This window comes from Rothia sp. LK2492 (genome assembly GCF_040946345.1).
GTDB classification, from domain to species: domain Bacteria; phylum Actinomycetota; class Actinomycetes; order Actinomycetales; family Micrococcaceae; genus Rothia; species Rothia endophytica.
On the sequence record NZ_JAYWLX010000004.1, the window covers coordinates 1 to 57,494 of the forward strand.

At 55.0% G+C, this 57,494-nt stretch carries 55 protein-coding genes; 28 read left to right on the forward strand and 27 right to left on the reverse strand.

Translation table 11 applies throughout. The features are described from left to right. The 4 genes from VVR27_RS05540 to VVR27_RS05555 all read right to left on the reverse strand — a co-directional run. The coding region (locus VVR27_RS05540) for a hypothetical protein (protein WP_368547460.1) at window positions 1-434 on the reverse strand (434 nt) is incomplete at its 3' end. Then, a complete protein-coding gene (locus VVR27_RS05545) occupies window positions 431-742 on the reverse strand; it encodes an RHS repeat-associated core domain-containing protein (protein ID WP_368547461.1) in 312 nt (103 codons plus the stop codon). The genes VVR27_RS05540 and VVR27_RS05545, both read right to left, overlap by 4 nt. A gap of 142 nt (window positions 743-884) precedes the next feature. After that, window positions 885-1,310 carry a hypothetical protein gene (locus tag VVR27_RS05550; RefSeq protein WP_368547463.1) on the reverse strand — a complete coding sequence of 142 codons (426 nt, stop codon included), beginning with the start codon at window positions 1,308-1,310 and terminating at the stop codon, window positions 885-887. A gap of 4 nt (window positions 1,311-1,314) precedes the next feature. Beyond that, complete coding sequence (locus VVR27_RS05555) at window positions 1,315-1,785, reverse strand: RHS repeat-associated core domain-containing protein (RefSeq protein WP_368547465.1); 471 nt, start codon at window positions 1,783-1,785, stop codon at window positions 1,315-1,317. A 22-nt stretch (window positions 1,786-1,807) separates the two neighbouring features. On the opposite strand from VVR27_RS05555, the gene VVR27_RS05560 reads away from it, so the two are divergent. Then, window positions 1,808-1,972, forward strand: a complete 165-nt coding sequence (locus VVR27_RS05560; protein ID WP_368547467.1) for a hypothetical protein — start codon at window positions 1,808-1,810, stop codon at window positions 1,970-1,972. On the opposite strand, the gene VVR27_RS05565 is transcribed toward VVR27_RS05560, so the two are convergent. From VVR27_RS05565 to VVR27_RS05575, 3 genes are read right to left on the reverse strand one after another with little or no spacing between them, the layout of a single operon-like run. Next, window positions 1,969-2,250, reverse strand: a complete 282-nt coding sequence (locus VVR27_RS05565) for a hypothetical protein (RefSeq protein ID WP_368547468.1) — start codon at window positions 2,248-2,250, stop codon at window positions 1,969-1,971. The two genes, VVR27_RS05560 and VVR27_RS05565, sit on opposite strands and share 4 nt — an antisense overlap. A gap of 22 nt (window positions 2,251-2,272) precedes the next feature. Next, a complete protein-coding gene (locus tag VVR27_RS05570; protein ID WP_368547469.1) occupies window positions 2,273-2,629 on the reverse strand; it encodes a hypothetical protein in 357 nt (118 codons plus the stop codon). Between the two features lie 50 nt (window positions 2,630-2,679). Next, a complete protein-coding gene (locus tag VVR27_RS05575) occupies window positions 2,680-4,443 on the reverse strand; it encodes an RHS repeat-associated core domain-containing protein (RefSeq protein ID WP_368547470.1) in 1,764 nt (587 codons plus the stop codon). 12 nt (window positions 4,444-4,455) lie between these two features. Here VVR27_RS05575 and VVR27_RS05580 point away from each other — a divergent pair, with 12 nt between their 5' ends. The 8 genes from VVR27_RS05580 to VVR27_RS05615 all read left to right on the forward strand — a co-directional run bounded on the left by VVR27_RS05580 (window position 4,456) and on the right by VVR27_RS05615 (window position 13,218). Further along, the gene (locus VVR27_RS05580) at window positions 4,456-4,689 is read left to right on the forward strand and encodes a hypothetical protein (RefSeq protein WP_368547471.1); all 234 of its coding nucleotides are present in this window, start codon (window positions 4,456-4,458) and stop codon (window positions 4,687-4,689) included. A gap of 263 nt (window positions 4,690-4,952) precedes the next feature. Further along, window positions 4,953-5,234 (forward strand): pyrophosphorylase, encoded by a 282-nt coding sequence (locus tag VVR27_RS05585; protein ID WP_237204366.1) that lies wholly within the window; start codon window positions 4,953-4,955, stop codon window positions 5,232-5,234. 122 nt (window positions 5,235-5,356) lie between these two features. Further along, window positions 5,357-11,098 carry a DUF6531 domain-containing protein gene (locus tag VVR27_RS05590; protein ID WP_368547473.1) on the forward strand — a complete coding sequence of 1,914 codons (5,742 nt, stop codon included), beginning with the start codon at window positions 5,357-5,359 and terminating at the stop codon, window positions 11,096-11,098. A 49-nt stretch (window positions 11,099-11,147) separates the two neighbouring features. Continuing rightward, window positions 11,148-11,501: a hypothetical protein gene (locus VVR27_RS05595; protein WP_345447667.1), complete on the forward strand. Its 354-nt coding sequence runs from the start codon at window positions 11,148-11,150 to the stop codon at window positions 11,499-11,501. A 22-nt stretch (window positions 11,502-11,523) separates the two neighbouring features. Next, window positions 11,524-11,805, forward strand: coding sequence for a hypothetical protein (locus VVR27_RS05600; RefSeq protein WP_368547475.1), 282 nt, complete (start codon window positions 11,524-11,526; stop codon window positions 11,803-11,805). 232 nt (window positions 11,806-12,037) lie between these two features. After that, window positions 12,038-12,394 (forward strand): hypothetical protein, encoded by a 357-nt coding sequence (locus VVR27_RS05605; RefSeq protein WP_368547476.1) that lies wholly within the window; start codon window positions 12,038-12,040, stop codon window positions 12,392-12,394. A 50-nt stretch (window positions 12,395-12,444) separates the two neighbouring features. Beyond that, entirely contained in the window at window positions 12,445-12,801 is a 357-nt protein-coding gene (locus VVR27_RS05610) for a hypothetical protein (RefSeq protein WP_368547478.1), read from the forward strand. A 198-nt stretch (window positions 12,802-12,999) separates the two neighbouring features. Next, a complete protein-coding gene (locus VVR27_RS05615; protein WP_237203118.1) occupies window positions 13,000-13,218 on the forward strand; it encodes a hypothetical protein in 219 nt (72 codons plus the stop codon). Window positions 13,219-13,418: 200 nt separating this feature from the next. Here VVR27_RS05615 and VVR27_RS05620 read toward each other — a convergent pair whose 3' ends face one another. Both VVR27_RS05620 and VVR27_RS05625 read right to left on the reverse strand, forming a co-directional pair. After that, complete coding sequence (locus VVR27_RS05620; protein ID WP_368547480.1) at window positions 13,419-13,811, reverse strand: Gp19/Gp15/Gp42 family protein; 393 nt, start codon at window positions 13,809-13,811, stop codon at window positions 13,419-13,421. Window positions 13,812-14,230: 419 nt separating this feature from the next. Next, window positions 14,231-15,247 carry a DUF808 domain-containing protein gene (locus VVR27_RS05625; protein WP_368547482.1) on the reverse strand — a complete coding sequence of 339 codons (1,017 nt, stop codon included), beginning with the start codon at window positions 15,245-15,247 and terminating at the stop codon, window positions 14,231-14,233. 177 nt (window positions 15,248-15,424) lie between these two features. Here VVR27_RS05625 and VVR27_RS05630 point away from each other — a divergent pair, with 177 nt between their 5' ends. Beyond that, window positions 15,425-16,498, forward strand: a complete 1,074-nt coding sequence (locus VVR27_RS05630; RefSeq protein ID WP_368547484.1) for an alkene reductase — start codon at window positions 15,425-15,427, stop codon at window positions 16,496-16,498. 123 nt (window positions 16,499-16,621) lie between these two features. Here the strand turns inward: VVR27_RS05630 and VVR27_RS05635 are convergent, their stop codons facing one another. From VVR27_RS05635 to nhaA (VVR27_RS05675), 9 genes are all read right to left on the reverse strand, one after another. Next, window positions 16,622-17,806, reverse strand: coding sequence for an acetyl-CoA C-acetyltransferase (locus VVR27_RS05635; RefSeq protein WP_368547486.1), 1,185 nt, complete (start codon window positions 17,804-17,806; stop codon window positions 16,622-16,624). 138 nt (window positions 17,807-17,944) lie between these two features. Then, window positions 17,945-19,009, reverse strand: a complete 1,065-nt coding sequence (locus VVR27_RS05640; RefSeq protein WP_368547488.1) for an NAD(P)-dependent alcohol dehydrogenase — start codon at window positions 19,007-19,009, stop codon at window positions 17,945-17,947. 53 nt (window positions 19,010-19,062) lie between these two features. Next, complete coding sequence (locus VVR27_RS05645) at window positions 19,063-19,302, reverse strand: PLDc N-terminal domain-containing protein (protein ID WP_368547490.1); 240 nt, start codon at window positions 19,300-19,302, stop codon at window positions 19,063-19,065. An 89-nt stretch (window positions 19,303-19,391) separates the two neighbouring features. Beyond that, window positions 19,392-21,866 carry a 5'-nucleotidase C-terminal domain-containing protein gene (locus VVR27_RS05650; protein ID WP_368547491.1) on the reverse strand — a complete coding sequence of 825 codons (2,475 nt, stop codon included), beginning with the start codon at window positions 21,864-21,866 and terminating at the stop codon, window positions 19,392-19,394. 227 nt (window positions 21,867-22,093) lie between these two features. Next, window positions 22,094-23,566 carry a TIGR01777 family oxidoreductase gene (locus tag VVR27_RS05655; RefSeq protein WP_368547493.1) on the reverse strand — a complete coding sequence of 491 codons (1,473 nt, stop codon included), beginning with the start codon at window positions 23,564-23,566 and terminating at the stop codon, window positions 22,094-22,096. Window positions 23,567-23,640: 74 nt separating this feature from the next. After that, on the reverse strand, window positions 23,641-24,087 hold the full coding sequence (locus VVR27_RS05660; protein ID WP_346872711.1) for a hypothetical protein: 447 nt from the start codon (window positions 24,085-24,087) through the stop codon (window positions 23,641-23,643). 461 nt (window positions 24,088-24,548) lie between these two features. Beyond that, on the reverse strand, window positions 24,549-26,096 hold the full coding sequence (locus VVR27_RS05665; protein ID WP_368547495.1) for an alanine/glycine:cation symporter family protein: 1,548 nt from the start codon (window positions 26,094-26,096) through the stop codon (window positions 24,549-24,551). A gap of 207 nt (window positions 26,097-26,303) precedes the next feature. Continuing rightward, window positions 26,304-27,650 carry a Na+/H+ antiporter NhaA gene (gene nhaA, locus VVR27_RS05670; RefSeq protein ID WP_368547496.1) on the reverse strand — a complete coding sequence of 449 codons (1,347 nt, stop codon included), beginning with the start codon at window positions 27,648-27,650 and terminating at the stop codon, window positions 26,304-26,306. Between the two features lie 225 nt (window positions 27,651-27,875). Beyond that, complete coding sequence (gene nhaA, locus VVR27_RS05675) at window positions 27,876-29,222, reverse strand: Na+/H+ antiporter NhaA (protein WP_368547497.1); 1,347 nt, start codon at window positions 29,220-29,222, stop codon at window positions 27,876-27,878. A gap of 294 nt (window positions 29,223-29,516) precedes the next feature. Here nhaA (VVR27_RS05675) and VVR27_RS05680 point away from each other — a divergent pair, with 294 nt between their 5' ends. Continuing rightward, window positions 29,517-30,035 (forward strand): MarR family winged helix-turn-helix transcriptional regulator, encoded by a 519-nt coding sequence (locus VVR27_RS05680; RefSeq protein ID WP_368547498.1) that lies wholly within the window; start codon window positions 29,517-29,519, stop codon window positions 30,033-30,035. Window positions 30,036-30,544: 509 nt separating this feature from the next. On the opposite strand, the gene VVR27_RS05685 is transcribed toward VVR27_RS05680, so the two are convergent. Next, complete coding sequence (locus VVR27_RS05685) at window positions 30,545-31,597, reverse strand: amino acid permease (RefSeq protein ID WP_368547499.1); 1,053 nt, start codon at window positions 31,595-31,597, stop codon at window positions 30,545-30,547. Window positions 31,598-31,661: 64 nt separating this feature from the next. Between VVR27_RS05685 and mmuM the strand changes: the two genes are divergently transcribed. Further along, complete coding sequence (mmuM, locus tag VVR27_RS05690) at window positions 31,662-32,600, forward strand: homocysteine S-methyltransferase (protein ID WP_368547500.1); 939 nt, start codon at window positions 31,662-31,664, stop codon at window positions 32,598-32,600. A gap of 131 nt (window positions 32,601-32,731) precedes the next feature. After that, the gene (locus VVR27_RS05695; protein ID WP_368547501.1) at window positions 32,732-33,364 is read left to right on the forward strand and encodes a superoxide dismutase; all 633 of its coding nucleotides are present in this window, start codon (window positions 32,732-32,734) and stop codon (window positions 33,362-33,364) included. A 170-nt stretch (window positions 33,365-33,534) separates the two neighbouring features. On the opposite strand, the gene VVR27_RS05700 is transcribed toward VVR27_RS05695, so the two are convergent. Together VVR27_RS05700 and VVR27_RS05705 are read right to left on the reverse strand one after the other, a co-directional pair. Further along, entirely contained in the window at window positions 33,535-34,362 is an 828-nt protein-coding gene (locus tag VVR27_RS05700; protein ID WP_368547502.1) for an NrtR DNA-binding winged helix domain-containing protein, read from the reverse strand. A gap of 124 nt (window positions 34,363-34,486) precedes the next feature. Continuing rightward, complete coding sequence (locus VVR27_RS05705) at window positions 34,487-34,807, reverse strand: putative quinol monooxygenase (protein ID WP_251380403.1); 321 nt, start codon at window positions 34,805-34,807, stop codon at window positions 34,487-34,489. Between the two features lie 132 nt (window positions 34,808-34,939). Here VVR27_RS05705 and VVR27_RS05710 point away from each other — a divergent pair, with 132 nt between their 5' ends. Both VVR27_RS05710 and VVR27_RS05715 read left to right on the forward strand, forming a co-directional pair. Further along, complete coding sequence (locus VVR27_RS05710) at window positions 34,940-36,397, forward strand: YdiU family protein (RefSeq protein WP_368547503.1); 1,458 nt, start codon at window positions 34,940-34,942, stop codon at window positions 36,395-36,397. Between the two features lie 219 nt (window positions 36,398-36,616). Continuing rightward, complete coding sequence (locus VVR27_RS05715) at window positions 36,617-37,846, forward strand: NRAMP family divalent metal transporter (RefSeq protein ID WP_368547504.1); 1,230 nt, start codon at window positions 36,617-36,619, stop codon at window positions 37,844-37,846. Between the two features lie 114 nt (window positions 37,847-37,960). Here the strand turns inward: VVR27_RS05715 and VVR27_RS05720 are convergent, their stop codons facing one another. The 3 genes from VVR27_RS05720 to VVR27_RS05730 all read right to left on the reverse strand — a co-directional run bounded on the left by VVR27_RS05720 (window position 37,961) and on the right by VVR27_RS05730 (window position 42,231). Beyond that, window positions 37,961-38,647, reverse strand: coding sequence for a GntR family transcriptional regulator (locus VVR27_RS05720; RefSeq protein WP_368547505.1), 687 nt, complete (start codon window positions 38,645-38,647; stop codon window positions 37,961-37,963). A gap of 112 nt (window positions 38,648-38,759) precedes the next feature. Next, window positions 38,760-40,511 (reverse strand): biotin carboxylase N-terminal domain-containing protein, encoded by a 1,752-nt coding sequence (locus VVR27_RS05725; protein WP_368547506.1) that lies wholly within the window; start codon window positions 40,509-40,511, stop codon window positions 38,760-38,762. Beyond that, on the reverse strand, window positions 40,504-42,231 hold the full coding sequence (locus tag VVR27_RS05730) for a carboxyltransferase domain-containing protein (protein ID WP_368547507.1): 1,728 nt from the start codon (window positions 42,229-42,231) through the stop codon (window positions 40,504-40,506). Before VVR27_RS05730 ends, VVR27_RS05725 begins: the two co-directional genes overlap by 8 nt. A gap of 210 nt (window positions 42,232-42,441) precedes the next feature. Between VVR27_RS05730 and VVR27_RS05735 the strand changes: the two genes are divergently transcribed. The 12 genes from VVR27_RS05735 (at window position 42,442) to VVR27_RS05790 (ending at window position 51,565) form a co-directional block, all read left to right on the forward strand. Continuing rightward, the gene (locus VVR27_RS05735; RefSeq protein ID WP_368547508.1) at window positions 42,442-43,416 is read left to right on the forward strand and encodes an ABC transporter ATP-binding protein; all 975 of its coding nucleotides are present in this window, start codon (window positions 42,442-42,444) and stop codon (window positions 43,414-43,416) included. 11 nt (window positions 43,417-43,427) lie between these two features. Next, window positions 43,428-44,333, forward strand: a complete 906-nt coding sequence (locus tag VVR27_RS05740; RefSeq protein ID WP_237203152.1) for an ABC transporter permease — start codon at window positions 43,428-43,430, stop codon at window positions 44,331-44,333. Window positions 44,334-44,400: 67 nt separating this feature from the next. After that, entirely contained in the window at window positions 44,401-44,538 is a 138-nt protein-coding gene (locus tag VVR27_RS05745; RefSeq protein ID WP_237203153.1) for a hypothetical protein, read from the forward strand. Between the two features lie 61 nt (window positions 44,539-44,599). Next, window positions 44,600-45,712, forward strand: a complete 1,113-nt coding sequence (lxmK, locus tag VVR27_RS05750) for a class V lanthionine synthetase subunit LxmK (RefSeq protein WP_368547510.1) — start codon at window positions 44,600-44,602, stop codon at window positions 45,710-45,712. After that, on the forward strand, window positions 45,709-46,659 hold the full coding sequence (locus tag VVR27_RS05755; RefSeq protein ID WP_368547511.1) for a T3SS effector HopA1 family protein: 951 nt from the start codon (window positions 45,709-45,711) through the stop codon (window positions 46,657-46,659). Before lxmK ends, VVR27_RS05755 begins: the two co-directional genes overlap by 4 nt. Before the next feature lie 91 nt (window positions 46,660-46,750). Continuing rightward, window positions 46,751-46,909 carry an LxmA leader domain family RiPP gene (locus VVR27_RS05760; protein WP_237203156.1) on the forward strand — a complete coding sequence of 53 codons (159 nt, stop codon included), beginning with the start codon at window positions 46,751-46,753 and terminating at the stop codon, window positions 46,907-46,909. A 215-nt stretch (window positions 46,910-47,124) separates the two neighbouring features. Beyond that, entirely contained in the window at window positions 47,125-47,280 is a 156-nt protein-coding gene (locus VVR27_RS05765) for a hypothetical protein (RefSeq protein WP_237204377.1), read from the forward strand. A 215-nt stretch (window positions 47,281-47,495) separates the two neighbouring features. Then, window positions 47,496-47,651, forward strand: a complete 156-nt coding sequence (locus tag VVR27_RS05770) for a hypothetical protein (protein ID WP_368547512.1) — start codon at window positions 47,496-47,498, stop codon at window positions 47,649-47,651. Window positions 47,652-47,858: 207 nt separating this feature from the next. Then, a complete protein-coding gene (locus tag VVR27_RS05775; RefSeq protein WP_345446521.1) occupies window positions 47,859-48,494 on the forward strand; it encodes a flavoprotein in 636 nt (211 codons plus the stop codon). Then, window positions 48,491-49,354, forward strand: coding sequence for a phosphotransferase (locus tag VVR27_RS05780; protein WP_368547514.1), 864 nt, complete (start codon window positions 48,491-48,493; stop codon window positions 49,352-49,354). Before VVR27_RS05775 ends, VVR27_RS05780 begins: the two co-directional genes overlap by 4 nt. Window positions 49,355-49,377: 23 nt before the next feature. Then, window positions 49,378-50,637 carry a M16 family metallopeptidase gene (locus VVR27_RS05785; RefSeq protein WP_368547515.1) on the forward strand — a complete coding sequence of 420 codons (1,260 nt, stop codon included), beginning with the start codon at window positions 49,378-49,380 and terminating at the stop codon, window positions 50,635-50,637. Window positions 50,638-50,650: 13 nt separating this feature from the next. Next, window positions 50,651-51,565 (forward strand): hypothetical protein, encoded by a 915-nt coding sequence (locus VVR27_RS05790; protein WP_368547516.1) that lies wholly within the window; start codon window positions 50,651-50,653, stop codon window positions 51,563-51,565. 18 nt (window positions 51,566-51,583) lie between these two features. On the opposite strand, the gene VVR27_RS05795 is transcribed toward VVR27_RS05790, so the two are convergent. Together VVR27_RS05795 and VVR27_RS05800 are read right to left on the reverse strand one after the other, a co-directional pair. Next, window positions 51,584-52,246, reverse strand: a complete 663-nt coding sequence (locus VVR27_RS05795) for a response regulator (RefSeq protein ID WP_368547517.1) — start codon at window positions 52,244-52,246, stop codon at window positions 51,584-51,586. A gap of 40 nt (window positions 52,247-52,286) precedes the next feature. Continuing rightward, complete coding sequence (locus VVR27_RS05800; RefSeq protein ID WP_368547518.1) at window positions 52,287-53,525, reverse strand: sensor histidine kinase; 1,239 nt, start codon at window positions 53,523-53,525, stop codon at window positions 52,287-52,289. 527 nt (window positions 53,526-54,052) lie between these two features. On the opposite strand from VVR27_RS05800, the gene VVR27_RS05805 reads away from it, so the two are divergent. After that, window positions 54,053-55,237 (forward strand): tyramine oxidase subunit B, encoded by a 1,185-nt coding sequence (locus VVR27_RS05805; RefSeq protein ID WP_368547520.1) that lies wholly within the window; start codon window positions 54,053-54,055, stop codon window positions 55,235-55,237. 84 nt (window positions 55,238-55,321) lie between these two features. Here VVR27_RS05805 and VVR27_RS05810 read toward each other — a convergent pair whose 3' ends face one another. Next, window positions 55,322-57,301 (reverse strand): M13 family metallopeptidase, encoded by a 1,980-nt coding sequence (locus VVR27_RS05810; protein WP_368547521.1) that lies wholly within the window; start codon window positions 57,299-57,301, stop codon window positions 55,322-55,324. Between the last annotated feature and the right edge of the window lie 193 nt (window positions 57,302-57,494).

Sequence of the window (57,494 nt, forward strand, 5' to 3'; positions counted from 1 at the left end):
TTGGCCTCATTCACCCCCGCACGCCAATTGTGGTACGTCTTAGAACCAGGAATACGCAAGAACCCCAAATCATCAGCCTTATCAGCATGAGAGGTGAACTTACTAAAGAAACCACTAGCCCTACTCCTAGCAACATCCGCAACCTTGGAGAACTTCGGGGCAAGAGCCTTACCTGCCCAGCCCATCACCTTATAGGCTACGCCACCGGATACAGCACCAAACAGAGCGTCCTTACCAACAGCAGCCCAGTTAATGGACCCATCAGCGTTCTTATTGGTAAACGCTGAAATGCCGCCTGATATCAGGGCGCCGCCAACAATAGCAGCACCCAAGGGCCCCAGTAGAGCGGTAGCAGCAATGCCACCGGCAACCATGGCGATTCCCACCCAGTTGTCCTTCACCCAGTCAACGGCTGATGAGGCCACTGACTTCATGCCAGAGACAATCCGCTCACAGCACGGCCCCGAGTATCAGCACGATACTCCCTAAACTCAGAAGCGGTCATCGGCGACAAACCCCACGGGTCAACCAACCCCACCGGATCATTCCCCACAAAAGCATACACATTAGAAGCCCAACCAGCACCCACCGGCGAGACCAGCGGATCAGGGGAAATAAACCCACGAGAGATAGGGTCATAAGCCCGCACCCCCAGAATCTCCAGACCAGCAACCTGCAAGGAACCGGCTACGGTCACCCCAAAACCAGGGGCAACAGAGGAGGAAGAGGCAGCAACAGACACTGTGACATACGAGGCAAACGAACTAGAAGAAGAAAGTTCCTAGCCGCCGGTCAGGACGACGCCGTCTCCGGCTATGAGGATAAAAGGAAGGCGGTGCTGGTACCCAAACAAGACACCAGCACCCCACAAGACCTACACACCCCTACAAACGATACCCATACCCATCCACAGCATCCCCCTCAGCCGGCAACTGAAAAGGAGGAAACACCAACACCACCTGCTGACCCCGATACCCATCCAACTCAGCAGCCATCTCCTCCCAAGACCCAGCAGGAGAAGGAGACAAAACCTTAGACACATAAACAGTCCCACACTCCTGCGTACGAATCTTCAACTCAGTACTGGAAGTAGATAGCCCACCAGTACCACTGCGGCTATTGAAGACTTCAGCAGAAATAATGGTGCACTGCTTATCAATAGGATTCCTTTGGCTATACGCATTGTACAAAGGAATGCCAACCATAGATAAAACGCTGATGGAAAAAATAACCAATAGACAGAAACTCAACCATTTCCTGGGCTTTTTATTTCCTTTTTTATTTAATTCATCACTATAAAATATATTCATTATTCTACTCATTACGTAGCGGTGTAGCGGGACGAATTGCGTCCGCAGATGAAGAAGAAACTCCACTTGAGCCACCACTGAGCATGCTCTTAAGACCTTCTTTCCCGGCATCTGTGATATTCAAGGAATTCTCCTGAGGAGTAACGACATAATTGGCGACACCTAGAGCATAGTCACCAACTCTATCAAGCCCGAAACCAGCTATATTTTCCACGGTGGACCCCGATACATAGTTCTGCCTCAACGGCGTCACCCACGGCGACAAACCCCACGGATCCACCAACCCCACCGGATCATTCCCCACAAACGCATACACATTAGAAGCCCAACCAGCACCCACCGGCGAGGTCAGCGGGTCAGGAGAAATAAACCCACGAGAGACAGGGTCATAAGCCCGCACCCCCAGAATCTCCAGACCAGCAACCTGCAAAGACCCAGCAACACTCACACCAACAACCTGCAAAGACCCAGCCACGGTCACACCAAAACCAGGGGTTGTGGCAGAAGTCGAAGAGGCGGCAGTAGAGGAGGATGAGGAAGAGCCAGCAGCCCCAACAACCAGTCAGGACGCCGCCACCCCAGCCACTGAGGGCAAAGGAAAGGAAGGGGTGTCGGCACCCAGCCAACACCCCAACAGAAACAACTATCAGCTCAGAACCTAAGCCACATCACCAGACCCCGCAATACGCCCAGCACGCAACCCACGCACCTTATCCCCACCAATCGAAGCATAGATCATCAACCCAACAAACCAATACACCTGAGCAGAAAACGTCAAAAACAAAGACAAAAGAACAAACCCAAGAACCACACTCACCAAACCCAAAGGGAAATACAAGAGACCAAACTTCAGCGCACTAGACGTACGCCCCGCCAACATATTAGCCAAGGGAATATTCACACCAGCCACCATCAAAGCAGCAAGCAAACCAAGAATCATAACGTTTTACCTTTCCAAAAAATTATTCAACAGGAGTCGTCGAAGTAATACCCTCCGAACTATAAGCATTATTACCCATCATAGAAAGACCCCCAACCTGAAACTCAAACTTCTTACCAATATTAGCCTCAAGAAACTCAGCCAACCCAGCCTTATTCATTCCCTCTGGCATACTCATATCGGATACGCTCAAAAGACCGCATTCTTCAGTCTGAATACGCACAAAAGCAGTCGGAGTTCCTCCAGGTGAAGCTGACACCATCTTGACCGATGACACGGTACATACCTTATAAGTCGCATCCCGATCATTGATATACAAGAGCACTGCTACCGTAATAACAATTATTAGAGCAATAACAGCAGTAATATTCCCAGCCACAGAACTTTTCTTCCGCCCCATAACACTCCTTCCACACACAAAACTCTTACCTAATCATCAGAATTCAAAGCCCTGTTACCTGACTTACCCAGGCCGGTAGCCATACCCTTTCCTACAGCTTTCATCCCAGCATTGTGAAGATCTGTAGTGTTCCATTCAGACGGTGCCGTCAAAACCATAGCGTTCCCCGCACCCACCACATAATCCTTCACCCGGTCAACCCCATAATCCGCCACAGCATTATCATGCTTCGGCACCAACGGCTTCAAACCACCCATCAAACTACCACCACCAGTAGCCACAACCATACCCCCAACACTCCAATCCTCACGCACACTAAAACTACCAGTCTCCGGCATCGTATAAGCCAAACCATTGGACACCCCACCAGCAGCAGAACCATTCACGCCCTTACCCAAGAAGGTCTTCTCACCAAACTTCGCAGCATCCCCAGCCACATCAGCACGGTTACCCCACAAGGTAGCCTTAGCATCAAACTTTGCATACTTGGCTTCATTCACCCCCGCACGCCAATTGTGGTACGTTTTAGAACCAGGAATACGGAAGAACCCCAAATTATCAGCCTTATTAGCGTGAGCGGTGGACTTATTCAAGAACCCACTAGCCTTGCTTCTAGCGGCATCAGCAATCTTGGAAAACCTCGGGGCAAGAGCCTTACCTGCCCAGCCCATCACCTTATAGGCTACGCCACCGGATACAGCACCGAACAGAGCGTCCTTACCCACAGCAGCCCAGTTAATGGACCCATCAGCGTTCTTATTGGTCATCGCTGAAATGCCGCCTGATATCAGGGCGCCGCCAACAATAGCAGCGCCCAAGGGACCCAGTAGAGCGGTAGCAGCAATGCCACCGGCAACCATGGCGATTCCCACCCAGTTGTCTTTCACCCAGTCAAGGGCTGATGAGGCCATTGACTTCACACCAGAGACAATCCGCTCACCAGCACGACCCCGAGTATCAGCACGATACTCCCTAAACTCAGAAGCCGTCAACGGCGACAAACCCCACGGATCCACCAACCCCACCGGATCATTCCCCACAAAAGCATACACATTAGAACCCCAACCAGCACCCACCGGCGAGGTCAGCGGATCAGGGGAAATAAACCCACGAGAGGCCGCATCATAGGCACGAACCCCTAGGATCTCCAGGCCAGCGACCTGCAAAGACCCAGCAACACTCACCCCAAAACCAGGGACAGCAGCAGAAGAGGAAGAGCCAGCAGAAACAGAGGAGCCGCCCACCACAGGCGAAACACCAAACGGATCCACACCACGAGACCCCAACACATCCTGCACCACAGCACCTGCCAAAGACACCGGCACACCACCAAGAGCACTCACCGCAGGCGCACCAGCAGTAGGGTCCCAGCGCACAGAACACATACCGGCCCCCTGGGCATCGCTTCCCTGAATACCAGCACCTTGGTCAGCAGGTACACCCGTGCCCTGGGCGCCAGCAACCTGACCCAACGCATCATTCCACAAACGCACCACCTGGCCAGCATCAGCCCCGGCACCAGAACCAGCAACCCTGGTACTCACCTCAGCCAGCAAACCAACCGGCGAAAACCCAAACTCAGTAACAACACCATCACCGCCCACCCAGCGCACACGACGGCCCAACCCGTCATAGACCAGCTCACTGACACCCAGAGCAGAATCAGCCAAACCAACCAGCTGACCAGCCCCATCATAAGAGTACTCGCGCACCACACCATCAGCGGTGCTCTCCTTGATGAGGAAACCAGCCTGATCATAAACAAAAGAATGCACACCAGCAGCAGAACGCACAGCGGTCAACTGATGAGCCTCATCGTAGGTAAAGAGACGCAAGCCCTCTACAGAATCATCGATACCGATGACCAGGCCTTGGGGGCTGTAATAGGTGGTAGTGGTGACCTGCTCACCGTCACCGGTGGTGCGGGTGTCGATGGTGGCCCAGCCACCGTCGGTGACATAAGAGGTACCGGTGGCAAGGCTCCCAGCAGCTTCGCCTATCCTCTGAATAAATCTCAGAGACTATATGACGAGATTTAACACCCCTCTTGTTGTGTCGCCCCTAGAAAATTTTCTCACCAATAATTGGCGCACTTAGCATTAAGCCCAAAGTCAGAGCCTTGTTGTATACCCCAAAAAGTTTATGACGAAAGCTTCGCCAAGATAGGGGACAAAAATGTAGTTAAGGTTTTGTGTTGACAACAGTAACCTCTAGTCAGGGACACAAAGCCACCCGGATGCCACCTGCCTCAAGGCAGACGGGGGCCTACCCTCAACTCATCACTATGAAAGGTAGCACCACCATGGCACGCGTACTCTCCTCTGACGAAGCAAAGTCAGCAATTACTCGCATCCAGGAAATCATCAACGGCGGCCTGAGCGAGCAGATCTCAGCTCTTGACGGTCAGGGTCAGCTGCTCTCAGACCCCAACAACTGGGATGGCCCCCTGGCAGAACAGTTCCGTGGCTCCACCTGGCCTGAAACCAAGTCAGCCCTCGACAAAGCTAAGACCGAACTTGAAGAACTGCAGCAGCAGCTGCAGAAGATTTCACAGGATATCTTCACCGCTGGTGGCGGCGCTTAAAGCACCTACCAACTTGTTAGGGAGCGCAGAGGCTAAAACCCTTCTGCGCTCCTTGTACTCTCTAAACCAATCCTTGACCCGTCACCGAAACAGTTTCTGCCCTAGAGGACACCACCCACCCCATGAGCACCCCTGATATTCCCTTCAACTCCACCACTGCTAGCAATGTGCGCAACACCTTCAACGCTACTGCTGAAGCCCTGGACGAGCAGGCTACATCCCGCTCTAGCGCTGCTAGCACCATTATGGACGAGTTCAAGGGACCTTATGCCACGGTCTATGAAGAGAACACCACTCATGTGCCCGGTGATATCAGCAAGCTAGCCCATGCCATGCGCGAGGTAGGTTACCTCATGGACCGGGCTATTGAGGCTTATGAAGAGGCTAAGGCTGATGCTGAGAAAAATATGTTAGAACAAGCCGGTGACGCTATTGCAGATTTCTTTGGGTTTGGTGACGATCCTCAGGTGCCCCCGGCCCCTACCCTCCCGTCAGTAGATACCCCTTCAACAGCGTCCAAGAACACACCGGATGGCCAGGCGGGGACCGAAAGCACGGTTTCGGGTATTCCCTCCCAGATCCGTGATGGGGTGCAGACGCTCAGTGGCCTTGATAAGAACCTAGAAACCCACCCAGGTTCCTTAGAAGATGCCTTGGCAGCTTACGCTACGGATTGTTCCTGGGCACCGGTGGATGCCGGTGATATCCCCACCCAGTTGAAGAACTGGTTGGATGCTAACGATACTGAGGGTCAATGGCTAGGCAGAATTGCTGATGCACTCGAATCCGTCACTGGGGACCCAAATGCTCTAGCCTCGGTGCCCTATTCGGCTATGGAAGCATCGGTAGGTAGCGCCTCAGCTATGACCCGCGCGGCTATTGATATTAAATCCCCCACTATTCAGGGCTCGGAATCATCCGCCGGTTACATCGGTGACCCCGTCAACGCGGCAACCGGTAACTTCATTGAACCCGAAACCGACCTCACCTTCACCGGTCCCTGCTTCACCCTGGCCCTGACCCGCATGTACAACGCCCTTAACAGCCAGGCTGGGGTCTTCGGCACCGGCTGGTCCTCCCCACTGGATATGCGCCTGATGCTGAGTGGCGAGAAGGCGACCTGGGTGAAGGAGGACGGCCAGCACCTCATCTTCCCCCGCCGCGGTGAAGGTTGGGAGCGTGCAGAGTTGCATGCTCTGTGGCTGACCCGCCAGAACACCACTGACCTGCCGGTTTCCCTGCCCACCGATGCCGCCCAGGTGCTGGTGGTCCGTGATAACACCGGCACCTGGTGGGCTTTTAGTCTCACCGGTGACTGGCTGGCTCACAGTGTGGGTGCTGGGGATGTTGTCACCGTGGACCGTGATGAGCAGGGCCAGGTTGTGGCTCTGCAGCACAGCCGTGGCCGTTGTATCGGTATTGAATACGCTGCTGGCCGGGTGGCCTACGCACAGACCAATGACGGCACCCGCATGGAATACCTCTATGACCGTGAGGGTAGGCTGACCGCTGCTCGCTCCGCACTGGGGCCCCGGGTCTACGACTACAACGAGCAGGGCCTGATCAGCGCGGTAACTGCTGCTGATGGCACGGTTGAGGTGGAAAACTTTTATGATGCCCTCGGGCGGGTGCGTTCACAGAACTACCCGCACGGGGTCACCCGCCGGTACTCCTACCTGGCAGGCGGCCTCACCCTGGTGACCAATGAGGACGGCTCGCACGCCAACTCCTGGGTTTCTGACTCCAAGGGCCGCCTGGTGGGCATGATTGATGCACACCAGAGGCGCCAAACCATGGCTTACGATACCTTCAATAACCGGGTGTCAGTCACTGAGCGTGATGGGGCTATGACGGTGCGCGCCTACACTAAGCGCGGTTTGCTTGCCCGTGAGGTCAGCCCTGAAGGTGCCGATACCACCTACGAGTACGATGCCCAGGACCGTTTGATCACGCTGATGACAGCCAACGGGGCGGTGGTGTCTTATGAGTATGCTGATGCTACCGGGGTTGAGCGCAACCCCTCGGCGCTGGTTGATGCTTTGGGTGGGCGTACTGAGATGACCTGGGAGCAGGGCCTGCTGACCTCGATGGTTGGCCCCACCGGTGTCTGGGCCACCTGTTCTTATAACGCTTTAGGTGAGATGACCGCCGTGCGCAATGCCACCGGGGATGTGACCTCCTTTGTGCGTGATGCTTGTGGGCGTATTGAGCGTATTGTCAGCCCACTGGGGCTGACCACCCGTTTCACCTATGACGCTGCCGGTCTTTTGGTCTCCCGTGAAGACGCGGACGGGGCGGTGTGGCGCTTCGGTTACGGCACCGGCGGGCGCCTAACCAGCGTCACTGACCCTGCCGGGGCAACCACCACCTATGAGTACAACGCCGCTGGTGAGGTAGCTAAGACCATTGATCCTCTGGGCCGGGTCAGCACCCGTGGCTTTGACTCCATGGGCAACCTGGTGTCCCTCACCGGTGCAGACGGGGCGCGCTGGGCGCTGGAATATGACCAGCTAATGCAGAACACCGCGGTCATTGACCCGCTGGGTCACCGGTGGTCCCGTGAATTTGATACCAATGGTGAGCTGGCTGCGGTGGTTGACCCCACCGGTGTGCGGGTGAGCACCGAGTATCAGCGTCAGTCTGGCCTGGTGCAGGTCAAGGATGCTTTTGGCACCCACACCACTAGTTTTGATGCTTATGGCCGCCCGGTTAAAGAAACCGCAACCGATGGCTCTGAGGAAATCTACACCTATGACGCTGCCGGCAACGTGGTGGAGATCCTGGATGCCGAAGGCGCTTTGACCCTGATCGCCCGCGATGGGCGGGGTGAGGTGACCTCGGTGACCTCACCTGAGGGCCGGGTTACTTCCTTTACCTATGACGCCTGCGGCCGCCCGTCCACCATGACCGAGCCCACCGGGGTCACCACCACCCTGGAATACGACGCTGATTCGCGGGTTATCACCCGTTCCACCACCTCCGGTGTGCGTGAGGAGATCACTTATGATGCCGCGTCCCGCCCGGTACTGGTGCGCACTAATACCGGGGTGTCCCGCTACGGGTATGACGCCTGCGGGCGCCTGGTCTTTGCTGTGGACCGTAAGTTTGGCACCCGCCGCTTTGTCTATGATGCTGCTGGTCAGCTGGTCACTGCCATCAACGGTCTGGGTGGTAAGACGCGGTACACCTACACCGCTGCCGGTTTGGTGGCCAGCGTAACTGACCCGCGTGGGGAAAGCACGTTCTTTGAGTATGATGCTGCAGGTCAGTTGATCTGCCGCACTGATGCGCTGGGGCGTAAGACGACTGCTTCGTATGATGCTGCTGGGCGTCTGGTGAGTTCGGTGAGCCCGGATGCTGATACGCTCTCGTATACCTACGATGGGGCTGGTTCATTGGCAACTACGCGTTTTAATCAGCAGTTGGTCTGCCGGGTTGCCCGTGATGCTGCTGCTCGTACTACTACTGTTTTTGATTACACTGATCTGGGTGTGGGCCTGGTGGATGAGGGCACTGGCGCCCCGGCGGTGCACACCCTGGTGCATGACCGGGTGGGCCGACTGGTGCGTCAGTGCGTAGCTGGGTCCCTTGCTGGTGGCGGGCATGAGAGTGTGATGACCTATGACCGTGACGGTTTACGCACCAGCCTAAGTGTTGATGGGGCGGTTACTGAGTACACTTATGAGCCGGGCACCGGCTTGCTGTCCTCGGTGATGCGTTCTGCCGCTGATGGTGGTGTGCTTGAGGGGCTGGAGTACCACTACGACGCTCACGGGCAGTTGGTGCGTATTAGTGATGCTGATGGTCAGGTTCTGCGGGCTTTTGGTGTGGCACCGACGGTGGTGCAGGGGCAGGCTTCTGACGCCGGTGATACTGCTAGCTCTGATACGGGCGTTGCCGATAAGGCTGCCACGAGTGCTACCGCTTCTTATGTCACTGATGGTGGCTGGGCCACCATCGACACCCGCACCACCGGTGACGGTGAGCAGGTCACCACTACCACCTATTACAGCCCCCAGGGCCTGGTCATCGGTATCGATGATTCTGTAGAGGGCTTGCGTCTCTTTTCTTACGATGAGGCCCATCAGCTAACTGCTGTGCGTTCTGCTGCTGGTGTGCATTCTTTTGTTTACGATCAGGCTGGTTTCCTGATCAAGGAGGCCACTGCTGATGGTGTGGTGCGCGAGTACTCTTATGATGGGGCTGGTCAGCTGGTTGGTTTGGCTGATTCTGCTCTGGGGGCCAGTGAGTTGGTCTATGACGGGTTGGGCCGTCGTGTGCGCTGGGTGGGCGGTGATGGTGTTGTTACTGAGTTTGGGTTTTCGCCGGTTGGTTTGCTGGCTGAGGTGAGTACCAGGGTTGCTGGTTCTGGTTCTGGTGCCGGGGCTGATGCTGGCCAGGTGGTGCGTTTGTGGAATGATGCGTTGGGTCAGGTTGCTGGTGCCAAGGGGACCGGTGTACCTGCTGATCAGGGGACCGGTGTGTGTTCTGTGGTGTGGGATCCGGTAGCTGATGTGCCTGCGGTGAGTGCTCTTGGTGGTGTGCCGGTGTCTTTGGCTTCTTCTGTGGCGCAGGATGTTCTAGGTGGCCGTGGTGTGGATCCGTTTGGTGTTTCGCCTGTGGCCGGTGGTGCTGTTGGGTCTGTTGCTGGGGCTGCTTCTGCTTCTGCTGCTTCTTCCTCCTCTTCTGCTGCTGCTGTTCCTGGTTTTGGTGTGAGTGTTGCTGGGTCTTTGCAGGTCGCTGGTCTGGAGATTCTGGGGGTTCGTGCCTATGATGCGGCCTCTCGTGGGTTTATTTCTCCTGACCCGCTGACCTCGCCGGTGGGTGCTGGTTGGGCTTCTAATGTGTATGCGTTTGTGGGGAATGATCCGGTGGGGTTGGTGGATCCGTGGGGTTTGTCGCCGATGACCGCTTCTGAGTTTAGGGAGTATCGTGCTGATGTTCGGGGCCGTGCTGGTGAGCGGATTGTCTCTGGTGTGAAGTCAATGGCCTCATCAGCCGTTGACTGGGTGAAAGACAACTGGGTGGGAATCGCCATGGTTGCCGGTGGCATTGCTGCTACCGCTCTGCTGGGGCCCTTGGGTGCTGCTATTGTTGGCGGCGCCCTGATATCAGGCGGCATTTCAGCGATGACCAATAAGAACGCTGATGGGTCCATTAACTGGGCTGCTGTGGGTAAGGACGCTTTATTTGGTGCTGTATCCGGTGGCGCGGCCTATAAGGTGATGGGCTGGGCAGGTAAGGCTCTTGCCCCGAAGTTCTCCAAGGTTGCGGATGTTGCTAGGAGTAGGGCTAGTGGTTTCTTTAGTAAGTTCACCTCTCATGCTGATAAGGCTGATGATTTGGGGTTCTTGCGTATTCCTGGTTCTAAGACGTACCACAATTGGCGTGCGGGGGTGAATGAGGCCAAGTATGCAAAGTTTGATGCTAAGGCTACCTTGTGGGGTAATCGTGCTGATGTGGCTGGGGATGCTGCGAGGTTTGGTGAGACCTGGTTGGGTAAGGGTGTGAATGGTTCTGCCGCTGGTGGGGTGTCCAATGGTTTGGCTTATACGATGCCGGGTGCTGGTAGTTTTAGTGTGCGTGAGGATTGGGGGGTTGGGGGTATGGCTGGGGCTACTGGTGGTGGTAGTTTGATGGGTGGTTTGAAGCCGGTGGTGCCGAAGACAGGTAATGCTGTGGCGGATTATGGGGTTGACCGGGTGAAGGATTATGCGGTGGGTGTGGGGAACTCAATGATTTTGACCGCACCGTCTGACTGGAAACCAGAAGAACTTCACGATAAAGGTCTGATAGCCGTAGGAAAGGGTATGGCTACCGGCCTGGGTAAGTCAGGTAACAGGGCTTTGAATTCTGATGATTAGGTAAGAGTTTTTGTTTGGAAGGAGTGTTATGGGGCGGAGGAAAAGTTCTGTGGCTGGGAATATTACTGCTGTTATTGCTCTGATGATTGTTATTACGGTGGCGGTGGCCTTGTATATCAATGATCGGGATGCGACTTATAAGGTATGTACCGTGTCATCGGTCGAGATGGTGTCAGAACCATCTGGTGGGGTGACATCTATGTTTTTGCGTGTTGAAACTGAAGAATGCGGTAGTTTAGGTATTACCAATATGACCATGCCTGAGGGAATGAATAAGGCTGGGTTGGCTGAATTTCTTGAGGCTAATATTGGTAAGAAGTTTGAGTTTGAGGTGAAGGGCTTGTCATTAGGTAATGATGCCCGTGATTCTGGTGGTATTACTTCGACGACTCCTGTTGAATAATTTTTTGGAAAGGTAAAGCGTTATGATTCTTGGTTTGCTTGCTGCTTTGATGGTGGCTGGTGTGAATATTCCCTTGGCTAATATGTTGGCGGGGCGTACTTCTAGTGCGCTGAAGTTTGGTCTCTTGTATTTCCCTTTGGGTTTGGTGGGTGTGGTTCTTGGGTTTGTTCTTTTGTCTTTGTTTTTGACGTTTTCTGCTCAGGTGTATTGGTTTGTTGGGTTGATGATCTATGCTTCGATTGGTGGGGATAAGGTGCGTGGGTTGCGTGCTAGGCGTATTGCGGGGTCTGGTGATGTGGCTTAGGTTCTGAGCTGATAGTTGTTTCTGTTGGGGTGTTGGCTGGGTGCCAGCACCCCCTTTCTTCTTTTTTCCCCAGGCGGCTGGGGTGGCGGCGTCCTGACTGGTTGTTGGGGCTGCTGGCTCTTCCTCATCCTCCTCTACTGCCGCCTCTTCGACTTCTGCCACAACCCCTGGTTTTGGGGTGACCGTGGCTGGGGATGCTGCGAGGTTTGGTGAGACCTTCTTGGGTAAGGGTGTGAATGGTTCTGCTGCTGGTGGGGTGTCCAATGGTTTGGCTTATACGATGCCGGGTGCTGGTAGTTTTAAGGTGCGTGAGGACTGGAACATTGGGGGTATGGCTGTGGCTACTGGTGGTGGCGGTTTGATGGGTGGCTTGAAGCCGGTGGTGCCGAAGACAGGTAATGCTGTGGCGGATTATGGGTTAGACCGTGCGAAGGATTATGTGGTGGGTGCGGGGAACGCTATGGTTTTGACGGCACCGTCTGACTGGAACTTTAATAAAATCAACGAACAAGGTCTGAAATCAACGGGAACGGGTATGGCTACCGGCTTAGGTAAGGCGGGTAGTAGGGCTTTGAATTCTGATGATTAGGTAAGAGTTTTGTGTGTGGAAGGAGTGTTATGGGGCGGAGGAAAAGTTCTGTGGCTGGATATATTATTTTTGGTATTTTAATTATTATTATCGGTGCGATACAGGTGGCCTTGTATATCAATGATCGGGATGCGACTTATAAGGTGTGTACGGTCTCGTCGGTTAAGCTGGTGTCAATTTCGCCTGGTGGTGCGCCATCTACGTTTTTGCGTGTTGAAACTGAAGAATGCGGTCTTTTGAGCGTATCCGATATGAGTATGCCAGAGGGAATGAATAAGGCTGGGTTGGCTGAGTTTCTTGAGGCTAATATTGGTAAGAAGTTTGAGTTTCAGGTTGGGGGTCTTTCTATGATGGGTAATAATGCTTATAGTTCGGAGGGTATTACTTCGACGACTCCTGTTGAATAATTTTTTGGAAAGGTAAAACGTTATGATTCTTGGTGTGCTTGCTGCTTTGATGGTGGCTGGTTGAGGGGTGTTGGCTGGGTGCCAGCACCCCCTTTCTTCTTTTTTCCCCAGGCGGCTGGGGTGGAGCCGCTCAAGAATTTGCCAAGGGTGCTTCACCGAAGCCCCCCGGTTAAGAGAAAGAGACCAAGATACTGGTTGATGATTCCCACGGTCTTGCTGATTTTCGGTACACCCCTGTATGCGATTTGGAAGTTTGATTTCTACGATGCAGACCACCAGGTTCCTATTAACTGTACCGTTACCGGTGCTGAGCAGTACACCAGCACTGGAGCCGGTAGATCCCACAGTTCCAGCAAGGACTACATTGCTTTTGATACCGAAGAATGTCGCACTATTCTTCTGTCAATCATCAACTGATGATGATGTCCAAAGTATGGTTGATGATATTCAGGTGGGTAGGAAGTATGAGTTTATGATGAGGCGTTCTCAGGTGGGTGTGAAGTCTGGGGCTCGTGATGTTTTCTCATTTAGTGGGCCTGTTGATTAAAGAAGTCAGGGGAGGGCATTACTACCCTCCCCCTGAACATAAAACTTACTAGCTCACACTGCGTAATCTGCTAGACCGCCAACACCTCACGTGCTGGAGCCTGCTCCATACTCAGTTGCAGGAAGCGGTCGCGGGCTGAAAAGCCGCTATTGCGGCGCAGGCGGGCGGCCTCGTCCTGGCTAATGTGGAGAATTTGAGCTGCCACCTCAATGTTCATGCGGTAGCTGCCGGTGCCCTGCCCCACGTGGTGGGCGCGGTAGACGCGGGCTGCTGCCTCGGCCTCAATCTGCGCTACGGTGGCGGCAAAATCAGCGTCCGATGCGCAGAGGTTATCCAGGCTGGGCACTCGGTCGCTGACCAGCTGCTCCGCCTGAGCAAGTAGCGCCGGGGCGTACTGGGTCTCCTGGGCAGTCAGCTCGCGGGTTAGTGCGGTTTCAATATTTTTAATGGATGCGTAAGTCATTTCTTCTTTACCTTCTTAGTCTTTCTTGCGGGCAGAACCCAATTTTGAGGGGTCAGAGCCCAGTGGTGCCCGGGGCGGGCAGGGGACGCAGCTAAACCCGCTCTTGTGCAGAAAAGCGCCAAAAGCAGAGGTGCACCAGGGGTGCGGATGATGAAGTATTTTCTCGGTGCTCGTCAGTGCCAAAGTGCTGAGCTGAGAAGTTCATAGATGAGGTCCCCATCGCGTATCAGCGATGTGGGGTAACCCTAAAGCCACGTCAGTGGTGTTAGCTCACCGGCAACCATGCCGGGGTTGAACCTTGAGTAACTATAGCACGCCCATTCTCACTCTGCGCATGGAACAGGTCACAGTAGCTGGATACAGTAAAGCCCCGGTGGTTCAGCGAATATTGCTGAACCACCGGGGCTCGCGCAGAAAGTTTAGGCTTTTACAGACCCACCGTGCTCACCAGTAGGGGCGGTTGCCTTCTGCTGGTCAGTTTCAACAGCGTGGTCTTCTTCGTGGCCCTTGCCGTGACCAAAAGGAAGGAAATGCATGATGCCAGCGATGACGCTACCCCACACCAGGCCCAGCACCATGGAGAAGAAGGTGTTGATGCACCACGCCAGTACCCCACCGACGGTAGGAACCACAGCGCCGTAGTGCTCCATGTGGTGCACGAAGGTATAGGGGGCGTGCCAGCCTAGCTCATCCAGGCCGACCAGAATAATGTGGCCACCCACCCAGAGCATAGCGAAGATACCAACGACAGAAATAAAGTTCATCACGATGGGCATAGCCTTAACCAGCCCCATGCCAAACTTTTGGGCACCGGCGGATTCGCGCTTTGCCATCGCAAGCCCAATGTCGTCCATCTTGACCAGCAGCGCCACTGCGCCGTAAACCACCACAGTGATGCCTACGCCTACCACAGCCAGAATGATGGCACGCGACACAAAGCTCTCTGCGGCAACCTCGTTGAGTGCAATCACCATGATTTCGGCAGAAAGAATGAAGTCGGTGCGCACCGCCCCAGATACCACCTGCTTCTCAGCGTCCGGGCCTTGCTTAATAGCGGGAGTCTTCTTCTGGTGATCTTTCTTGGAGAGCACTTCGATGACCTTCTCGGCACCCTCAAAGCAAAGGTAGGTGCCGCCCAACATCAAAAGCGGGGTTAGAATCCAGGGCACAAACTGGCTCAGTAAAAGCGCAGCCGGCAGGATGAAGAGTAGCTTGTTACGCAGTGAACCCATCGCAATTTTTTTGATGATGGGCACCTCGCGGGCGGGGGAGAGACCTTCAACGTAGCGGGGGGTTACCGCGGCGTCGTCCACCACCACACCTGCTGCTTTAACACTGGCACGGCCAGCGGCAGCGGCAATGTCATCAACGCTCGATGCAGTTAAGCGCACCAGTGCTGCAACGTCATCTAAAAGGGCAGCCAAACCACCGGCCATAAAAACTCCTTGAGAAAAGTGATATCTGCTCTAACATTACTGCCCCCACCAGTTAAAAAGGGTAGGGTGCTGAGCACATTATAAGAAGATAAAACAAGTTAGTGGGGTCTTAAGGGAATAGGTAGGTGCCGCGGGAGGTTGTGCAGTGGTGAAAGCAATTTGTGAAAGGCATATTCAATGACTGACCTCTTTAGCCCGGCTCAAGCTGGCGCTCTTAATCTCACCAATCGTATTACCATGGCAGCTCTCACCCGTTCCCGCGCCGGCGCTGACGGTGTGCCCTCTGACCTGCACGTAGAGTATTACTCTCAGCGCGCCACCGCCGGGCTCATCGTCACCGAAGGCACCGCCAGCAGTCACGTAGGGCAGGCTTTCGTGAGGCAACCTGGCATCTACACCGCCGAGCAGGTAGCTGGTTGGCGCCGTGTCACCGACGCTGTACACGCCAAGGGTGGCACCATCGTCATGCAGATTATGCACGGTGGCCGCCTAACGTTGCCCAGTATTAACAATGGTGAACAAGCTGAGGCGCCCAGCGCTATCGCACCCGGGGTGAGCTTGCATGGAGCCAACGGCAGAGAAGAAGTGCCCGAACCCCGTGCCCTGGCCACCGAGGAGCTACCCCGCATCGTAGAAGAGTTTGTCACGGCAGCCCGCAACGCTATCGAGGCTGGCATGGACGCTGTGGAGCTACACAGCGCTAACGGCTACCTCTTGCACGAGTTCCTGACATCCTCAGCTAACCAGCGCACTGACGAGTACGGCGGATCGCCGGCTAATCGTGCCCGCCTGGTCATTGAGGTGGTGCGCGCGGTTGCTGATGCTATTGGTGCTGACCGCACTGCCCTGCGTATCTCTCCCGAGCACAACGTCCAGGGCAATATCGAGGACGACCGCGAAGAGACCCTGGCAACCTACAACGCTCTCCTTGAGGGGGTAGCTGACCTGGATCTTGCTTACCTGTCGATTTTGCACATCGATATTGCCGGCGATTTCGTGGCACACCTGCGCAAGACCTTCGGTGGTTTCACCCAACTCAACAGCGGTTTTACTGAGGTCACTGACCTGGCAGAGGCGAAGCGCATTGTTGAAGAGGGCCTGGCAGACGCCGCGGTAGTGGGCCGTATGCTCCTTGCTAACCCAGATCTGGTGCGCCGCTGGCGTGAGGGCCTGGAACTCAACACCCCGGATATGGACACTTTCTATACCCCAGGTGCTCACGGCTATATCGATTACCCCTTCGCTGACTAGGGTTTATCCCTATAAAAGCGGTGCCCGCCCCGGTGATGCGCTAACTGTAGAGCATTACCGGGGCGGGCACCGCTGAGTGTTTATTGAGCCCAGCTGGTTACTGTGTTGAGGTGTCAGCACTTTCTAACGGAAGAGCAGCAGGGCTTCACCCTGACCGCCACCACCGCAAAGAGAGACCGCAGCTTTACCGTTACCGCGGCGCGCCAGTTCAAGGGCCGCGTGCAGCGTGATACGAGCACCCGAGGCCCCGATGGGGTGGCCCAGGGCGATGGCTCCCCCGTGAATATTGACCTTCTGCGCACCCACACCCAGTTCATCTGAGGACGCCAGGGCGATAGCGGCAAAAGCCTCGTTGATTTCCCAAAAATCGAGGTCACTAGCCTGCCAGCCTGCTTTCTGCAGGGCTGCTGCAGTGGCACGTGAGGGCTGGTGGTGCAGCTGGTTATCAGGCCCCGCGGTCTGACCCGCCGCTCTGATTTCAGCTAACCAGGTGAGTCCGTGAGCTTCTGCGTAGTCCTTGGATGCCAGCACTAGGGCGGCCGCACCGTCAGAAATGGGCGAAGAATTACCCGCGGTGATGGTGCCTTCCTCGCTGAAAGCGGGGCGCAGACGCGAAAGGGTTTCTGTGGTGGAGTCACCGCGCACCCCCTGATCCGCCGAGATCACCAGGGGTTCGCCCTTGCGCTGCGGAATAGTCAGAGGCGCAATTTCCTGCTCAAAGAGTCCGGCTTCCTGTGCCGCTGCTGCGCGCTGGTGGGAGGCGGCAGCTATCTCGTCCTGCTGTAGGCGGGTGATGGAAAGGTTGCTGTTACCGCGCTCGGTCAAGTTTCCCATTGAAATGCCTTCACTGGCATCCGACAAGCCATCGCCGGCCATAGTGTCCACAAGGTCCAGGTTCCCGTAGGGGTGACCAACACGGACGGCGGCAACGTGGGGCGCCTGCGACATGGACTCCTGACCGCCAGCTACCACCACCGAAGCCTCGCCCAGACGAATCATTCGGGCTGCATCAATAATGGACACCAGCCCTGAAAGACAGACCTTATTGACGGTCACTGCCGGCACATGCGCAGGTAGCCCGGCGGCCATAGCGGTTTGCTTGGCTGGGTTCTGCCCGCAACCAGCCTGCAGTACCTGACCCATATAGACATGCTCAACAGCGTTTTTCGCAACGCCGGTGCGCTCCAGAGCTGCTGATACTGCGTGGGCCCCTAACTGCATTGCAGAAAGTGATGCGAGTTGGCCTAGAAGTTTGCCCTGAGGGGTGCGCGCCCCGCCCAGAATGACGACGTCGTGAAGAGTAGGCACGTTAAATCTCCTTTGATGGTGCCAAGAATGCGCTGACAAAGCGCAAAACCCTACCTGACAACAGATACTACATGCATGTATCAGTGGCGGGTAGGGCTTCGGGCTCTAGGGCGATAGTGGCGCTGCCTATCTCAGTTTTTAGGCGGTCACCTCAGCATCGTTGAAAGTTGCAGTGTCAATGACGATGCGGAACTGTGCATCACCGGCCACTACACGCTCGTAGGCGGCGTCCGCTTCATCAATACCGACTTTTTCAATGACCGCGGCAATGCCGTTTTGCGCGCAGAAATCCAGCATTTCCTGGGTTTCGGGAATACCGCCGATGTTATTTCCGGTCAGCACCTTACCGCCACCAATCAGACGGTTCAGGTGCAGGGGTAGCGCCTCCGGCGGCAGACCCACCACGCTCATGATGCCGCGGGGTTTCAGTAGGCCCAGGTAGGCATCCAGATCGATAGGTGCCGAGATGGTGTTAAGAATCAGGTCAAACTCACCGCGGTGCTCAGTGAAGAAGCCCTCCTCGGTGGTCGCCAGGGTGCGGTAGGCACCCAGTTCCTTAGCGGCGTCCGCCTTCTTGAGGCTGCGGGAAAGCACAGTGACCTCAGCGCCCATAGCTGCAGCAATCTGCACGCCCATGTGCCCCAGGCCGCCTAGACCCAAGATAGCAACCTTCTGGCCGGGTTCTACCTTCCAACGAGCTAGCGGTGAGTAGGTAGTAATACCAGCGCAGAGCAGGGGGGCGGCTACGTCAAACTCCATGGCATCGGGAATACGCAGAACGAAACGTTCATTGACGGTCACCTTCTGGGCGTAGCCGCCCTGGGTGATGCTGCCGTCTACATCTTTTGAGTTGTAGGTACCCACTGCCCCGTTCAGGCAGTTATTTTCAAAACCTGCGGCGCACTGTTCACACTCGCCACAAGAATTAACCAGGCAACCAACGCCTACGCGGTCGCCCACCTTGAATTTGGTGACCTTAGAACCTACAGCTTCAACCACGCCGGCGATTTCGTGACCTACTGCTAGGGGGAAGTGCGCCTCGCCCCATTCATTGCGGATGGTGTGAATGTCAGAGTGGCAGATGCCCGCAGCCTTGATATCGATGACGATGTCATCTTCACGCGGATCGCGGCGTTCGATCTCAGTGACTTTAAAGGGCTGGTCTGGGCCAAATTTTTGTAGGGCTTTTACGGTGATAGGCACGGTTTTCTCCATTCGAATAGGTTTATCGTATTAACCACCTTACTATGCGTCTCCTAGTGCAACCCCTCTTCCTTGTCACTGCGTAATCTCAGCAGGTAGGCGATGGGCCCTACGATGGGCACGAAGACGGTGAAGAGCACCCACTTGAGCTTCTGCATCTCGGTGAAATGGGGCTGCTTATGCACGGTTGCTACACAAAAAAGTGCCAGACCCATAGAGGCGAACAGCGCCGTGTAGAAGAAAATACCGAAGATGGTGAGGTCGGTGCTATTGGTAACGCTGGCTAGAGTCATAGAACCCAGCTTATCGGAGACTTCCTGCAGAGCACCCCGCCTGCCCGGGGTGGGCTAGGCGGGGTGCCCAGTGTTAGTGCTTGCAGAGCTTAGGCCTTGCGGCGGCGGTTAGCTACCAGTGCGGCACCACCGGCGAAGACTGCCAGCGCACCAGCGGCAGCAATCATGATCGAGGTGAAACCGGTATGAGCCAGTCGCTGCGAAGAACCGTTAGAGCCGTAACCACTAGAACCGTAGAAGCCTGAGCTATCGGAGTAACCGGAGTCATCAGAATCATTGGTGTAGTCAGGGTCGGTCTCGCACCCAACTCCATCACCATCTGAGTCAAGACCGGGGTGGAAACCGGGCTCACCTTCCTGGATGGGCCTGTCTAGATCATCCCAAACTGCACGGCAGTTCTCGTATTCAAAAGCGGTGGGTTCAGAGGTGGGCGCAGGGGTTGCGGAGGGATCTACCGTAGGTTCGGCAGGTACAGGGTCGCTGGGTTCCGGTGAAGGAGCAGGATCAGAGGGCGCAGGCTGGCTGGGCTCGGGTGAAGGGACGGGTTCGCTGGGCTCCGGGCTGGGTTCAACCACGGGTGGGACGCTCTGCTCGCCGGTGAAGTTAGCGCTCAGGCGAACCACGGTGCCAGCTACGCCGGTGCTATCGGTCAGCACAACCTCGTGGGTGCCGTTGGAAACGCCCTTGCCAGCCATGTCAAGGCTAATGCTGGCGGTTCCGTCAGCAGCCACAGTGGCGGTGCCTACCTCAATACCGCCCACAGTGACCTTCAGTTCTGTCAGGCTAGGTACACCGTAGCTATCCACATTCAGATCCGCTAAATCAAAGGTGAGTGCTCCGTTGACGTCATAGGATTCAGCCAGGTTCTGCACCTGTACTGCCTGCTTAGCGTAGTTGGGCGAAACACTGCCCATTTCTTTGAAGTAGGAAACGAAAGCATCCGAATCAACCAGCGCGGTGTCCTTGGCGTTTGCCCCTGCGGACAGGGTGCCGAAGTTATCGCCTCCGCCCAGCAAGAAGCTGGGGATAGCTACGGTGTAGGTGTCATTATCCGCAACCTTAGTACCGTTCACAAAAATATCCAGGATGTTAGAGCCGCGGGTTGCGTAGCCTTCAGCCGTGGGCGCACCGGTGTAGGTGTAGGTGACATTCGAGGAGAAACCCAGCTGAAGGTAGGGGCGGGTAGCCATCTCACCAGCTGAGGTCTGCTGCCACTGCTCTTCTAGCACGCTGCGTAGCTGTGCACCGGTGAGCTCGGTGGTCCAAAGGTTATTAGCAAAAGGGGTTACGTTCACGACGTCCATGACGCGCACATCGGTTCCAGCAGCTGCGCCAAGTGAGGTGCGCAGACCAGCGGGTAGTTCATCACGCAGACCGCCGGGGTTGACGATGCCGATGTCCGCGGGGGTACGCCCGGATGAGTTAGCGGCGTGCAGGTACATATCAGCTACCAGGTGACCCATGGTGGATTCACGGTCACGCATATCAAAGCCGCCCTTAGCGGCGGTTGTGGGATCATAACCGGTGGTAATGGGGCCAGTGACCTGACCCGCCACTACTGAGCCCTGCTCAGTAGCGTAGGCGTTAGCATCGGTGATGATAGTGTTTGCAGTAGCCAGCACGGGGTCAGTAGCGATTTGATCAGCGCTGGGGGCACCCATGTTAGGCACGAGACCGGCCGTGTAGCTTTCCACTGCGCCGTCGGCGCTCAGGTTAAGCACGACCTTGCCCAGATTATCCCCATAGTTACCGGTCTGTAGAACCGGGCGAGTGCGGTTTTCGCCTGGAACAGGTGCGTCAATAACGTATTCTTCGTGCGTGTGGCCAGTGAAAATAACATCAACAGCGCCGCTGGTCTGGTTGATGATTGCGTCGGTTGCCGTAGCGCCGGTATTAACACCTTCATGGTATTCAGCGATGACCAGATTAGCTTCGCCATTAGCTTCATTGCCATCTGAAAGCTGCTCAGCGTAGCGGTTAACCGCCGCGACGGGGTCGGTGAACTGAATGGTGCTGAGGGCTGAAGGGTCAGTCAGCTGAGGGGTTTCGGTAGTGACAGCACCAATAACAGCTACCTTCACGCCCTCGGCGGTGGTGTAAGTGTAGTAGGGGTCCAGGGCAGGTGCGCCGTCAAGGGTGAGAACGTTAGCGCCCAGCTGGGAGTAGTTAGAGGAAGGGACGATACGGTTCACCAGATCATCCCAGCCAGCATCAAACTCATGATTGCCAACGGCAGTTGCCTGCAGGCCCAGAGCGTTGAGGAAGTCGATGGTGGGCTTGTCCTTCTGCACGCTGGAAGCGTAGAGAGAGGCACCCACGTTATCACCGGCGGAGAGCAACATGGAATCCCCAGAAGCTGCTGCGCGTTCGGTCTGCACCGTGTTAGCTAGACCCATAGCGATGCTGGGAGAAATGCGGCCGTGAAAATCGTTGATGTTCAGCAGGGTCAGAGTGCTAGGAGCATCTGCTGAGCTAGCATGGTCAACCGGTACCGCAATGAGGGCAAGTACAGTTGCGCCGGTGGCGGTGATGCCCGCAAGGCGGCGTGAGAGAGAAGAAGCCATTGCTCATCTTTCGTGTGTGTTTAGGGCAGTGTGCTAGACAACAGCTTAGTGGGTGGCGGTTAACTTTTGGAGGTGCTGGGACAGAATGCGGGTAAAGAAAAAAGGTTGAGCTATCAAATAAAACTGCGGTTCGGGGTAGTAAAAAGACGCCGCCTCCGCCCGCTAACTCTGCTAGCAGAAAGCGGTGAGACGGCGTCCACGCAGGTGAGGCGTTAGTTGTGCCAGGTTTAGCGCACCAGCTCGTGTTCTAGTGCCTGACGCAGAGCAGGTTCAAAGAAAACATAGCCGCTCTTGACCAGTTTGTCGGCGCTGGCGTTTTGGCTGGCAAGTGCTAACTCCTGCACACCCTCTTTTTTAAGCAGGAGGGCAGGGGCCGCCGGGGGGATCGGTAGAACCGCAGGACGCTTGAGTGCTGCCCCCACAGTCTTAGCCAGCTTCTTGGCGGTAACAGGGGTGGGCGCAACCGCGTTAACTGGCCCCTGCAAAGAATCGGTGAAGAGAGCGTGCACATAGATGCCCGCAATATCGTCCAGGCTCACCCAGCTCTGCATTTGCTCACCGCTGCCCACATACCCACCGGTGCCGGTGAGAAAGAGAGGCAGCTGAACTTTGAGCATGCCACCAAGGGCTGACTGCACCAGGCCGGTACGAATATTAACGGTGCGCAGACCAGCTTCCTTGGCAGGTTCGGTCGCGGCCTCCCACTGCTGGCATACCTCCGCTAAAAAGCCGGAACCCGCCGGGGCATCTTCGGTCAGTACCTCGGTGCCCCGGTCAGCTCCATAGAAACCAACCGCCGAAGCGCAAATGAAGGTGTGAGGCACCTGGCCGGCGCCGCCGTCCTTGCGTGCCACATCTGCAAGCGTATTAGCCAGCAGGGTGGTGGACTGGATGCGGGACTCAAGAATAGCTTTCTTGTTCTGCTCCGTAAAACGCTGATTGATGCTTGCGCCACCCAGGTGAATTACAGCTTGCGCGCCATCAAAAGCCTCGGTATCAATCTCACCAGCGGCAGGGTCCCAGCGAAACTCATTCTCAGCTTGAGGAGCACGGCGCACCAGGGTGCGCACCGTGTGCCCACCGCCGGTCAAGAGGGCGGAAACCTGCTGCCCCACCATGCCTGAAGCACCAGCGATAACCACGGTGATGGGATCGTGGGCGTACCGCTCCTGGAATTCAAGGTCAGCAGCAATACGGCGCTCGCGAGCATCAAAAACTCTTGTCAGGTGCTTGTTAACCAGGGTGTCACCAATTTTTTCGGCACCTTTACGGCCGGTGCCCAGCAGCTTAAGGCCCTGCTGTTTAGCCTTACCTTCGGCCTCCTGAGCAGATGTGCCCAGCTCCTCACCGGGGAGCAATTCATACGTCACAGTGTCCCGCATGACGGTGCGCCCGGGAGTCTCAAAGAAGTCGTGGGTGTGCTGCCAGGAGCTGAAAGGGCCTTTAGCCTGCTGGTCTGTAAAAGTATCTTCCCCTGCTGCCACGTGCTCGGCGGTCCAGGGAAGAGTGAGTAGGCCTGAGGTGAAGGGGAGGGCTGATGCAAGGTGCGCCTGTGAACCAAGATCCTGGGGGTCGCCTTCTTTCTTGACCGAACCTGACCAGTGCGGGGTGGCCCTGGTGAGAGCGCCGGGGCGGGTCAGCCAGGTTTTCACCGTTTCTTGAGAGGGCGTGAAAGTTGAAGTGTGGGTGAAGGTTGCCACGGGGTGCTCCTTTGCTACGGCGGTAGTATAAGTGAGCTTACCTTTTATGTGGGTGGAGTACCAATAGAGCCCTGCTAGATACCCAGAGCCTCCAGCTTTGTTTCTACCGCCTCCACCAGCTCAGCTACCGTGGTGATGTAGTACTTCTCTGCCAGGGTTATCGCATTCTCACCCGGGATCCCGTCGGTAGCGAAGGAACCAGCTCCGAAGGTGCCACTGGGGATGGACGCTGAGGATCCACCAAAACTAGCCCCTGAACCAAAGCCGGTGCTGGCTGTCAGCTGACCGCCGGCATCCTCACGGGTGAGGGTGAAACCGTAGGCGGTGCTGTCAGCGTAGCTGATATTGAGCACGTACTCCACGGTCAGCCCATCCTCGGTGCGCTCGGTGGAAAGGTCAGCGTCATCTAAGAACTCCCCATCGAGTTCTAGCCCACCGTTGTATTCCAGTGCCCAGCTAAACTTCTTAGCCAGGGTGTAGGCAGTCTCTTTAATCTGGGTGTGCTGAGGGTCAACGGGCATGGGGTTCCTTCTTGCCTTATATAGATATTTCGTGTTGTTCTGTGGCGATGTGTAGGAAGGTATATATCTGAGGCCACGGTTTCTCTGGGGGCCTTTGGTGTCAATCTTAATCAACCCTCTATCTATAGGGTCGAATTCGTCATGAACCTTCTTTGTGACCATTCAAACGCGTAGCCTGCTACCTTCTGGTTTAGTTAAAGTAGCTGTCAATGAACTGCACACCGGAGGTGTTGCTGACTGACATAAATACAATTTTCCTGTATTTCCTAGGAACTTAGGGCCGTTATGCCAGAATCATCATGCTCCATTCAATTAATTTTATTGCTGTGTATAAGGCGTGGACGATGGGGTTAAGGTGAGGACGCCACCCCCTAAAAAGGTGAGTGAGACCAGCCACTTGGTAATGACTGCTCTCACTCACTTTCTAAGAAGTTGAAGGGCGGGGGATAGGCACCTGCGTTTTAGCGCCCCTTAGCTGCCTTCTTTTCAGCCATTTTGCGGTCCATCTCGTCCCAGTAGGAACGCTGAGTCAGATCGTCGGTGCCGTCCCAAGCATCCAGGTTCTTAATCTCGGGCAGATCAGAAGCCTGGAAGATGGGCTCAAGGCCAGCCTTGCGCTGGGACTCGTAGTTGCGCAGCACCTTCAGTACCTTAGGCATCAACAGGCAGACCGCGGTCAGGTTCACAATAACCATGCCACCGTTAAGCAAGTCAGCCAGGTTCCACAGCAGATCCAGTGACGCGATAGCACCGAAGAACACAAACACAATGACCACGAGGCGGAAGATGTTCATGGGCAGATGCTTCTCGGTCATGAAACGGATATTTGATTCACCGTAGTAGTAGTTACCGATGATGGAGGAGAAGGCGAAGAGAGCGATTGCTACGGTCAAAAAGTGCACTGCCCAGGGGCCCAGCTGCTCTGCCAGAGCGCTCTGGGTGAGCGAAGCGCCCTTGGCCTGATCGCCGTAGGTGGGGTTAGAGAGCAGCACGATGAAAGCGGTGATGGAGCAGACCAGCACGGTGTCAAAGTAGACGCCCAGTGCCTGCACGAAACCCTGCTTGGCGGGGTGCGAAACGGATGCGGTAGCACCGGCGTTAGGTGCGGTACCCATACCGGCCTCGTTAGAGAGCAGGCCGCGGCGCATACCCTGAGTAATCACTGCAATCAGACCACCGGTGGTGAACTCCTTGACGCCAAAAGCACCAGCCAAAATATCACCGATCATGCCGGGGATTTCACCTAAGTTCATAGCCACGATGAGCACACCCAAGAAGAGGTAAAGAACTGCCATCACTGGCACCAGAACCTCAGTTACTGATGAAATGGTGCGAATTCCACCGAAGATAATGAAGGCTGAGACGACAGCGATAATCGCACCAATAGCCAAGCGGAAGCCCATGCCGTGAGTTTCGGTGACGTCCACGTTAAAAGAGCCAGCCACAGCGTCCACAATCGAGTTGGTCTGCACAGCCACAAATACAAAAGCGTAAGTAACCACAATGAAAGCTACAAAGATAAGACCCAGCCAGCGGGCATTCAGGCCGCGCTGCATGTAGTAGGCAGGACCACCAATATAGGAGTCTTCACCCTTACGCTTATAGAGCTGGCCCAGCAAAGACTCAGCAAATGCGGACGCCGCACCCACGGACGCGATAACCCACATCCAGAAAACTGCGCCAGGGCCACCAATAGAGATAGCTAGCGCAACACCGGCGATGTTGCCGGTACCTACACGGGACGCCGCGGAGACAGTGAAAGCGCGGAAAGCTGAGATGCTCTTCTTGCCGTTGTACTCGGTGCCCGCTGGATCCCTAAGAGTGCGGAACATTTCACCGACGGAACGAAACTGGACGCCGCGGGTGGCTACCGTGATAAAGAGGCCAACAGCAACCAGGGCGTAGAGAAGGAAGTATTTCCAGAGGGCATCTGAGGTATTAGTAATTCTCTCAGTCGCCCCTGCGGTGGACTGGTTAATCCAGTGAACCGCGTCCAGCAAAATATCCATGCGTGCTCCAAATCTTTAATGGGCAACACCACCCCTATTGTATGGGTGGGGTGGGGGTGCGCTGCTAAATAGCAAACCGCCGCGGCACGTGGGGCGGGGGCTTGCCAGTGTGTGGGGGTGAAAATACCCTCGTAAATACCTAAGTAATTTTCACAGCTCCTCCGCAAATGTGCAAAGGGGCGGGACTGTGACGTTGTCGTTTCGTGGTTAGCGTTTGCCGGTGTCATCCGTAAAGACATCGGGGATGCCGTCCTGGTTTTCGTCCAGGGCTTCCTTCTGGGCAATCAGCTTGTAGTGCTTGTTGCGCATGGACAGGATGACAGCGCCACAGATAGCGGCGGTGACAGATCCGATCATAATACCGATTTTGGCGTCCTCGGTGTGAGCCCCCCCTGCCGCGAAGGACAGTTCGGCCACCAACATGGAGACAGTGAAGCCGATACCGCCGGTCACCGCCAGGCCAATGATGTCCACCCAGGCGATGTCGGAGTCTAGGTTGACGCCGCGGAATCGGGTAATCAGCCAGGTGGTGCCGGTGATACCGACCGTCTTGCCGACTACCAGGCCCACGATGATGCCGATGGCTACGGGGTCAGCGACTGCTCGCTGCAGGCCGTCCCAACCGCCAATCGCTACACCGGCTGAGAAGAATGCAAAGAGGGGAACGCAGAAGCCGGTAGAGAGCGGACGCAGGCGGTGCTCGAGCACCTCAGAGAGGCCGCCGTTCGACCCGGCTGCCTTAGCCTGGCTGGTCATACGCACCGGTACACAGAAGCCGAGGATGACGCCGGCGATGGTGGCGTGAATACCGGACTCTAAGAAAAGTGCCCAGGTAGTAAGACCCAGGGGTAGCAGAATAACCCAAGCAGCCCACTTCTTTTCGTGGAAGAGGCGCTCATGCTTGTGAGTCACCCAGAAGTAAATACCGATGGGAATAATGGAGGCAATGAGGTACCAGGCCTGAAAGCTGCTGGTGTAAAAGAGAGCGATGATGACGATGGCGATGAGGTCATCGACCACTGCCAGAGTCAGCAAGAAGGTACGCAGAGCTGCGGGGAGGAAGGTGCCCACACCCGCCAGCACAGCAACCGCGAAGGCAATATCGGTCGCGGCAGGAATAGCCCAACCGTGCACCGCAGTATCACTGCCGTGGTTGATGGCGAAATAGAGAATAGCGGGAGTCATAGCACCACCAAAGGCCGCCGCCACCGGAACGATTGCTTTGCCTGGGCTGCGCAGATCACCCACCACGAACTCTTTTTTGAGTTCGAGGCCGGTGAGGAAGAAGAAGACAGTGAGCAAGCCGTCTGCGGCCCAATGGTGCACATTCATCATCAGGTGGCTAAAGCCGGGCACAGTTATGCCGACCTCAGTGTCACGCACAGTCTCGTAGAAGTGGGACGCCTGGGTATTTGCCAGCACCACGGCAAGCACGGTGGCGGCAAGAAGGATGAAACCACCCACCGACTCTTTGCGCATGATGTCTGAAATGCGGGCAGTTTCTGCATAGGAGCCGCGGGAAAAGAGATCCTGGCTCTGAGGCGTCTGGGACATGTCGTTCTTTCTCTGAAAAGGAGGACGTGTCAGTGTGTCTAGGCGAGCTCACCTTAAACTTCTGCACGCTGTGCTTTACCCATTATGCTCCTGATGGAACATTATGTTCAGTATGTACGAGCGAGAAAATGAACGTTACCCCTACCGTTCCCGCTAAATCTGAACAAAAAAAAGAGGGGCACCCCGGGTGGGGTTCCCCTCTTCTAAGCAGTGCTGGCTTGATGTCTAGGAAAGCTGCTGCTTAGCGCTGTCGTCAGTAAAGACGTCGGGCACGCCATCCTGGTTGACGTCCTCAAGTTCCTTGAGGGCAATCCTCTTATAGTGCTTGTTGCGCGTAGATAGGATTGCGCCACCAATAATTGCGGCGGTGACCGAAGCGGTCAAAATAGCAACCTTGGCGTCGTCGTTATAGTCAGACCCCAGACCGAAGGATAGCTCGGCAATGAGCAATGAAACGGTGAAACCGATACCGGCAAGAGAGGCTACACCAAAGATGTCTACCCATTTGATATCAGGGTCAAGGTTGGCACCGCGCAGGCGAGTAATTAGCCAGGTGGATCCGGTGATGCCAATCATTTTGCCCAGTACCAGAGCAATGACAATGCCGTAAGCGATGGGCTCGGTGATGGAGGTGGTGAAGCCTTCCCAACCGCCGATGAAGACGCCCGCTGAGAAGAAGGCGAATACGGGTACGCAGAAACCTGCGGAGAAGGGGCGCACGCGGTGCTCCATGACCTCGGCCAGACCGTGGTGGGCGTCCGCTGCTTCAGTGCGGGTGTTCTGGCGTACGGGAATCAAGAAGGCAAGAATAACGCCGGCGATGGTGGCGTGGATACCTGAGTTGAGGAAGAGCACCCAAACTATGAAGCCAATGGGTAGCAGAATGAGCCAGCTAGCGGTGGGGGAGAGATGGAAGAGTTTCTCACCTTTACGGGCGACCAGTGCGTAGAGGGCGATGGGGATGATCGCCAGCGCCAGGTAGCCAATCTGCAGATCAGAGGTGTAGAAGACGGCGATGATAGTAATCGCGATAAGGTCATCGACCACTGCCAGGGTCAGCAGGAAGGTACGCAGAGCTGCGGGTAGGTGCGAACCAATGACTGCCAGGACGGCTACGGCGAAGGCGATATCGGTAGCGGCGGGGATTGCCCAGCCGCCCAGTGCTTCATCGCTGCTGTTGAGGTTAACCAGTACGTAGAACAAAGCGGGCAAGGCGACGCCGCCAGCTGCCGCCACGATGGGAACCATCGCCTTGCCGGGGTTACGCAGATCGCCTTCTACGAACTCCTTTTTAAGTTCGAGACCGACCAGAAAGAAGAAGACAGCGAGCAGTCCATCTGCTGCCCAGTGGCCGATGGAGAGTTTGAGGTGTAGCCCCCAGAAGTCTGCACCCAGGTAGGTGTCGCGCAGACCAAAATAGTGTTCTGATGCTGCTGAGTTGGCAAAGATAAGGGCCAAGATGGTGGCGATCAGCAGAATGATGCCGCCGGTGGATTCTTTAGAAAGGATTTCGCTAATGCGCTGGGATTCCTTGTAGGAACCTCGCGAGAGCACGGTGTTATCGGTCGTCATAAAGCCTTCTGATTTGTGGTTCTTCTGCAAGAATATCTACCGCCAGCTTATGACCTAACCGCCCTAAGATGGCGAGTAATAGGTTGAGCTGGCGAGCCGACCAGTCTTCCCGGCACACCTTAGTATGTCAGCTTACCAAATATTAGAGGGAGAGGCGCTCAGTTATTTTGGGGCCATCGAACCAATTATGTGAGAGAGTACGGGAAGTCTCTCATACTGTGGGTGAATATGAAGCGCTATGTGAGAAACTACAATAGATGAAGAATCGCCTTTCCAGCCTAGAATGAGGATTTTATGAGCCGCCAAAAAGTCACTTCCGCCGCTGAGGTTCCACAGTGGCTTAATGAGGAAGAACGCGAAGGGTGGCTTTTCCTTTCCTCTATTATGTTCAACCTGCCCGGTCAGCTCGAAAGCCAGCTACAGGCAGATTCTGACCTCAGTTTCGTGGAGTACATGGTGCTCGCCATGCTTTCGGAGTCTCCGCATCATAAGCTCACCATGACCGAGCTCGCCCGTCAGACCAACACCCTGCTTCCCCGCCTGTCTCGAGTGGTGACCCGCCTTGAAAAGGACGGTTTCGTGGAGCGTACCGTCTGGAAGAAGGACCGCCGAGTTTCAATCTGCCACCTGCTACCCGAAGGTCGCGCCAAAGTGCACGACGCCGCGCCCGGTCACGTAGCCGCTGTGCGTCAGCTTATTTTTGACCGTCTCCAGAACCGCCAGATTACTGCCTTGGCTAAAATCGGTGAAGCTGTACTGGGGGACAAGCCCAGCTCGGTCATCAACCTGGAAAATGTTCAGCCTTTGGACTAGATGAGCCCCCTGTAGGCTGCTCGTGCAGTCTGCCGCACACCTAAAATTCTAGCACCCCTGACGGATAGCCGTTGGGGGTTTCTTCTTTCACAGATGTTATCCACACTGAGGGTCTGCATTTGGGATGTGTAGCCACCGGAATCTAAGGAATTCTGTAAGGTTTAATAAAAGTTTTCCCCAGCTGTGGATAAGACTGTGAACAATATCCACTTAAAGTGGGGAGAGTCTGCCCAAATGTGGGTAAGAAGCCTCAAAGAGATAAATAGGAGGGAGAAATCTCATGAAATACCCGGGTTATCCACAGACCTTATCCACACAGTGGAAAACTTACATCGGTGTCATTTTCGAAGATAAGCCGTGTATTTTCGAAATAGAGCACCTGCTTTTATCGCTCAATACCGGGGCAGTTTCGAATCTCATCGAACATTAAGTGTATTTAATTCGAATATCCCCAGACTTATCCCCACCTGTGGATAACTTTTTATAGTTTAAGTGGAAAGATGTGGAAACTAGCCACTTACTCTGTCACGCTTACCTATAAATATGCGGTGTGCCAGGTAACAGGCCACCACAAACGGCACGGTGTAGTACAGCGCGGGCCGCTGAGTTTCATCAAACACGATGAGAATGCAGGACAAAGAGCTGAGGATGAGGGCCGCCCAGGAGGTCCAGGGGTAGCCAGGAGCTTTGTAGGCTAAATCAGCCAGGCTCTTGCCTTCTGCCAGGTACCTCTTGCGGAACACGATGTGGGAGGCCGCAATCGAAATCCATACCAGTACTACGGCGAGCCCCGATACAGATACCAGAAGAAGGTAGACGGTGCCAGCTGCCACAACGCTAGATAGCAGGGCCAGCAAGCCTCCCACCATGGAGATACACATAGCGAAGAAGGGCACACCAAACCTGTTAACGGAAGCCAGCTGTTGGGGGATCATGCCTTCATTAGCTAAAGACCAGAGCATGCGGGTCGAAGCGTATAGCCCGGAGTTAGCGGCCGACAGAATAGCAGTGATAATTACAAAGTTCATCAGGTCGGCCGCGTAAGGCACCCCAATCATTTCAAAGACCGTGACGAAGGGGCTCTGCTCCACTCCTGCGCTTTGATAAGGGATGAGAGCTGACATGACAACGATAGCCACCACAAAGAAGATAGCTAAACGCCAGAGGGTGCCGTGGATAGCACGGGGTATTGACTGTTCAGGGTCTTTGGCTTCACCGGCAGCGACACCGATGAGTTCAGTGCCTGAGAAGGCAAAATTAACGGTGAGCATCACGGTGAAAACAGCCGTGAACCCGTTGGGAAACAGTCCGTCGGCAAAAATATTAGAAAAACCCGGTGCTTCCCCGCCATCTCGTAAGGGCAAGGCGCCAAACATGGCTAGGGCACTCAGCCCGTAGGCCAGCACCGTACCCAATGGGCCCGCCTGATTAATGGTGTAGCCCGAACTCAAAAACAGACCGGTGCCAATGACGCCTCCCAGGGAGAGCATTAGCATGTGCCTGCTACTCATCTGGCGTTCTAAATGCTGCTGACCTGATGTATCACTATGTGATGAAGCCATAACCTATTTCTTTACCTGACATACATTGGAAGGTGAATAATCATCGTTCTACCCATAGGACATCATGGCAACACAACGCCTCAGCACCTTACTTGCCGCCACCGCACCTTTAGTGGTGGATGGAGCTATGGCAACAGAACTAGAAAAACTGGGGGTTGATACTGCAAACGACCTCTGGTCAGCAACAGCCCTGCTCACTCACCCCGAAGCGGTGGCGCAGGTACACCGGAATTACTTTGAAGCTGGTGCCAACCTGGCCATTACCAATACCTACCAGGCAAATGTATCAGCCTTCCTTGCTCACGGTTTTACTGCCCAAGAGAGTGAGAACGTTGTGAAGAAGGCAGTTCATATAGCTGTCACAGAACGGGACCGCTACATGGAACGACACCCCGGAGCGAAGGTAGCAGTTGCAGCAAGCATTGGGCCCTATGGTGCCTACCTGGCCGACGGTAGTGAGTACACCGGCGCCTACAATTTGCCGGACGCCACGTACCGTGAATTCCACCGACAGCGCATAGCCTTAGCGGATGCCGCGGGTGCTGACTGTTTTGCCTTTGAAACCATGCCTAACGCAGATGAGACCCATGCGTTGGTAGGACTACTAGCCGATGAGTTCCCAGAATCCCAAGCCTGGTTTTCCTTCTCAGTGAAAGACCCACATCATTTGGCAGATGGGACACCCCTGGCAGAACTGATCTCCGCCCTCAATACAGCAGATCAGGTTCTAGCCCTTGGCGTCAACTGTCTCGCCCAGCAGCTGGTTGAACCAGCCCTGAATCACCTGCGCTCACTGACCGAAAAACCACTGGTGGCCTACCCTAACTCAGGTGAATCCTACGATCCCGCTACTAAAACCTGGCACCCTGCTGGGGCGGGGGCGTCCTTCGCCCTTAACACCTCGGTCTGGGTAGAGGCCGGTGCCCGACTCATCGGAGGATGCTGTCGTACCACCCCGCAGGATATCGCTGAGGTATCTCGTGCCGTGCGAAACCTGCAGTGAATACTCGTGTTAGCTAACCGCTGAACAGGTGTCTTTGCGCGTAAAGTCTCGTGACCGCCCCCACCCAAAGTGTGTAGAGTTGACACCAGAAAGACCCAACGCTGGGTCTTACAACGAAAGGAATACCCCTCATGGCAGAGAAGTACGTTCTCCCTGAACTCTCCTACGACTATGCAGCCCTCGAGCCCCACATCTCAGCTCGCATCATGGAATTGCACCACTCAAAGCACCACGCAACCTACGTAGGCGGCGCAAACACCGCTCTTGAAAAGATGGAAGAAGCCCGCGAAAAGGGCGACTTCGCCAACATCGGTAAGCTCTCCAAGGATCTCGCCTTCAACCTGGGTGGTCACACTAACCACTCTGTCTTCTGGGAAAACCTTTCCCCTGAGGGCGGCGACAAGCCCGAAGGTGAACTGGCAGCAGCAATCGATGACAACTTCGGTTCATTCGACGGCTTCCGCGCCCACTTTGAAAACGTAGCACTGACCATCCAGGGTTCCGGCTGGGCAATCCTGGCGTGGGACACCGTGGGTAAGCGCCTCGTTATCGAGCAGCTCTACGATCAGCAGGGCAACATCTCCGTAGCCCTGATTCCCGTTCTGCAGCTGGATATGTGGGAGCACGCCTTCTACCTGGACTACCAGAACGTCAAGGGTGACTACGTTAAGGCCTTCTGGAACATCGTGAACTGGGCAGACGTTGCAGCACGCTTCGGCCGCGCAGTATCACAGACCAAGGGTCTGATCATTCCCGAGGCATAAACCCTCAGGAATACTAAAGGACGCTGGGCCCCGCACCTTCTGCATGGAAGGGTGGGGCCCAGCGTCCTTTTCTGTTCAAGCTATTTAGGAGCCAGGGCGAACGGGCGTAGCTTTACCGGCATACACGGCGACCTCAACGTAACCGGTCTCTACTGAAACTACCGTGGCGCTCATACCTCATGATTTTGGGCGTGGTAGGCAGCCTCGCGGTACATGCCCAGCGGGCCCTGATCAGCGAAAGCGCGTGAGTGGTCGTAACGGTAGAGACGCGGTGGGCGGTGGCGGGTGCCCTCTACCCGCTTACCGGTATCAATAATCGACTTGGACGCCGCGATCTGGCGGCGGAAATTTGCGGGGTCAAGCGGGCGGTCAAGAATAGCCTCATAGACCTCACGCAACTGCGCTAGCGTGAATTCTTCACCCAGGAAGGAATGGGCGATACGCGAGTATTCCACCTTATTCTGCAGGCGGTAGCGGGCGTACTCAATGATTTCGTTGTGGTCAAAAGCCAGTACGGGTAGCTCGTCGATGGGGAACCATTTAATGTTTGCGTGGACCCGGGTGCGGTTGACCTCGGTCTGGGGAATCGAAGCCCAGTAAATCACTGACACGACGCGCTGGTGGGTGTCCTCTCTAGCTGGGATAGGCAGAGAGCCGCCCTCGCGCATGACCTTGTAATCGGGGGTGCGGTGGACGTCGCCAAAAGCGTAGAGCTGCTCAAGGTAGCCGGGTACCAAGCCGGTAGCGCGTTTGAGAGTGGAGCCTGCCGCTTCTTCTAGAGAAAGGGCGGGTAAGAGGGGTCCACCTGGTAGTGCCCACTGACCCTTATAGGGTTCCCGCAAACGGCGCACCAGCGGTAGCCATAGTGAGTGGTGCTGCTGCCCCTCTTTGCGGCGCAGCGCCAGAATAACGGTGGAGACTGCCAGTGAAACGGACGTGTGGTCAGCTTCAAGGTGCTCATCGTGCGCAGTGTGAGAGGTCGAGTCAGGCAAAGTCATGGGGCTCCCCGGTGCTATAACAAAAGTTAGAGTCAGTTCATAAAAAGGTGGGCACCTCCCATTGTAGTTAATTCAACTGCAAAGAGAGGTGCCCTCGGGCTATAGAGTAGGCCAGCGACCGGTTTTAGTCGATTTTCAGCTCGCCCATCTCGCCCCAATCGTCCCCATCAATCTGGCGGGAAATGATCTTGGGGGTAGCAATCAACCAGGGGCGCAGACTCTCCATACCTTTAGCGAAGTGGTCTGAATTCACGTGCGCACCTGCGGCATCATCATCGAAAGCCTCAACGAGTACAACCTCATTGGGGTTTTCAACGCTCAGTGACCACTCGTACCACTTGTTACCGGGCTCAGCGCGGGTGCCTTCGGTGAAGTCGCGGGCGGCGGCTAGAAAGCCTTCGCGGTCGCCGTTTTTAACCTGAAATTTCACAACGATAAAAATCATGGGGTGCTCCTTTGACGATATTAGCTGTCATATTTTATCGTAGGCAGGTCTCGTCCCGCGTTAACAGGGATTAAGTTATCAGCGTTAACCTAATAGATTGGTGGGAAGAGTCCCCACCAGAAAAGCGCAGCCATGAATCTAGAACATATCTACACCAGCACATTCCCCGAGCTTGCTACTCCTGCTGAGCCGGAGGTTCCCGCCGCAACCACGGTGCTCTGGGTTAACGAAGACTTAGCTGCCGAACTGGGGTTAGACGCCACCTGGCTAGCGAGTGCAGACGGCCTGCGCTGGCTGACAGGTGCTGATGGAAAAACCTCAGCCCTCGCCTACTCAGGCCACCAATTCGGGCACCTCTCCCCGATACTCGGGGACGGGCGCGCCCACCTACTGGGTGAAGTCACCACCTCCGAAAAGCGAGTAGACATCCACCTCAAAGGCAGCGGGCTCACCCCTTTCTCCCGCCCCGGATCAGATGGTAAAGCTCCCCTCTCAGCGGTCTGGCGCGAAGCGGTCATCGGTGAGGCCCTGCACGCCCTAGGTGTACCTACTGGCCGAGCACTGGCCGTCCTGGAAACCGGTGAAACAGTGCGCCGGCGCTCACCTTTACCCGAGCCTGCCGGCATCCTGGTGCGTGTAGCAGACAGTCACCTGCGAGTCGGCACCTTTCAGTACGCCCATATGAATATAGGATCTGACCAGCGTATAGAGCTGGCTGGCTATGCTTTATCTCGCCACTATCCGGAGATGACACCCGGTGATAATCTGGCGCTGACCCTGCTACAACTAGTGGCTGAGCATCAGGCTCACCTAGTAGCCCAGTGGATGGGTCTGGGGTTTGTGCACGGCGTGCTTAATACCGACAATGTGAGTATCAGCGGCCAGGCCATCGACTTCGGCCCCTGCGCTTTCATTGACGGCTTCTCGCACGAGGCAGTCTATAGTTCCATTGACCGGGGCGGCCGCTACGCTTACCGCAACCAGCCCGGCATCACCCAGTGGAACCTGGCCCGCTTTGCCGAAAGCCTACTAGACCTTATTGACTCTGCGGATCCCAACCGCGCCGTCCACCTGGCAACTGACGCACTCGCGCATTTTGAAGAAATCTACGAGGACGCCCGCACCAGAATTTTTGCTGCCAAGCTAGGCGTTACTGTAGAGGATGGTGCTGGTGCCCCCTATGAACGGCTGGTCGTCTTTATTGACCGCACCTTAGACCTGCTCGATGAGTACACCCTGGACTTCACCGGCTTCTTCAGAATGTTGACGGACGCTCCCAACCAGTTAGTGGAGCTACTACCAACCTCTGAGGTGATGGAAGACTGGTTGGCTGACCTTGCCGCCCTGCGCCAAGACACTGGCACAGCCCCGGATCGCGCCGCGGGTCTCATGCAGACTGCTAACCCTGTCTATATTCCGCGCAATCTGCACCTGGAGGCGGCTCTGCGGGCGGCAGAAGGCGGCGATACCGTCCCGATACTGCGCCTGCTGGATGCCGTGCGTCAGCCCTTCACCCGCCGTCCCGGTCTAGAGGATTTGGAAACTGCGCCAGCCCGCTCCCACTTCTTTACTAGCTTCTGCGGCACTTAGTCAGCTTGTGAGGCAGTGTTTGGGTCTGACCTGGTCTGGTTTAACGCAAATGTCCATTGAGATTCCCCCTGTTTAACCGGCACACGGTGAACTTTTTTGAGGTGCGAATGACCTTTTCTATGATTGTTCAACAATTGGGGTGTAACCTATGTCTATGATGTAGCGCGCTTTGCCTCAGGGGCTCCTCACAGCGCGCCCCTATTTTCCAAGGAGACACCCATGGCAGACGCCCTCGTCACCCCCAAAGACCAGGCAGCTCAAGGGCGCCGCACAGCGCTACTTGGCTCCCTGTTCCTCATGGCCACCAGTGCCATTGGTCCCGGATTCATCACCCAAACCGGCCAGTTCACCTACACGCTGGGTGCTGCCTTTGCATTTGCCATCCTGATTTCCATCATCATTGACATCGCGGTGCAGCTCAACGTCTGGCGCATCATCGGCGTCTCAGGCATGAAAGCTCAAGAACTCGCTAACTCGGTCATCCCCGGCCTAGGCATTTTCCTCGCCATTCTGGTGGCGCTGGGCGGATTTGTCTTTAACGTGGGCAACGTTGCTGGCGGCGGTCTCGGTATGAACTCTATGCTGGGTCTTGACCCAAAAATTGGCGGTATCATCACCGCTCTACTGGCGATTGGCGTCTTCATCTCAAAACGTGCGGGTGTGGCACTGGACCGCATCGTGGTAGTCCTGGGCGTCATTATGATTGCAGCAACCCTCTACGTAGCTATCGTCTCTAACCCTCCCGTGGGTGAGGCCCTCAAGCAGAGTGTCCTACCCGAAGAGATCGACTTCACCATTATCACCACCTTAGTTGGCGGCACCGTGGGTGGCTACATCACCTACGCAGGTGCCCACCGCATGCTGGACGCAGGAATTTCGGGTCCCGAGTACGTCAAGGACATCTCCCGCTCCTCGGTCACCGGCATCATCATCACCGGCATCATGCGCTTCCTGCTCTTTCTCGCCATCTTGGGTGTCGTGGCAACCGGTGTTCAGCTGGACACCGAATCATCCATCGCAGGGCAAGCGTTCGGCGTTGCCGCCGGTGAGGTGGGCACGCGCCTCTTTGGCCTTATCTTGTGGGGTGCAGCCATTTCCTCCGTCATCGGCGCCGCCTTTACCTCGGTGTCCTTCCTCACCAGCTCAAAGACCAGCGTTGCTATGAAAAACGGTCTGACCATTGGCTTCATCGTCATATCAACCATTGTCTTCATTATTGCTGGTAAGGCACCTGCCACCCTGCTCATTGTGGCCGGCGCGGTCAATGGTCTCATCCTGCCCGTTGGTTTCGGCGTACTGATGTTCGTAGCAACCTTCTTGGCCAAGAGCCTGCTCAAAGGGTACAAGTACCCGCTGTGGCTAATCATTATTGGCTGGGCGTCTTGGCTACTCACCATTTACTTGGGAGTTATGTCCCTCAGCGGCATCGCCAAACTCTGGGCAGGCTAAGCACCCCCAAGACCTGCTCCAGAATAAGCAAAAGGCCCTCGTGATAGAGGGCCTTTTTGCGTAGGTGGGAAAGCTCTTCCTCTCACTGGGAAATCGCCTGTGCCCCACGGTGTGTTAGAGCTGACCGGTGAAAAAGTCGCGTGACTCCCACAGATAGCTGCGCAAGTAGGCTGTGGCCTCCTCGCGCTCGCCCTTTTCTACAAGCTCCAGTAGGTGGGCGTTCTTCTGAATAAAAGCGGCATGGAAACCGGGCACCGTCCTCTGGGAAAAGAAGAGCAGGCGCATCTCAGCCAGCACACTTTCCATAGCGCTACTAAGCCGAGTGGACTCCGCAGCATCTACCAGGGCGCGGTGAAACTCTTGGTTGGAGGACGCCATGCCCAGCGCCGAACCACGCTCACGGGCCTGCCGCCCCTGGGTCAGGGCTGCCCGCGCCTCAGCGATTTCACCTACAGGTGCCACATCAATGGCGGCTGCCTGAATAGCCCAGCGCATCGTGAACATTTCCTTAATCTGCTCACCGCCCGGCGAGGGCACAAAAACCCCACGATTGGGGATGCGTTCCACGAGGTTCTGTTCCTCGAGCACCATGAACGCTTGACGCAGGGTGTTGCGTGAGACGTCCAGGACGCCCGCAAGGTGCTGTTCGCCGAGTTTAGCGCCAGGAACCAGCACTCCATTATTCATGCCGGTACGCAAAACACTGGCAGCCCACTCGGTGGAGCGAGCATGCTCGGGGCGCTGCTGGGCTATTTGCTCTAGTGAGGGAAGTATTTCTAGGGTTGCAGTTTCGGGGTTCATATCTGAAACATTACAGGTGCCGGCAGTTTCCTTCATTTTTGGACAGGCTTAGTCCCATTGGGTGGGTGCTAGTTGTGCACCGATGGAACTAAGTCTGCCCAAAATTCAGAGTCTAGAAACGTAAGAGCTGCTCCCCGGCGTTGACCCGTTGCCCGGCGTCCACCAGAATCTCGCTGACAGTGCCAGCGGTTTCAGCAAAGACAGGTACCTCGGTCTTCATAGCCTCGAGCAGGGCAACCTGCGCCCCGGCTTCTACCTCATCGCCCACCTGAACCACGTAGCGCAGTACTGACCCGCTCATGGGAGCTGCAACGCTGACTTTAGCGTCAGTTTCCGGGGCGGACGCCGCGCTGCCACCTGCACTACCCAGGGAGGTAAAGACGGTGTCTGGCACGCCAACCTGGCGAGGCCGACCATCGATTTCAAGGGTGAATCTGGTGAGCCCGGTGCCGGGGAAGCTGGTAGCACCCACGGGCAGCAGGGGCTGTCGGTAGGGTTGCTGTTCACCGTCAAGACCGGGCAGGAACTCGTCCTCAATCCAGGTGGTGTACACCCCGAACTCTCCGCTCTGCGCGGTGAAAGCTGGTGCCTCAAGAACCTGACGGTCAAAGGGAATCACGGTGGCTACCCCGGCGATATCCAGCTGCTTGAGGGCAAAGCGCGCCCGCGCCAGTGCCTGCTCGCGGGTTACCCCGGTGACGATCAGCTTAGCCAGCATGGAATCAAAATCGCCGCTCACCACGGAACCGGGGCGCACCCCGGCGTCCCAACGGATACCGGGGCCAGAGGGCACGGTAATGGATGAAATGACGCCGGCCGCGGGCAGGAAGCCGCGGGCGGAATCCTCTGCATTGATGCGGAATTCAAAAGCATGGCCGGTGGGCTGCGGGGTTTCGGTGAGGGGCAGGGGCTCGCCAGCGGCAATCAGCAGCTGTAGGGCCACCAGATCCACGCCGGTCACCTCTTCGGTCACGGGGTGCTCCACCTGAATGCGGGTATTGACCTCTAGGAAAGAGACGGTGCCGTCCACAGCAATCATGAACTCAGCCGTGCCCACACCAACATAGCCAGCTGCCCGGAAAATCTCTGCGGACGCCCGTTCGATGCTTTGCTGCTGCCCTTGTGTGATGAAGGGGGCGGGGGCTTCTTCCACCAGTTTCTGGTTGCGACGCTGCAGGGAACAGTCGCGGGTGCCGATGACTACGACGTTGCCGTGGGTATCTGCGGCAACCTGGGCTTCAACGTGGCGGGGGCGCTCTAGGAAGCGTTCAATGAAGCATTCGCCGTTGCCAAAGGCTGCAAGAGCCTCGCGGGAGGCAGACTCAAAAGCGCCCTCAACCTCATCCAATTCACGCACAATGCGCATGCCGCGCCCGCCACCGCCGTGGGCTGCCTTGATGATGGAGGGCAGGCCGTGTTCTTCGGCAAAAGTGCGAGCTTCTGCAGCGCTGGCAACCGGCCCGTCCGAGCCCGGTGCTAGCGGGGCGCCCACCGACTGAGCCAGTTCACGAGCCTTGACCTTATCGCCCAGTGCTTCGATGGTTTCGGGGGCGGGGCCCACCCAGGTAAGCCCGGCGTCCAGCACGGCGCGCGCAAAGGTGGCGTTTTCAGCCAGGAAGCCGTAGCCGGGGTGCACATCGGTGGCGCCGGATGCCAGGGCAATACCCATAATCTTCTCAATGTTCAGGTAGGTCTCTGTGGGCGTTGAACCCTCTAGCGCGTAGGCCTCATCAGCCAGGGCAACGTGTAGAGCTTCAGCATCTGAGTCGGCGTAGATAGCCACTGATCCGATGCCCGACTGGGCGCAGGCACCAATGATTCGCACGGCAATTTCGCCGCGGTTAGCAATGAGAACTTTACGCATGTTTTTGCACTTTCGTGATGGGGAGGGCAAGGGTCTGAGGTGTAATTTCGATGGGCTCTTGGGGCATCTCGGTGACGAAACGGATGAGGGTTTGCGATGGTGACTGAGCGAGAAGCCGTAGGTCAGCCGGGTGCACTGTAGCGATGACGGGGTAGCCGCCGGTCACTGGGTGGTCGGCAAGGAAGACCACCGGTTCACCGCTAGGTGGCACCTGGATGGCACCGGGAACCATGCCTTCGCTGGGTAGCTCTCCCGTGATGGCGCGGGTCAGCGGGGTCTGGGTATCGGGGGTCTCGGCGGGTAGTAGACGCACACCGATACGATCGCTGGCCTCACTCACCTGCCAAGTGAGCTGGCCAAAACGTGCCAGGGAATCGGCGGTAAACCAGTCATCACGAGGCCCCGGGATGACCCGAATCTCCAGCGTTTCACCCGCTACCGGAAGGGGTAGAGACGGGGCAGGGTTGCCCACCACGCTGGTCGGCAGAGACGCCAGCTGCAACTGATCCCCGGCTGTAAGGGGGTCTGCGCCCAGGGACGCCAGAGTATCGCGGGAGCTACTAGCAGCTTCAAACGGAGCGGCAAACCCACCGCGCACCGCCAGGTAGACCCGCAGACCCTGCTTAACAGAGGAGAGGGTCAGCTTCTGCCCGGCCTTCAGAGCAAAGGGAGCGTAGGCGCGAGCGACTAGGGGAGTGAAGGGCTCGGGGTCTTCTGCTTGCTCACCGACGTCCGGCTGGGTGCCCTCAGGCTGGCTGATGGTCGCGGTAACCTTGGCACCGGTCAGTGCCAGCACGGTATCTTCTAGTGAGGTGAGGACCAGCCCGCCCGCCAGATTTTCGAGCACCGTAGCACCCGGTAAATTACCGACCAGTCGGTTAGCCTCTTTGGCGGCGGCAGGGTCGGCAAAACCGGAGGGGGAGACACCCCAGTGGGTTAGGCCCTTACGGCCGGGGTCCTGAAAGAGAGTTAGCGCACCGGGGGAGTTGACGGTGAGCACCGGGGGCAGGGTGGGGGCACCGTTACTGAAACTATCTGCGCTGGGGGCAGTGCCCTGCTCGGGGCTTTGCTCAGGCACCTGCACCAGCTCCCGCACTGCCCGGAATTGCACCTGCAAACCGGGTTCTAGCAGGGCAGGTGTTTCCCGGCCCAGATCCCAGAGGGGTGCATCCGTATGTCCGATAAGCTGCCAGCCGCCGGGGGAGGTGCGGGGGTAAATGCCGGAGAAATCACCGGCAAGACCCACTGAACCGGCGGGGACGGCGGTGCGCGGGGTGGTGCGGCGGGGTACGTCCAGCACGTTGTCGTGGCGGTGCAGATAGAAGAAGCCCGGGGCAAACCCGGCAAAAGCTACTGACCAGTGGCCGGTGGTGTGGGCGTAGACCACTGCCTCCTGGCTAATGCCCAGCAGGGAAGCAACCTCGGTGACGTCCTGGCCGTCATAGACTACATCGATGGTGGCGGTTTGCCCGTGGGTACGCACATCGCCGCTGGTGGCGGGTAGGTCAGGGGCCGCCATGAAAGCGTCAGCTTGTTCAGCGGTGTTGAAGCGAACCAGCACGGTCTGGGCAGCAGGCACCAGTTCTACTTGCCCAGCGGCAGGGCGTTCGATCAGGTGGGCATGCACGTGCAGGGCTGCTTCAAGGGTGGTGCAGTCGACCAGCACTGCGAGTGCGCCGAAGCGTTTAACCGCGCGGGACGTGTGGGAAATCGAGTGCATGCGCCCCCTTGTGGTGTGCCGGCTGTAAAGGAAAGCAACCCGAGTAAAACCACCCAAGATTGTTCAACAATTATTGCAGATGTGGCGGCGAACACGCAAATGTGTGAACTATCGTCTACTCCAGAACTGTACGAAAGTATATGTGGCAAGCTCTAACGCCTCACTAGAGTCTTTAGTGAAGGCGCAAGAGAAAGAAAAGCGAGGTGCGCAATGAACGGTCTCAAACTTCACGGGATTAGCCGCAGCTTCGGTGACCACAAGGTGCTGCAGGATGTAGATTTTGGCGTCCGCCGCGGTGAAATTGTTGGTTTCATCGGTGGCAACGGCGCAGGTAAAACCACCACCATGCGACTCATTCTAGGAATGCTTAACCCCACCGGCGGGTATATCACCTGGGACGGGGAGCCTATCTCAACCGAGAATCGCAGGTCGATCGGTTACATGCCGGAAGAGCGGGGCCTGTACCCCCAGATGAGTGTCCAAGATCAGATTGTTCACTTTGCTCTACTTGAAGGGAAAACCCTGGGGCAGGCGAAGGAAAAAGCTGACGAACTTATCGCTACACTGGGCCTATCTGGTCGAGAGAAAACCCTCATCCAAGACCTGTCGCTAGGTAACCAACAGCGAGTTCAGCTAGCTGTTTCCCTAGTCGGTAACCCAGAATTGCTGGTGCTTGATGAACCCTTCTCAGGGCTTGACCCTCTAGCTGTAGATACGATGGCTGGTCTTATCCAGCAACAGGCAGCTCAGGGCGTGGGCATCCTGTTTTCATCGCATCAGCTGGAGCTTGTCGAGCGCCTGTGTGACCGTGTCTGCGTACTTGATCGCGGCAGGGTGATGGCAGACGGTGCTGTCTCTGAGCTGCAAGATACTGATCAGACCCGATGGGAACTAAAGTTTGACCGCCCAGCTGGAGAATTTGTTGCCGAACTGTCATTGGTTGCCTCCTTCCATATCGAATTCAAGATGAGCAACCAATCATCAGTTTTCATCACAGTTGATGGACGGGATGCAACCGTTCCCCAGGACGTACTAGAAATTGCCGCACGATTTGGAGGGCTGCGCAGTATTGAGCCTGTGCAACGGTCCTTGGGCGCACTCCTATCGCAGGATTTTATTTCGTCGGGTCGCGGTATCACCCCTGACCGTGAGGCAGAGCTTGAATCGGCAGGTCAGACACGATGAAAGCTAAAGGCATGACCCAGCAGACTACCCAGCATGAAGTAGGTGAAAAATCAGTGAGCACTGCTTACCGTGAAATGTTAATCGTCATTCGACGTGAGGTTCTTACCCGCACCAAGAATAAGACCATCCTGTTAGCCACCGGACTGCTTGCCCTGACTGTGGGCATTGGCGCAGGTGTTGGTGGTTGGTTCTTGAGGGAGAAAATGGGGGATGCTAGCTTTCAGCTGGATACCCGCCTGCTCTTTGCCACAGCGATGGTGAGTGCTTTGCTCAGCTCTCTGGTGTACTCATCCCAGAGCCTAACCTCTGGTGTTGTTGAAGAGAAGTCATCGAGGGTCGTCGAAATCCTCCTCACCAAAATCGGTGTTGTACCTCTGTTGGCAGGAAAGATGATTGGTATCGGCGCGATAACGCTGGTTCAGCTACTTCTTATTGGCGGCACTGGTCTGCTGGGTTTCACCCTGGTGGACGGGTGGTCACTGCTAGAGCTTGAAGTAGGCGCAGCCCTCTTGTGGTTCCTTGTATGGTTCTTGCTGGGCTACATCATCTTTGCAACCATGAACACGATTCTGGCGTCAACAGTCTCCCGGCAGGAGGACTTGAGTGCCGCAGTGATGCCGCTGTCGGTTTTGCAGATGGTTCTGCTGGTGGTCACCCTGTACCTGACACCCACCTATCTTGAAGAGGCTTGGCTTAAGGGGCTGTCATTCGTCCCGCTTTTCTCTTCCTACCTGATGCCTATTCGCTTTGGTCTGGACGGCGTGCAGACCTGGGAAATGGTGACCGCCGCCAGTATCGCTGGGGTAACTATTCCGCTGCTGTTCTGGGTGGCAACCCGTGTATACAGCAACAACGCTTTACGAACCGGCTCTAAGGTTTCACTGCAACAATCATTTGCCTCAGACAATGGGGCTTAACATCGGGCTCTCTGCCTGATTCATCTTAAAGGGCTACTAGCCCACCATCATTGAAAGGGAAAATAACATGACTGCTCACGAGAACGAGACCACCTACTCCACTACCCCCAAGGGCACCTCAGCGGTTGGCCGCTGGGCTCGTAGCCTGGCGCTGGCCTTGGTTGGCGGCGGCGTAGGCTATGCGGTAGTAACCCTCTTTTTCTAAGTCGATAGAACTTTACTAGTGGGTGGGGCTAACCAACCTACCCGATGGAAAGAGGACAACGATGAGCACACACCATAGTTCAGCCCAGAAAACTACTGAACTTGATTCAGATGTTAGACAGCATGTGCAGGAGCTGTTTCCTGAAGATCATTACGGCAGGGTGAAATCAGTTTCTAGCCCCAGTTTTCGGGGGCGCAACAAGTCATGGGTTCTGACCTTTGATGGTGGCGAAAAGGTTTTTCTCAAACAGGTAGATAAGACTATTGCTGGTCCTCATGCGTTTGATCGTTCGGTTAATTTCGCGAAGTTTGCTGACAATAATTCAACGGATGTGCCGAACTCACCAAAGCTACTAGCTTCTCACCGTTCATCCGGTTTACTTGCCTTTGAATATTGCAGTGGCGAGAGTCTAGCGAAGCTTCTTGTTGACGAGACTGTTCCTGATAGTTTTTCGCAGCAAGTGGGTAGCTCTTTAGCTAAGCTCCATGCAGGGCCAACGGAAAACTTGAAAGAGATAACCCCTCCCTCCCCACCTGTGCAGATGCTCAAGCAAGGAATTTCGTACCAACGCTTGACCGACTTTTCTCTAGCTGAAATTTCTCTGTGGAGTAAGCTCCAGCAGGATCAAGAGTTAGTAGATTGCGTAGCGGCGCTAAAAGCCGCTGAAGGAGATCATAGTGTTTCACCTGTGCACGGTGACCTTCGACTGGACCAATACCAGATGCATCAAAACCAACTCCATCTGCTGGACTGGGAAGAATTTGGTGTAGGGGATCCTGCTCGGGATCTTGGAACCTTTGCAGGCGAATGGATTTACCGAGGTGTACTTGACACCGTAACTACTCGCGGTGGAGCAGAACAGCCTCCTCAGCAGTTCAGCGAGGAATCTGCGAATCAGCGGATTGCAGAACGCATGGGGCATCTGGTTCCTAACATCCAAGCGATGTGGGAAGCATACTGTCAAGAACGGCATGCTGATGACCATCAGGCTTTAGCTTTACGGTCCGTTGCCTTTTTAGGCTGGCATCTGATTGATCGAACAATTGCTAGAGCTTCTTCGGTTGCTAAATTACCGGGAATTGAAAGAGCGGCTGCGGGTATTGGGCGTCAAATTCTTCTAAACCCCCAGAAATATGCACAAACCTTAGGATTTGAAAGGAGTGAAAAGAAATGACCTTAGCTACTGAAACCAGGTTTCCTGGGTTTGCAGAAAGCGTGACTGAGGTGCAGCAACGTGTTGATATTGACCTGTCTCGCCTGAGAGCCAGCATTGATGGGGAAGACCTCCAAGCGACCAGTTTGCTTGAGCTTCAATCACAGTTGGCTGCCTTGATATATGCTCATTTCCACCTTCAAAATCCGAAGGTGAGTGGGGGCAGCCCTCATGACGTTCAAGACTTATCCCAAGATCTCATCGACTGCATTCCTCACCAAAACCACTATCAACTTGCAGATTTATTGGATAGTTCCATAGAAGGAGAGCTCACCAGAGTTCAAATGATGGGTCTCAAGGTTAGTTTTCCTAACCATCTTGTAGAAAACACGAATCTGCCTGGAAAAGTAAGAGTTACCCTTCCCAGTTGGCGTAGAAATACGACCCCAGGCTACCTGCTAGCCCTAAGTGAAGAGCCCCTCCACGTCACGAGTCACGCTAGCATAGTCCGTCTGTATATCGGATGCGAAACTGCTGAAAAAGCTCTAGAAGCGTGGAAAAGCACCTTAGAGACCTTAGACCGTCTGGATGTGAACTACCAGGTGAAGGCTTTATCAGCTAGAGCATCCTACCCTCGTTCTGATGGGATTGTAGTTTACATAGCAGATGAGGACCGTGACTGCGTCATAGCTGCTTTGAATGAGCTTGAAGTGATTACAACAGCCACCGATAACCACGTTCACTCCCTCTTTACTCAGCAGGTCGGCCACAATATAGCTATTGCGGCAGAGCCGAATGATGCACGGTCTTCCTATCAGGGCCTCAGCTTTGGTCAACATCGATCAAGGGTGCTTGTAGATGCTTTATTGAATGCTGCACATACTCACCAGACTCTGCAAGAGTGCTGGAATCAAGAGACTCTCAGCGCTGGAATTGACGCAGGTTTCCCTGCCTTCAACAGCGTATGAGTAAGCAGGTAAGAACTATAACTTATATAGTCTTGCCCTGCGGCCCCCTGGGGCACAACTAATAACACAACAAAAAGAAAGTGAGACCATCATGGCTCAGAATGTAAACCTTATGGAACTGGCAGATGCACATACTGCTTTTACTACCTCAGCAGAGCTGGGGGCAGATGCTGCCTCTGAAGCTCCTGCAACTTCACCTCTATGCGTGACTATATTTATTGGCGGAGTAACTTTGGGTGCTGGCTGCTAGAAAATTATAAGTAGCTATTTGCAATTTTCCTCGCAGCACAAATAATGCGTAGAGACGTTGCAAAGTAACTCGCAAAATATATCAAAGAAATGGTGGTCGGAATTTTCATTTTTCATGAAATATCCAGCACCGCAACTAACTATAAACAAAATTTTTATATTAGGACTTGCTGTCGTAAGTAACACCTAATTATTTTTATCTAAGGAGAACCGATTATGGCTCAGAACGTAAACCTCATGGAACTGGCAGATGCACATACTGCTTTCGCAACCTCAGCAGAACTGGGCTCAGATGCAGCTTCTGACGCACCCGCAACCAGCCCCGTCTGCGTCGGAATCATCGTTGGCGCAACTCTGGGTGCTGGCTGCTAGAAAATTATAAGTAGCTATTTGCAATTTTCCTCGCAGCACAAATAATGCGTAGAGACGTTGCAAAGTAACTCGCAAAATATATCAAAGAAATGGTGGTCGGAATTTTCATTTTTCATGAAATATCCAGCACCGCAACTAACTATAAACAAAATTTTTATATTAGGACTTGCTGTCGTAAGTAACACCTAATTATTTTTATCTAAGGAGAACCGATTATGGCTCAGAACGTAAACCTCATGGAACTGGCAGATGCACATACTGCTTTCGCAACCTCAGCAGAACTGGGCTCAGATGCAGCTTCTGACGCACCCGCAACCAGCCCCTTCTGCGCAGGCGTTGTTATCGGGCTGACCTTGACCGCTGGTTGCTAATAAATAGAGGGTTAGTCACAATATGCGCAGAAATATTTTGACAAAAACTTTAGACCATCTGCTGATGAGTACTTAGAAGTCCTTTTATTCTGCGTATTTCATAACCGAATTAATAAAAGAGCGGTGCTGGAATTTTAACCTCACATCAAAATTCCAGCACCGCAACTATCTATAAACAAAATCCACTCTACCAGTTAGAGGAATCCTATGACAACAACACGAACCACTACGGACACGCAGCAAGAAGATTTCTCTCTACCTAGCTTTGGATACTCGAAAGTAGCGTTAGTACTCACAGGGTCAGCAGTAACCCAGGTGATGCCTTATTGGATTGAATGGGCACGAAAGACTATGCCACAGGTAGAGTTCCGCATCATCATGCGCGAATCTGCATACCGTTTCGTGACGAGGCACGGTATCGAATCAAGTTCACGTTCTCGTATTCAAAATGATACCTGGACGGACGAAATCATTGCTGAACATATCGATTTAGCAGAGTGGGCAGACCTCATCCTAATTTACCCGGCAACCTTGGACTACGCATCCCGTCTAGCTCATGGAATCACCGACTCCCCCTCTCTTTTGGCCGCAGTCGCCACAGAGGCACAGGTCTGTATAGCTCCCTCCTTCCCCCCTCGGTCAATAAAACATCCTGCAATTCAAGAGGTGCTGAGGAAACTTCGTCAGCCTTCCAATTACCTAGTCATCGATCCAGTCCCGGGCCCTAGCGAGTCAAGTGATACGGCGTTGGCCTGGGTTCCCCCAAACTTTGTTTCCGTGCTCCGAACGATCGAGGAGCATCGAGCAGCTCGCCTAGACTCAGCCTATGAGAGGGCAGCATGACCCTCACCGAGACGGCCCCCCGTCAATCCGGACGAACTACGGTGTCAGCTACCGGTCTTTTGATAACAGAAAAGTGGTCTGCCGGTGGGCAGGAAGGACTGGTTCACACTTTAGGCGAGTCAGCGCCCCTGCCCTTCAGTTCCGCAGTTCTCGAACCCCAAGAGAAGCAAGCGTCAGCTCTGGTCTGGGGCCGGGGAAACATCCAGGAACGTTTCTACCTACTGGCTAAGCACACCCCGCTCTATAACTATCTAATCGAAACAGAAGTGCAAGATAGCTTGGACTACCGAACGATAGGAAGGGCTTGGGGCTCCGCGTTGCGGGAAATGCACCAGCTACCGGTCCTGGGGGAGGCGCCGCCCACTTCCTGTATGCCTCGGACTGCGGTGCGCTCGTACCACTGGTTGAATGAAGAAGGCTGGGAACATCTCACAAAAGTTCTAGCTACCGAACATTTTGAAAAGCTGAGGCAGTGGATCGAAGCTGTCACAAGGGGTGAAAACCTAGCAGTCTCCCACGGAAATGCCGGCTTTATTAACTGGCTTATTTCTGCTGACCAGGTCACCGGAGTGCTACTAGCCAGTGAAGATGTTGGTTACGCCTTGCCAGAATATGACATTGGGTGGGTTCTAGGGGAGTTCGCTGAACTGTATGCTTTCTACCCCAACCTACGACTGAAACTAACCGATCTTCAGCAAGGGTTTCTTACTGGGTATGGGGACTTTACGGAAAATAATTTAAATTCGGCTATCGCCTTCCGTCTCATTCATCATGCTTATGACTGGCATCATTATGCGGGGGCAAATCTTCAAGCCGCCCAGCTTCTCATCGGCTTGGCCACTAACTACCTTGATCGATAGGTACGAAAGGAAGGTAACTTCTTATGAGTTTTAGCCGTACATCCCTGGGTAGCCACGGGTGTGAAGAGCTGATGATCGAAGGATTACGCGTTATCGCTATCCACGATCAAAAAGCAGCTAACTTTTCCATCAGTTTGGCAGTACCTGCTGGTATGCGGGATGAGGAACCTGGTCAAGAAGGGTTCTTCCACCTCATTGAACATATGATTTATCAGGATTCTCATGGTTCAACCGCCGTTCAGAGGGCGGCCGCTATTTCAGGTGAGGGAGGTATCCTCGGCGGTAATACGCATATGGACTACACTGAGTTCTACGAGACAGGCAGCCCGTTTTACCTGGAAACCTCGCTACAACGACTCCTGGAACAGGTATTTTTTCCTGCATTCAAGCTCCATCAGCTTGACGACCAGATTCAAGCGGTAGCCACCGAACGTTCTAACAGGTTAGCTAAAGCACCCGGCGGAGTCCTCCCATGGCCGCACCTTACCGGACAGTTCTGGTTTGATTATGCCAACGGGCATGATGGTAGCGGCGACCTGGATCTCCGAGACCGAGCCAGCACTGCCGCCCTCATCGACATCCATCGGCGTTATTACCAGCTGCATGAATCTGCTCTAGTCATTCTTAGTCCCCTGCCTGCTGAACAAGTATTCAGCTATGTTGAAGGCGCTCTAGCTAAACTAGGGTTGGCTTGCCCAGAAAACAGTGGTTCTTTGGTAAAAATAAGTCAGAGGAAAGGCGCTGGGCAGTCTATTCAACAGAGTGTCACCAACTATTTGGAGCAGCCTGTAGAGTGGGGTTCACGAAGGATTTCAGTGACCCGCACTGTCGATACAGATACAATCAGCTCCCTCTTACTAGGTACCTTGCTGGTGGCAGAAACCCTGTCGGGTGTGCGAGCCTTGGATGCCAGCGCAGGTATCTTTGGGGTTGCTGATACCCCTTACGATGACCTGTTTGTTCTGGTTGATGATACCAACGTCCCGCTTGACCCTGCCGATCGGTTTAGTTCAGTCAAAACAGCCCCGGATAGCGCTATGAAACGTGCTGCCCAGCGGGCAATACTTCGACTGGAAAGCAACACTTCTAACGATCAGAAGGTCTCGCGCGTGATGGCTCGTGATGCTGTTATTCGACGCGATCCCCACTACATCCCTGCCTTGACAGACCGCCTCCGTGGCGTAGAAGAACAGTTGGACGCTGTACGAGAGCTAGCCAACGAGGCTGCCGTTACCCTTGAAAACCAGGTCCTCGCGTCCTTAGTAATTGGCACTAACCTCTAAGAGGAATACCACTATGTTTACCCCAAAGAATTACACTCTCGTTGCTACTAGTGATCACAGGTCAGAGCATACTTTTATAACTATCGGCTGGCCTGCTACCGCTAGCAAAAACTATGCAGAAGCCGTGACAGCAGCGACAGAGCAGACCAACCAAAGTGTTGGTAACCAGCCGCTACTGACTAAGCAGGACAATGATCAGCAGGCGGGGTCAGCGTCCTTTGTGCTCAGCCCAGCAAATGCACAGGCTTGGGTGCAGTACTTTATGCAAACTCTCGATGAAAAGGCTGAGACTGCCAGTGCTCAAGCTACAGTGGCTATTGTTGCTCCTGAAACTGTGGTTCAGAGCTTTCCCGAGCCTGCTGAACCCTCTGCATTTCAGGTAGCGGAAGTGACCGCTAACCTCCAGCGCTACCAGCAGGGCTCAACAGAGCACATCATTATCACAGGCCCGGAGCCAGCAACCAAGGCGGGGAGCCTTGAAACCTTTGTGGCCATGTGTTTGCTTATGAACCCAGCGAATCCTCTCGTAGCATCATGGCTACCTGCCGGGATTAACCTTCAGCCGATGCGCGCATTGATTGAAGGCAAACCACACATCATCTGGAGCTTCAGCGGAGACAACGATGAAAGCAAAGAGACATTAGAAATTCTAGGGAGCGTGGCGCAAGCTATCGTCAATATTCCTGAAACTTATAGCGAGACGGAATTTGAGCAGGTCAAAAAATTTGCGTTCAGCAATCTTAGCCGCTCGCATCTGGCACCCGACGATTTAGCGAGATTCTTAGCGCAGTACAGCGTGATGGGTTGGGGTGTTGACGCTTTGCTAGATATGCACCGCATCGACAGCCTTAGCTTGGAAGATCTTGCCCCAGCCTTTGCTGGACTCGTCTACCCTATCGGGGCTGTGCTAGGAATCGATCTCGGCTAAAAATAGCAAAGCTATGGGTTACCAGGTTTTTAGGTTGATTAGGTTGTATTCAATAGCTTTAACTAGAATCTGAACCCTATCGCGCACCTGCATTTTTTCCATAATTTTCACAAAACGCGCTTTAATGGTGGATTCAGTAACGAAAAGTTCTGCGGCCATCTCTTTATTATTTAGACCGCGCGCGAGAAGCTCAATGACCTCTATTTCTTTCGCGGTAAGAACTGACATGAGTTCTTCGTCGGGAGAAATTTCGGCAGGAACTGACTGCTCAAGCCCTTGCACCACATAGCGGGTAACCTCGGGGGACAGTATTGATCCTCCGTCATGAACGGTGTGGATTGCGCTGGTGACCTCTTCGGGGCGGGAGTCCTTTACCAAGTACCCCGAGGCACCTGCCCGCAAGAGTTCAACAACATAGCGATCAGTTGCAAAGGTGCTCAGCCCCAATATTCGTATGTTGGGGAAAGAATGATGAATATACTGGGTTGCCTCGACACCGTCCATCAGAGGCATCTGCATATCCATCAAAATTACATCTGGCTGTAGGGCCCTTGCCTGTGAAATTGCCAGCTTGCCATTTGAAGCTTCCCCCACCACTTCCAGGCTTTCATCGGAGGAAAGATAATCCTTCAAAATATTACGAATAAGGGATTCATCATCTACGAGGAGGACTTTAACCATCAATGGTTCCTTCACTGTCTGTACAAGCTAGAGCGGCAGCTTAAAAAGCTTTGGTCACTGTTTTAGGCAGGGGAAGGCTCACCTGAATCTTCCACACACCGTGGTCATTTTGATAAGACGATGTTCCACCCAAATCATGAAACCTAGCCTTCAATGATTCTAACCCGGTCAAAGATGAAGAAACGGGTTCGTTATGAGAGATGACGTTCTCTGAGGATAGCGTGACGTTACGCTGACCCACTGTGAGGTCAATTTTTACAGATCCCTCAGGGGAACCATGCTTGAGAACATTGGTCCCTATCTCACGAGCTGTACGTCTTAGCGCCTGTCGAGATACCAAAGGAATAAGGCTTACATCCCCATCAGCGGTCAGCGTAACAGTAAAGCCTGCATTTTCTAGGGCATCAGATATTTTATGTAAATCGTAAGTCAGGGCTAGAGCCGATGTGGTTTCCCCTGAAAGAGAGGCGTCGCCCAGCAGCAAATTCTCTTCCGCCTGGGGAGCGCTGGGTAGCTCGGCGTTCAGTGAGTCATTTTTCTCGGATTTAAGGACAGTCACTAGTTTGCGGAGGTCCTCGAGCGCCTGGCTCGCAGAGTTCCCGATCCCAGTCAGGATAGCGGCGGTGCTCTCTGGGTCCTTAACAAACTGCGCACGCCGAGCCTGCATAGCAATAACAGTGACCTCGTGAGCGACAATATCATGCAGTTCATAGGCAAGGCGGGTGCGTTCCTCATTCCGTGCCTGGAGCTGGGCTTCCTGGACGGAGATAATCTTCTGCTGGTCTCTTTCCCGTTGAAGCCGGAACCTTCTGAGTACTAGCCCTGTGATGTATGAAAAAACTGCTAATGAGGTTGTTATGAACTGAGTATCCAATGTATTTGAACCCCAACCCGGATACACAACAAAAACACACAGGACAATACCGAATGCCACGACCTGACGTTTTGTAGCCAGGTAAGCGCAATACACAGGTACCAGAATTGACGCCGATGAGAACCCAGCCCAGACGAAACTGGAATCGTTATAAAGTACCGTGATGTTGGCAAGAGAAAAATACCAGCCATAAATGCCGGGCATGAGCCCGAATCCCATCAAAAAAACGGGCAGATAAGCAATTGCAACAGCCCATACACGATTCTGCGTATCTGTATTTTCATAGACTCCCGAAGATAAATCGACCGCAATAAAAATAAATACCAGGCAGATAAGCAGCGCCCTCAGGTAAGGGCCAAGGGGAAACCACTTCTTACTGGAAACACTAGTGAGGCTCGTCGTCATGGGTTTATGCTATCAACCCTCGTGCAGTGCTACCTCGAAATGTATGAGGGTTAGTTACATATTCCTGACTTGCAAAGCCAATGAAAGAAAGTAGGAGACATGCTAGATGCTGAGGCAGAGGAAGCGTGGGTATCCTCAATATCCTGCGGCAAAGTAGTAGCATGCGCAGGCGAAAAGCCGAGGGTAAGAGCTGAGACGATAGAGGTAACTGCCAGTACCTTACGGATATTCTTCATGGTTTGGAGTCCTTAGTGGTGTGAGTCAAACTGTTGTTCCGTTATCTATTGTGAAATAACGAGTCCCGCTAGCACCTATACAAAAGTTCAGAGGTGGAATACTTGTTTTTATACTTAAGTTCAATATCTGTAGATTCCGCCTTCTGCACCTAACAAGCAATCTCTGCTCGCATACCTCTACGACCAGAAGGTGAGTGGTCGCTGTGCCTAGAAACTCTCTTATCTCCCGCTTTCAAAGATGGTAGATTAAGTCGTCTAAATCTTTACCACACAATCACGAGGTGCCCCCGCTTGCCCACTAACGATGCTTACCTCAAAGCAGCCGTCGATGCTGAACTGAACCCCGGCTACCCCGCAGCAGAGTTCCGTTATCTCAGCGAAACCGACATGATTGCAGCCGGCGTTGAAGATGTCACCGCCTGTATCGATGCCATGGAAGAAACCCTGGCGTTACACGCCCGCGGCGACTACCGCATGGCAGGTCACCTGGGTGAATCCCACGGTTCCAAGGTGCAGTTCCCTATCAATCCCATGCACGAGGGTATGCCCGCGGACGGCCCCGACCGCCGTTTTGTCACCATGCCCGCCTACCTGGGCGGCTCCTTCCGCATGACCGGCGTGAAGTCTTACGGCTCTAATGTGAGTAACCGCGAGCAGGGTCTACCCCGCTCCATCCTCATGCTGGCCCTGCACCACACCGTCACTGGTGCCCCTCTTGCTTACATGAGCGCCAACCTGCTCTCTGCCTACCGCACCGGTTGCACCTCCGGCGTCGGCGCCCGCCACTACGCCCCTAAAAACGCTAAGGTGCTCGGTCTGCTGGGCCCCGGCGTCATTGCCAAGGCAACCGTAGCTGCCCTGATCGATGCCCGACCCACCGTGGAGCACATTAAGGTGCTGGGGCGCAGCACCAAGGGTATTGATAGCTTCATCGAATGGGTGCAGGATAAGTACCCCACCAAAACTGTGGAAGTGGTTGAGGAACTGGAGCAGGTTGTGCGCGATTCTGACATCGTTACCTTCTGCACCTCCATTCACGTGGGCGACCCCGAAACCTACCCCACCGTGCGCCGCGAATGGGTCAAGCCCGGCGCTTTCTTCGCCATGCCCGCTGCCTGCAACTTGGATGAAGGGATGTTTGAAGACGACGTGCGTCTACTGGTCGATAACGCCGGCATGTACGACGCTTGGGCTGAAGAAACCGAACCCGGAGCCTCCCATAACTATGTCTCAATCATTGGTTGTAAGTTCAACGACCGCGTGCACAACGGCCTGATCCCTGCCGAGCGTCTGCGCGATTTGGGTGAGGCACTCAATCACCCCGAGCCGCAGGATGATGAAGAGAAAATTACCGTCTACTCCGTGGGTGGCATGCCTATTGAGGATGTCGCCTGGGGTACTGTGGTCTACCGCAACGCCGTGCGCAAGGGCGTTGGCACCGTGCTGAACCTCTGGGACGCACCCGCTATGGCATAGCCTGCCCTCGCTTTTAAGGTGAAAGGACGCCGCACAGTTAGTGTGCGGCGTCCTTAGATTTATATCAGCAGAAGCGTCGGTTCGCTACCAGATGCGCACGCGATCCTCGGGTGCCAGGTAAAGCTTGGCGTCCGGCTGAACATCAAAGGCGGTGTAGAACTCATCGATGTTGCGCACGACGCCGTTGACGCGGAACTTCTCGGGGGAGTGGGGGTCCACTGCCAAGAACATCTCGGCAGTTTGGGGGCGAGTCTTCATGCGCCATGCTTGCGCCCAGGAGTAGAAAACCCGCTGGGTAGCGCTCATGCCGTCCATCTCGGGGGCGGTTTCAAGGGTCAGCCCCTGGCGTTCCAGAGCAATCTTATATGCCTTAAGGGCTATAGAAAGACCGCCCAGGTCACCAATGTTTTCACCCAGGGTCAGCTCACCGTTGACCTTAAACTTCTCAGCATCTAGGCCATCCGGGGTGTAAGCGTTGTACTGGTCCACCAGGGTAGCAGTGCGCTGGGTGAACTCCTCGCGGTCAGCATCGGTCCACCAATTATTCAGTGCACCGGTGCCATCATACTTAGAGCCCTGGTCATCAAAACCGTGGCCTATCTCGTGGCCAATCACGCCGCCAATAGCACCGTAATTGACCGCATCGTCAGCCTCGGGATCAAAGTAGGGCGGCTGCAGAATCGCTGCCGGGAAGACAATCTCATTAGCCGGGGGCATGTAGTAGGCATTGACGGTCTGCGGAGTCATCAGCCACTCAGTCTTATCCACCGGCTGACCAATGCGACCCAATTGGAACTCGTGCTCAAAGAAAGCAGAGCGGCGCAGGTTCTCAAAGAGATCATCGGTCAGGCTCAGCTCTGAGTAATCACGCCACTTATCGGGGTAACCTATCTTGGTGACGAACTTGCCCAGCTTCTCTAGAGCGCGCTCGCGGGTCTCATTGGTCATCCAGTCCAGGTCAGTAATCGACCGACGGTAGGCCTCTAGCAGGTCGTCCACCAGGGCCAGCATTTTCTCTTTATGAGCCGGCGGGAAGTGAACGGCAACGTACTCCTTGCCAACCTCCTCACCCAGGGCGTTCTCAACCAGGCCAACGCCGCGCTTCCAGCGGTCACGCAGTTCTTCAGAACCAGAGAGCGTGCGACCGTAGAAATCGAAGTTCTCTTCAACAACCGCTTCGGTCAGGTAAGGAGCGCGGCTGTGCGCCATGTGCCAGATGTACCAGAGCTTCCAGATGAAGAGCGGCTCGCTAGTCCACATCTGTGCAACTGCCTTAAAGTAGGAGGGCTGGCTGACGATTACAGTGCCCCACTGCTCGGTGGAGGAACCCATGGCATCAATCCAGACGCTAAACGGGAAGCCGGGGAACGTGGTGTCCAGGTCAGCGGCAGCTACGGGATTGTAACGCAGGTCAGCGTTACGGTTCTTGACGTTATCCCAGTGGTGGGAGGCCAGCAGGGTCTCGTGCGCCATGACCGCCTGAGCAGCGTCCTGGGGGCTGAGACCAAAGGGTTCGGCCAGACCGGTCAGCTCAAACATGCGGCCCATGTGAGCGGTGTAGGCGTCGCGCAGTTCAGCGTACTTTTCATCGCGGTAGTAAGACTCATCGGGTAGGCCCAGCCCGGTCTGCGCCAGGTAGACCACGTACTTCTCGGGGTCCTTGGCATCGATGCTGGTGTACCAGCCGAAGGCGGAGCCGTGGCCCGCCTTGGCGTCCAACTCACCCATGACCCTGACGAAAGCCTCGGGGGTGGCAACCTCAAGCACCGGCTGCACCTCGGCCAGCAGGGGATCTACCCCGCCCGCCTCAATCTTCTCAGTGTCCATAAAGGAGTTATAAAGGGCGCCAATTCGTGAAGAGGGCTCATCAGCAGCGAACTTCTCAACGATGGTGCGTACATTCTTCTCTGCCTCATCGCGCAGCGTGTACATGCCGCCGTCACGTGAACGATCAGCGGGGATCTCGTGGGAGTCGTACCAGGTGCCGTTAACATGGCGGAAGAAGTCATCGCCGGGGGCAATCTCTGGGTTTAGGAAGCTGGTGTCAATACCGGAATGTGTCATAACCCCCAGTTTAGGGCGGCAGAGCGTAGCCAGGCGGCTTGTTACTCACCGTTTGGCTGTCAGCGTGAGTGGCACACCCTGCTTTTACAGTCAGTGCCACCCCTAAAAACAATTCCCCCAAAGGGGTCAAAAAGAGAGAGTATTTAACCTATTGCGGTCGAAAATTTTCCAGGTGAAAAGCGAGCACTGTGAG

What these genes read in the sequence shown, in the direction of transcription:
- VVR27_RS05580 (WP_368547471.1), top strand. Translation starts at nt 4,456, where the DNA reads ATGAGCCTCATCGTAGGTAAAGAGACGCAAGCCCTCTACAGAATCATC.
- VVR27_RS05730 (WP_368547507.1), bottom strand. Translation starts at nt 42,231, where the DNA reads ATGCACTCGATTTCCCACACGTCCCGCGCGGTTAAACGCTTCGGCGCA.
- nhaA (WP_368547496.1), bottom strand. Translation starts at nt 27,650, where the DNA reads ATGTCCCAGACGCCTCAGAGCCAGGATCTCTTTTCCCGCGGCTCCTAT.
- VVR27_RS05715 (WP_368547504.1), top strand. Translation starts at nt 36,617, where the DNA reads ATGGCAGACGCCCTCGTCACCCCCAAAGACCAGGCAGCTCAAGGGCGC.
- VVR27_RS05770 (WP_368547512.1), top strand. Translation starts at nt 47,496, where the DNA reads ATGGCTCAGAACGTAAACCTCATGGAACTGGCAGATGCACATACTGCT.
- VVR27_RS05630 (WP_368547484.1), top strand. Translation starts at nt 15,425, where the DNA reads ATGACTGACCTCTTTAGCCCGGCTCAAGCTGGCGCTCTTAATCTCACC.
- VVR27_RS05645 (WP_368547490.1), bottom strand. Translation starts at nt 19,302, where the DNA reads ATGACTCTAGCCAGCGTTACCAATAGCACCGACCTCACCATCTTCGGT.
- VVR27_RS05550 (WP_368547463.1), bottom strand. Translation starts at nt 1,310, where the DNA reads ATGAATATATTTTATAGTGATGAATTAAATAAAAAAGGAAATAAAAAG.
- VVR27_RS05660 (WP_346872711.1), bottom strand. Translation starts at nt 24,087, where the DNA reads ATGCCCGTTGACCCTCAGCACACCCAGATTAAAGAGACTGCCTACACC.
- mmuM (WP_368547500.1), top strand. Translation starts at nt 31,662, where the DNA reads ATGGCAACACAACGCCTCAGCACCTTACTTGCCGCCACCGCACCTTTA.
- VVR27_RS05590 (WP_368547473.1), top strand. Translation starts at nt 5,357, where the DNA reads ATGAGCACCCCTGATATTCCCTTCAACTCCACCACTGCTAGCAATGTG.
- VVR27_RS05705 (WP_251380403.1), bottom strand. Translation starts at nt 34,807, where the DNA reads ATGATTTTTATCGTTGTGAAATTTCAGGTTAAAAACGGCGACCGCGAA.
- VVR27_RS05765 (WP_237204377.1), top strand. Translation starts at nt 47,125, where the DNA reads ATGGCTCAGAACGTAAACCTCATGGAACTGGCAGATGCACATACTGCT.
- VVR27_RS05565 (WP_368547468.1), bottom strand. Translation starts at nt 2,250, where the DNA reads ATGATTCTTGGTTTGCTTGCTGCTTTGATGGTGGCTGGTGTGAATATT.
- nhaA (WP_368547497.1), bottom strand. Translation starts at nt 29,222, where the DNA reads ATGACGACCGATAACACCGTGCTCTCGCGAGGTTCCTACAAGGAATCC.
- VVR27_RS05800 (WP_368547518.1), bottom strand. Translation starts at nt 53,525, where the DNA reads ATGACGACGAGCCTCACTAGTGTTTCCAGTAAGAAGTGGTTTCCCCTT.
- VVR27_RS05780 (WP_368547514.1), top strand. Translation starts at nt 48,491, where the DNA reads ATGACCCTCACCGAGACGGCCCCCCGTCAATCCGGACGAACTACGGTG.
- VVR27_RS05755 (WP_368547511.1), top strand. Translation starts at nt 45,709, where the DNA reads ATGACCTTAGCTACTGAAACCAGGTTTCCTGGGTTTGCAGAAAGCGTG.
- VVR27_RS05740 (WP_237203152.1), top strand. Translation starts at nt 43,428, where the DNA reads ATGACCCAGCAGACTACCCAGCATGAAGTAGGTGAAAAATCAGTGAGC.
- VVR27_RS05700 (WP_368547502.1), bottom strand. Translation starts at nt 34,362, where the DNA reads ATGACTTTGCCTGACTCGACCTCTCACACTGCGCACGATGAGCACCTT.
- VVR27_RS05775 (WP_345446521.1), top strand. Translation starts at nt 47,859, where the DNA reads ATGACAACAACACGAACCACTACGGACACGCAGCAAGAAGATTTCTCT.
- VVR27_RS05620 (WP_368547480.1), bottom strand. Translation starts at nt 13,811, where the DNA reads ATGACTTACGCATCCATTAAAAATATTGAAACCGCACTAACCCGCGAG.
- VVR27_RS05680 (WP_368547498.1), top strand. Translation starts at nt 29,517, where the DNA reads ATGAGCCGCCAAAAAGTCACTTCCGCCGCTGAGGTTCCACAGTGGCTT.
- VVR27_RS05615 (WP_237203118.1), top strand. Translation starts at nt 13,000, where the DNA reads ATGATTCCCACGGTCTTGCTGATTTTCGGTACACCCCTGTATGCGATT.
- VVR27_RS05600 (WP_368547475.1), top strand. Translation starts at nt 11,524, where the DNA reads ATGATTCTTGGTTTGCTTGCTGCTTTGATGGTGGCTGGTGTGAATATT.
- VVR27_RS05735 (WP_368547508.1), top strand. Translation starts at nt 42,442, where the DNA reads ATGAACGGTCTCAAACTTCACGGGATTAGCCGCAGCTTCGGTGACCAC.
- VVR27_RS05785 (WP_368547515.1), top strand. Translation starts at nt 49,378, where the DNA reads ATGAGTTTTAGCCGTACATCCCTGGGTAGCCACGGGTGTGAAGAGCTG.
- VVR27_RS05760 (WP_237203156.1), top strand. Translation starts at nt 46,751, where the DNA reads ATGGCTCAGAATGTAAACCTTATGGAACTGGCAGATGCACATACTGCT.
- VVR27_RS05810 (WP_368547521.1), bottom strand. Translation starts at nt 57,301, where the DNA reads ATGACACATTCCGGTATTGACACCAGCTTCCTAAACCCAGAGATTGCC.
- VVR27_RS05790 (WP_368547516.1), top strand. Translation starts at nt 50,651, where the DNA reads ATGTTTACCCCAAAGAATTACACTCTCGTTGCTACTAGTGATCACAGG.
- VVR27_RS05710 (WP_368547503.1), top strand. Translation starts at nt 34,940, where the DNA reads ATGAATCTAGAACATATCTACACCAGCACATTCCCCGAGCTTGCTACT.
- VVR27_RS05650 (WP_368547491.1), bottom strand. Translation starts at nt 21,866, where the DNA reads ATGGCTTCTTCTCTCTCACGCCGCCTTGCGGGCATCACCGCCACCGGC.
- VVR27_RS05585 (WP_237204366.1), top strand. Translation starts at nt 4,953, where the DNA reads ATGGCACGCGTACTCTCCTCTGACGAAGCAAAGTCAGCAATTACTCGC.
- VVR27_RS05625 (WP_368547482.1), bottom strand. Translation starts at nt 15,247, where the DNA reads ATGGCCGGTGGTTTGGCTGCCCTTTTAGATGACGTTGCAGCACTGGTG.
- VVR27_RS05745 (WP_237203153.1), top strand. Translation starts at nt 44,401, where the DNA reads ATGACTGCTCACGAGAACGAGACCACCTACTCCACTACCCCCAAGGGC.
- VVR27_RS05795 (WP_368547517.1), bottom strand. Translation starts at nt 52,246, where the DNA reads ATGGTTAAAGTCCTCCTCGTAGATGATGAATCCCTTATTCGTAATATT.
- VVR27_RS05695 (WP_368547501.1), top strand. Translation starts at nt 32,732, where the DNA reads ATGGCAGAGAAGTACGTTCTCCCTGAACTCTCCTACGACTATGCAGCC.
- lxmK (WP_368547510.1), top strand. Translation starts at nt 44,600, where the DNA reads ATGAGCACACACCATAGTTCAGCCCAGAAAACTACTGAACTTGATTCA.
- VVR27_RS05665 (WP_368547495.1), bottom strand. Translation starts at nt 26,096, where the DNA reads ATGGATATTTTGCTGGACGCGGTTCACTGGATTAACCAGTCCACCGCA.
- VVR27_RS05685 (WP_368547499.1), bottom strand. Translation starts at nt 31,597, where the DNA reads ATGGCTTCATCACATAGTGATACATCAGGTCAGCAGCATTTAGAACGC.
- VVR27_RS05720 (WP_368547505.1), bottom strand. Translation starts at nt 38,647, where the DNA reads ATGAACCCCGAAACTGCAACCCTAGAAATACTTCCCTCACTAGAGCAA.
- VVR27_RS05725 (WP_368547506.1), bottom strand. Translation starts at nt 40,511, where the DNA reads ATGCGTAAAGTTCTCATTGCTAACCGCGGCGAAATTGCCGTGCGAATC.